The sequence below is a fragment of the Streptomyces hyaluromycini genome (assembly GCF_002217755.1).
Lineage (GTDB): Bacteria > Actinomycetota > Actinomycetes > Streptomycetales > Streptomycetaceae > Streptomyces > Streptomyces hyaluromycini.
Genome location: NZ_BCFL01000016.1, coordinates 932,641 through 989,087, shown reverse-complemented (window position 1 = coordinate 989,087; position 56,447 = coordinate 932,641). Strand labels below are relative to the sequence as shown.

General features: G+C 70.8%; 55 protein-coding genes and 1 pseudogene (2 of these 56 only partly in view). 40 read left to right on the top strand and 16 right to left on the bottom strand.

Annotated elements, in window-relative coordinates; all coding sequences use genetic code 11:
- The 5 genes from SSP29_RS04505 to SSP29_RS04485 all read left to right on the top strand — a co-directional run.
- A protein-coding gene (locus SSP29_RS04505; protein ID WP_089099132.1) for a thioredoxin domain-containing protein crosses the window boundary here: on the top strand, positions 1-1,771 show its 3' portion. 269 nt of this gene lie to the left of the window's left edge; only the last 1,771 of its 2,040 coding nucleotides appear in the window; the start codon falls outside the window, past its left edge; the stop codon is at positions 1,769-1,771.
- A 432-nt stretch (positions 1,772-2,203) separates the two neighbouring features.
- The gene (locus tag SSP29_RS04500; RefSeq protein WP_245883009.1) at positions 2,204-3,499 is read left to right on the top strand and encodes a glycosyltransferase family 2 protein; all 1,296 of its coding nucleotides are present in this window, start codon (positions 2,204-2,206) and stop codon (positions 3,497-3,499) included.
- Between the two features lie 31 nt (positions 3,500-3,530).
- On the top strand, positions 3,531-5,456 hold the full coding sequence (locus SSP29_RS04495) for a right-handed parallel beta-helix repeat-containing protein (protein WP_089099130.1): 1,926 nt from the start codon (positions 3,531-3,533) through the stop codon (positions 5,454-5,456).
- Entirely contained in the window at positions 5,453-6,748 is a 1,296-nt protein-coding gene (locus SSP29_RS04490; protein ID WP_089099129.1) for a right-handed parallel beta-helix repeat-containing protein, read from the top strand. The genes SSP29_RS04495 and SSP29_RS04490 overlap by 4 nt, the downstream gene beginning before the upstream one ends.
- 131 nt (positions 6,749-6,879) lie before the next feature.
- The gene (locus SSP29_RS04485) at positions 6,880-8,232 is read left to right on the top strand and encodes a UDP-glucose dehydrogenase family protein (protein WP_089099128.1); all 1,353 of its coding nucleotides are present in this window, start codon (positions 6,880-6,882) and stop codon (positions 8,230-8,232) included.
- Between the two features lie 24 nt (positions 8,233-8,256).
- Here SSP29_RS04485 and SSP29_RS04480 read toward each other — a convergent pair whose 3' ends face one another.
- The 4 genes from SSP29_RS04480 to trhA form a co-directional block, all read right to left on the bottom strand.
- Positions 8,257-8,979 carry a Mut7-C RNAse domain-containing protein gene (locus tag SSP29_RS04480; protein ID WP_089099127.1) on the bottom strand — a complete coding sequence of 241 codons (723 nt, stop codon included), beginning with the start codon at positions 8,977-8,979 and terminating at the stop codon, positions 8,257-8,259.
- A gap of 33 nt (positions 8,980-9,012) precedes the next feature.
- Positions 9,013-9,654: a TetR/AcrR family transcriptional regulator gene (locus tag SSP29_RS04475; protein WP_089099126.1), complete on the bottom strand. Its 642-nt coding sequence runs from the start codon at positions 9,652-9,654 to the stop codon at positions 9,013-9,015.
- Complete coding sequence (locus SSP29_RS04470; RefSeq protein WP_089099125.1) at positions 9,651-11,219, bottom strand: MFS transporter; 1,569 nt, start codon at positions 11,217-11,219, stop codon at positions 9,651-9,653. Before SSP29_RS04470 ends, SSP29_RS04475 begins: the two co-directional genes overlap by 4 nt.
- Positions 11,220-11,370: 151 nt before the next feature.
- Complete coding sequence (trhA, locus tag SSP29_RS04465; protein ID WP_089099124.1) at positions 11,371-12,087, bottom strand: PAQR family membrane homeostasis protein TrhA; 717 nt, start codon at positions 12,085-12,087, stop codon at positions 11,371-11,373.
- Positions 12,088-12,440: 353 nt separating this feature from the next.
- Between trhA and SSP29_RS04460 the strand changes: the two genes are divergently transcribed.
- Together SSP29_RS04460 and SSP29_RS04455 are read left to right on the top strand one after the other, a co-directional pair.
- Complete coding sequence (locus SSP29_RS04460; protein WP_089099123.1) at positions 12,441-14,264, top strand: phosphoenolpyruvate carboxykinase (GTP); 1,824 nt, start codon at positions 12,441-12,443, stop codon at positions 14,262-14,264.
- Between the two features lie 341 nt (positions 14,265-14,605).
- On the top strand, positions 14,606-16,567 hold the full coding sequence (locus tag SSP29_RS04455) for a calcium-binding protein (protein ID WP_245883008.1): 1,962 nt from the start codon (positions 14,606-14,608) through the stop codon (positions 16,565-16,567).
- A gap of 37 nt (positions 16,568-16,604) precedes the next feature.
- Here the strand turns inward: SSP29_RS04455 and SSP29_RS04450 are convergent, their stop codons facing one another.
- The 6 genes from SSP29_RS04450 to SSP29_RS04425 form a co-directional block, all read right to left on the bottom strand.
- Positions 16,605-17,207, bottom strand: coding sequence for a hypothetical protein (locus SSP29_RS04450; RefSeq protein ID WP_089099121.1), 603 nt, complete (start codon positions 17,205-17,207; stop codon positions 16,605-16,607).
- Positions 17,194-18,732 carry a vWA domain-containing protein gene (locus SSP29_RS04445; RefSeq protein WP_089099120.1) on the bottom strand — a complete coding sequence of 513 codons (1,539 nt, stop codon included), beginning with the start codon at positions 18,730-18,732 and terminating at the stop codon, positions 17,194-17,196. Before SSP29_RS04445 ends, SSP29_RS04450 begins: the two co-directional genes overlap by 14 nt.
- A complete protein-coding gene (locus SSP29_RS04440) occupies positions 18,729-19,928 on the bottom strand; it encodes a toxic anion resistance protein (protein WP_089099800.1) in 1,200 nt (399 codons plus the stop codon). The genes SSP29_RS04445 and SSP29_RS04440 overlap by 4 nt, the downstream gene beginning before the upstream one ends.
- A 30-nt stretch (positions 19,929-19,958) precedes the next feature.
- A complete protein-coding gene (locus SSP29_RS04435; protein WP_089099119.1) occupies positions 19,959-21,035 on the bottom strand; it encodes a substrate-binding domain-containing protein in 1,077 nt (358 codons plus the stop codon).
- Between the two features lie 198 nt (positions 21,036-21,233).
- Positions 21,234-21,656, bottom strand: a complete 423-nt coding sequence (locus tag SSP29_RS04430) for an SCO4983 family protein (RefSeq protein ID WP_089099118.1) — start codon at positions 21,654-21,656, stop codon at positions 21,234-21,236.
- Between the two features lie 93 nt (positions 21,657-21,749).
- The gene (locus SSP29_RS04425) at positions 21,750-22,961 is read right to left on the bottom strand and encodes a pyridoxal phosphate-dependent aminotransferase (RefSeq protein ID WP_089099117.1); all 1,212 of its coding nucleotides are present in this window, start codon (positions 22,959-22,961) and stop codon (positions 21,750-21,752) included.
- Positions 22,962-23,120: 159 nt separating this feature from the next.
- On the opposite strand from SSP29_RS04425, the gene SSP29_RS04420 reads away from it, so the two are divergent.
- A complete protein-coding gene (locus SSP29_RS04420) occupies positions 23,121-23,750 on the top strand; it encodes a hypothetical protein (RefSeq protein ID WP_089099116.1) in 630 nt (209 codons plus the stop codon).
- A 370-nt stretch (positions 23,751-24,120) separates the two neighbouring features.
- A complete protein-coding gene (locus tag SSP29_RS04415; RefSeq protein ID WP_089099115.1) occupies positions 24,121-24,954 on the top strand; it encodes a trypsin-like peptidase domain-containing protein in 834 nt (277 codons plus the stop codon).
- Between the two features lie 65 nt (positions 24,955-25,019).
- Here SSP29_RS04415 and SSP29_RS04410 read toward each other — a convergent pair whose 3' ends face one another.
- Positions 25,020-26,630, bottom strand: a complete 1,611-nt coding sequence (locus SSP29_RS04410; RefSeq protein ID WP_089099114.1) for an N-acyl-D-amino-acid deacylase family protein — start codon at positions 26,628-26,630, stop codon at positions 25,020-25,022.
- 8 nt (positions 26,631-26,638) lie between these two features.
- Positions 26,639-27,922 (bottom strand): alanine racemase, encoded by a 1,284-nt coding sequence (locus SSP29_RS04405; protein ID WP_089099113.1) that lies wholly within the window; start codon positions 27,920-27,922, stop codon positions 26,639-26,641.
- Between the two features lie 198 nt (positions 27,923-28,120).
- On the opposite strand from SSP29_RS04405, the gene SSP29_RS04400 reads away from it, so the two are divergent.
- The 7 genes and pseudogenes from SSP29_RS04400 (at position 28,121) to SSP29_RS04380 (ending at position 32,845) form a co-directional block, all read left to right on the top strand.
- A complete protein-coding gene (locus tag SSP29_RS04400; RefSeq protein ID WP_089099799.1) occupies positions 28,121-29,335 on the top strand; it encodes a sugar kinase in 1,215 nt (404 codons plus the stop codon).
- Positions 29,332-30,099 (top strand): IclR family transcriptional regulator, encoded by a 768-nt coding sequence (locus SSP29_RS04395; RefSeq protein WP_089099112.1) that lies wholly within the window; start codon positions 29,332-29,334, stop codon positions 30,097-30,099. The genes SSP29_RS04400 and SSP29_RS04395 overlap by 4 nt, the downstream gene beginning before the upstream one ends.
- A complete protein-coding gene (locus SSP29_RS04390) occupies positions 30,096-30,506 on the top strand; it encodes a RidA family protein (protein ID WP_089099111.1) in 411 nt (136 codons plus the stop codon). Before SSP29_RS04395 ends, SSP29_RS04390 begins: the two co-directional genes overlap by 4 nt.
- Positions 30,507-30,583: 77 nt before the next feature.
- Entirely contained in the window at positions 30,584-30,955 is a 372-nt protein-coding gene (locus SSP29_RS61135) for a hypothetical protein (RefSeq protein ID WP_150133528.1), read from the top strand.
- A gap of 26 nt (positions 30,956-30,981) precedes the next feature.
- Positions 30,982-31,797, top strand: a complete 816-nt coding sequence (locus tag SSP29_RS04385) for an RNA-guided endonuclease InsQ/TnpB family protein (RefSeq protein ID WP_150133527.1) — start codon at positions 30,982-30,984, stop codon at positions 31,795-31,797.
- Positions 31,798-31,897: 100 nt separating this feature from the next.
- Positions 31,898-32,082, top strand: a pseudogene (locus SSP29_RS51360) (GntT/GntP/DsdX family permease); the annotation flags it as partial.
- 88 nt (positions 32,083-32,170) lie between these two features.
- The gene (locus tag SSP29_RS04380; RefSeq protein ID WP_089099110.1) at positions 32,171-32,845 is read left to right on the top strand and encodes a hypothetical protein; all 675 of its coding nucleotides are present in this window, start codon (positions 32,171-32,173) and stop codon (positions 32,843-32,845) included.
- Positions 32,846-32,930: 85 nt separating this feature from the next.
- Here SSP29_RS04380 and SSP29_RS04375 read toward each other — a convergent pair whose 3' ends face one another.
- Complete coding sequence (locus SSP29_RS04375) at positions 32,931-34,286, bottom strand: M14 family metallopeptidase (RefSeq protein WP_089099109.1); 1,356 nt, start codon at positions 34,284-34,286, stop codon at positions 32,931-32,933.
- A gap of 349 nt (positions 34,287-34,635) precedes the next feature.
- Here SSP29_RS04375 and SSP29_RS04370 point away from each other — a divergent pair, with 349 nt between their 5' ends.
- The 3 genes from SSP29_RS04370 to SSP29_RS04360 all read left to right on the top strand — a co-directional run bounded on the left by SSP29_RS04370 (position 34,636) and on the right by SSP29_RS04360 (position 36,710).
- Positions 34,636-35,205: a hypothetical protein gene (locus SSP29_RS04370; protein ID WP_089099108.1), complete on the top strand. Its 570-nt coding sequence runs from the start codon at positions 34,636-34,638 to the stop codon at positions 35,203-35,205.
- 15 nt (positions 35,206-35,220) lie between these two features.
- Entirely contained in the window at positions 35,221-36,141 is a 921-nt protein-coding gene (locus SSP29_RS04365; protein ID WP_089099107.1) for an MEDS domain-containing protein, read from the top strand.
- 191 nt (positions 36,142-36,332) lie between these two features.
- Positions 36,333-36,710: an ATP-binding protein gene (locus SSP29_RS04360; protein WP_089099798.1), complete on the top strand. Its 378-nt coding sequence runs from the start codon at positions 36,333-36,335 to the stop codon at positions 36,708-36,710.
- Between the two features lie 140 nt (positions 36,711-36,850).
- Here SSP29_RS04360 and SSP29_RS04355 read toward each other — a convergent pair whose 3' ends face one another.
- Positions 36,851-38,575, bottom strand: coding sequence for a chitinase (locus SSP29_RS04355; protein ID WP_089099106.1), 1,725 nt, complete (start codon positions 38,573-38,575; stop codon positions 36,851-36,853).
- 303 nt (positions 38,576-38,878) lie between these two features.
- Between SSP29_RS04355 and SSP29_RS04350 the strand changes: the two genes are divergently transcribed.
- The 14 genes from SSP29_RS04350 (at position 38,879) to SSP29_RS04285 (ending at position 50,218) form a co-directional block, all read left to right on the top strand.
- Complete coding sequence (locus SSP29_RS04350; RefSeq protein WP_245883036.1) at positions 38,879-39,706, top strand: hypothetical protein; 828 nt, start codon at positions 38,879-38,881, stop codon at positions 39,704-39,706.
- 80 nt (positions 39,707-39,786) lie between these two features.
- The gene (gene cpaB, locus SSP29_RS04345; RefSeq protein ID WP_089099104.1) at positions 39,787-40,488 is read left to right on the top strand and encodes a Flp pilus assembly protein CpaB; all 702 of its coding nucleotides are present in this window, start codon (positions 39,787-39,789) and stop codon (positions 40,486-40,488) included.
- A 12-nt stretch (positions 40,489-40,500) separates the two neighbouring features.
- Positions 40,501-41,763 (top strand): CpaE/TadZ family protein, encoded by a 1,263-nt coding sequence (locus tag SSP29_RS04340; protein WP_089099103.1) that lies wholly within the window; start codon positions 40,501-40,503, stop codon positions 41,761-41,763.
- Positions 41,764-41,963: 200 nt separating this feature from the next.
- Positions 41,964-42,293 carry a septum formation initiator gene (locus tag SSP29_RS04335; RefSeq protein ID WP_089099102.1) on the top strand — a complete coding sequence of 110 codons (330 nt, stop codon included), beginning with the start codon at positions 41,964-41,966 and terminating at the stop codon, positions 42,291-42,293.
- A gap of 1 nt (position 42,294) precedes the next feature.
- The gene (locus SSP29_RS04330) at positions 42,295-42,660 is read left to right on the top strand and encodes a TadE/TadG family type IV pilus assembly protein (RefSeq protein WP_089099101.1); all 366 of its coding nucleotides are present in this window, start codon (positions 42,295-42,297) and stop codon (positions 42,658-42,660) included.
- An 18-nt stretch (positions 42,661-42,678) separates the two neighbouring features.
- Positions 42,679-44,016: a TadA family conjugal transfer-associated ATPase gene (locus SSP29_RS04325; RefSeq protein ID WP_089099100.1), complete on the top strand. Its 1,338-nt coding sequence runs from the start codon at positions 42,679-42,681 to the stop codon at positions 44,014-44,016.
- Positions 44,017-44,023: 7 nt separating this feature from the next.
- Positions 44,024-44,968, top strand: a complete 945-nt coding sequence (locus SSP29_RS04320) for a type II secretion system F family protein (RefSeq protein ID WP_089099099.1) — start codon at positions 44,024-44,026, stop codon at positions 44,966-44,968.
- 12 nt (positions 44,969-44,980) lie between these two features.
- Complete coding sequence (locus SSP29_RS04315; protein WP_089099098.1) at positions 44,981-45,868, top strand: DUF5936 domain-containing protein; 888 nt, start codon at positions 44,981-44,983, stop codon at positions 45,866-45,868.
- Between the two features lie 306 nt (positions 45,869-46,174).
- On the top strand, positions 46,175-47,326 hold the full coding sequence (locus SSP29_RS04310; RefSeq protein WP_089099797.1) for a sensor histidine kinase: 1,152 nt from the start codon (positions 46,175-46,177) through the stop codon (positions 47,324-47,326).
- Positions 47,323-48,081: a response regulator gene (locus tag SSP29_RS04305; protein ID WP_089099097.1), complete on the top strand. Its 759-nt coding sequence runs from the start codon at positions 47,323-47,325 to the stop codon at positions 48,079-48,081. The genes SSP29_RS04310 and SSP29_RS04305 overlap by 4 nt, the downstream gene beginning before the upstream one ends.
- A gap of 107 nt (positions 48,082-48,188) precedes the next feature.
- The gene (locus SSP29_RS54945) at positions 48,189-48,374 is read left to right on the top strand and encodes a hypothetical protein (RefSeq protein WP_089099096.1); all 186 of its coding nucleotides are present in this window, start codon (positions 48,189-48,191) and stop codon (positions 48,372-48,374) included.
- A complete protein-coding gene (locus tag SSP29_RS04295; protein ID WP_089099095.1) occupies positions 48,374-48,955 on the top strand; it encodes a pilus assembly protein TadG-related protein in 582 nt (193 codons plus the stop codon). The genes SSP29_RS54945 and SSP29_RS04295 overlap by 1 nt, the downstream gene beginning before the upstream one ends.
- Before the next feature lie 35 nt (positions 48,956-48,990).
- Positions 48,991-49,581, top strand: coding sequence for a hypothetical protein (locus tag SSP29_RS04290; RefSeq protein WP_089099094.1), 591 nt, complete (start codon positions 48,991-48,993; stop codon positions 49,579-49,581).
- Positions 49,582-49,588: 7 nt separating this feature from the next.
- Positions 49,589-50,218: an OmpA family protein gene (locus SSP29_RS04285; RefSeq protein WP_089099093.1), complete on the top strand. Its 630-nt coding sequence runs from the start codon at positions 49,589-49,591 to the stop codon at positions 50,216-50,218.
- Between the two features lie 72 nt (positions 50,219-50,290).
- Here SSP29_RS04285 and SSP29_RS04280 read toward each other — a convergent pair whose 3' ends face one another.
- Positions 50,291-50,677, bottom strand: coding sequence for a DUF192 domain-containing protein (locus SSP29_RS04280; protein WP_089099092.1), 387 nt, complete (start codon positions 50,675-50,677; stop codon positions 50,291-50,293).
- A gap of 307 nt (positions 50,678-50,984) precedes the next feature.
- On the opposite strand from SSP29_RS04280, the gene SSP29_RS04275 reads away from it, so the two are divergent.
- The 6 genes from SSP29_RS04275 to SSP29_RS04250 all read left to right on the top strand — a co-directional run bounded on the left by SSP29_RS04275 (position 50,985) and on the right by SSP29_RS04250 (position 55,437).
- Complete coding sequence (locus SSP29_RS04275) at positions 50,985-51,296, top strand: DUF6317 family protein (RefSeq protein ID WP_089099091.1); 312 nt, start codon at positions 50,985-50,987, stop codon at positions 51,294-51,296.
- On the top strand, positions 51,293-52,615 hold the full coding sequence (locus SSP29_RS04270) for a WXG100 family type VII secretion target (protein ID WP_089099090.1): 1,323 nt from the start codon (positions 51,293-51,295) through the stop codon (positions 52,613-52,615). The genes SSP29_RS04275 and SSP29_RS04270 overlap by 4 nt, the downstream gene beginning before the upstream one ends.
- The gene (locus SSP29_RS04265; protein WP_145968848.1) at positions 52,612-53,238 is read left to right on the top strand and encodes a hypothetical protein; all 627 of its coding nucleotides are present in this window, start codon (positions 52,612-52,614) and stop codon (positions 53,236-53,238) included. Before SSP29_RS04270 ends, SSP29_RS04265 begins: the two co-directional genes overlap by 4 nt.
- A 136-nt stretch (positions 53,239-53,374) precedes the next feature.
- The gene (locus SSP29_RS04260; RefSeq protein ID WP_150133520.1) at positions 53,375-53,896 is read left to right on the top strand and encodes a hypothetical protein; all 522 of its coding nucleotides are present in this window, start codon (positions 53,375-53,377) and stop codon (positions 53,894-53,896) included.
- 69 nt (positions 53,897-53,965) lie between these two features.
- Positions 53,966-54,844, top strand: a complete 879-nt coding sequence (locus tag SSP29_RS04255) for an LLM class flavin-dependent oxidoreductase (RefSeq protein ID WP_089099088.1) — start codon at positions 53,966-53,968, stop codon at positions 54,842-54,844.
- A gap of 92 nt (positions 54,845-54,936) precedes the next feature.
- Positions 54,937-55,437 carry a GNAT family N-acetyltransferase gene (locus tag SSP29_RS04250; protein ID WP_089099796.1) on the top strand — a complete coding sequence of 167 codons (501 nt, stop codon included), beginning with the start codon at positions 54,937-54,939 and terminating at the stop codon, positions 55,435-55,437.
- 53 nt (positions 55,438-55,490) lie between these two features.
- On the opposite strand, the gene SSP29_RS04245 is transcribed toward SSP29_RS04250, so the two are convergent.
- A complete protein-coding gene (locus tag SSP29_RS04245; RefSeq protein WP_089099087.1) occupies positions 55,491-56,003 on the bottom strand; it encodes a DinB family protein in 513 nt (170 codons plus the stop codon).
- 52 nt (positions 56,004-56,055) lie between these two features.
- Here SSP29_RS04245 and SSP29_RS04240 point away from each other — a divergent pair, with 52 nt between their 5' ends.
- Positions 56,056-56,447: the start of a methyltransferase domain-containing protein gene (locus SSP29_RS04240; RefSeq protein WP_089099795.1), read on the top strand. 409 nt of this gene lie beyond the right edge of the window; the window shows 392 of its 801 coding nt (coding positions 1-392); it begins with the start codon at positions 56,056-56,058; the stop codon falls past the right edge of the window.

The window sequence follows — 56,447 nt, the reverse complement described above, 5'->3', positions numbered from 1 at the left end:
TATGGAGGCCGTGCAGGCCGCCACGGGGCAGGGCGGCTGGCCCATGACCGTGTTTCTCACCCCGGACGCCGAACCCTTCTACTTCGGCACCTACTTCCCGCCCGCCCCCCGCCACGGCATGCCCTCCTTCCGGCAGGTGCTGGAGGGGGTCCGGGCCGCCTGGGACGACCGGCGGGACGAGGTCGCCGAGGTCGCCGGGAAGATCGTCCGCGATCTCGCCCAGCGGGAGCTCGGCCACCAGGGCGGCCGGCCGCCCGGTGAGCAGGAGCTCGCCCAGGCGCTGCTCGGGCTCACCCGCGAGTACGACCCGCAGCGCGGCGGATTCGGCGGTGCCCCCAAGTTTCCGCCGTCCATGGTGATCGAGTTCCTGCTTCGGCACCACGCCCGGACGGGTTCCGAGGGCGCGCTGCAGATGGCCGTGGACACCTGTGAGCGGATGGCCCGCGGCGGCCTCTACGACCAGCTCGGCGGCGGCTTCGCCCGTTACTCCGTGGACCGCGACTGGGTTGTGCCGCACTTCGAGAAGATGCTGTACGACAACGCCCTGCTGTGCCGGGTGTACGCCCACCTGTGGCGGGCCACCGGATCCGAGCTGGCCCGCCGGGTCGCCCTGGAGACCGCCGACTTCATGGTCCGCGAACTGCGCACCGCCGAGGGCGGGTTCGCCTCCGCGCTGGACGCCGACAGCGACGACGGGAGCGGACGGCACGTCGAGGGCGCGTACTACGCGTGGACGCCCGCACAGCTCCGCGAGGTCCTCGGCGAGGACGACGCGGACCTGGCCGCCCGGTACTTCGGGGTCACCGCGGAGGGCACCTTCGAGGAGGGGCAGTCCGTGCTGCAACTCCCCCAGCAGGAGGGCGTGTTCGACGCCGAGCGGATCGAGTCCGTCAAACGGCGGCTGCTGGCCGCACGGGCCGAACGCCCGGCCCCGGGCCGGGACGACAAGGTCGTCGCCGCCTGGAACGGCCTCGCCGTCGCCGCTCTCGCCGAGACCGGCGCCTACTTCGACCGCCCCGACCTGGTCGAGGCCGCCGTCGGCGCGGCGGATCTCCTCGTACGGCTGCATCTCGACGACCACGCGCGGCTCGCCCGCACCAGCCGGGACGGCAGGGTCGGCGCCAACGCGGGCGTGCTGGAGGACTACGGCGACGTCGCCGAGGGCTTCCTCGCGCTCGCGTCCGTGACCGGCGAGGGCGTCTGGCTGGAGTTCGCCGGGCTCCTCCTCGACCATGTGCTGGCTCGCTTCACCGACGAGGAGAACCCGGAGACCGGTGCCCTCTACGACACGGCCGCCGACGCCGAGCAGCTGATCCGCCGGCCGCAGGATCCGACCGACAACGCCACGCCCTCCGGGTGGACCGCCGCCGCCGGCGCCCTGCTCGGCTACGCGGCCCACACCGGTGCCGAATCTCATCGCACCGCCGCGGAAAGGGCGTTGGGGATCGTCGGCACGCTCGGACCGCGCGTGCCGCGCTTCATCGGGTGGGGGCTCGCCGTCGCCGAGGCGCTGCTGGACGGTCCGCGCGAGGTGGCGATCGTGGGGCCGGACGCAACGGACCCCCGCACGACCGCCCTGCATCGCACCGCACTTCTGGGTACAGCGCCCGGTGCTGTCGTGGCCGTGGGCACGCCGGAGAGTGACGAGTTCCCGTTGCTCGCGGGGCGGCCGCTGGTCGGCGGGGAGGCGGCCGCGTACGTGTGCCGCAACTTCACGTGTGACGCGCCGACCGTCGACCCGGAGCGGCTGCGGGCGGCACTCGGGGGCTGAGGTCCGCCGAAGTCCGCCGAATTCTGTGGGCACGTTGTCGGCTGCGGGTGCGTGGGGGCTGGTCGCACCCACGCGCTGGTCGCGCCCACGCGGCGGCAGCCGCATATCGACAACAGCCCCGCGCCCCTGTCGGGGCGCTCACACTGGGCGCATCTTCGAATAGGGCGCGCTTTCCGGTCGTTGGGCCGAAACATGCCATTTATCAGCCGAGTTCACGCTCTTCACATCACCCTCATAGGATCCCCTCATTGCCGTGACGGGTGTGACCCGCCGTCACGGTTGGGGCGGGATGGGTGTGAAGACTCTGTAAGTGAAGTTCGAGCTTTGTGTGATCGCTGTTCACCCATGAGCCCCTAGCATCGCTGGAGCAGTGCCCGGTTCTGTCTTATTTCGGGCCGTGGCAGTCGTGTCATGTGGGGGGAGAGCGCAACTTTGTCCGAGTTCTTCGACCAGGTCTGGTCGTGGATCGTCGAGGCTGTGGGGGAAACTTCGTGGCGAGAGCTGATGCCGCTGGGGCTTGCCGGACTGTTCGTCTGGGCGCTCTGGCTGTACCGAGCGGTGCTCTCCCGGTTCGCCAAGCCAGTCGTCAACAACTTCCGTACCAGCGTGTCCGTGGTGGTCCCGGCCTATAGGGAAGACCCGGAGATCCTGCTGGAATGCCTGGAGACCTGGCTCGCCCAGGATCCCGCCGAGATCATCATCGTCCCCGACGTCGAGGACCACGAGGTACTGCACCGGCTGTCGCTGGTGGAGGACCCCCGGGTCCGGGTGCTCGCCTTCGAACACAGGGGGAAACGTTCCGCCCTGGGGGTCGGCATACGGGCCGCCACCAGCGAGCTCCTCGTCCTGGTGGACTCCGACACCCGCTGGGAGCCGGGTCTCCTTGACGCCGTGCAGATGCCGTTCGAGGACCCGACGGTCGGCGGCGTGGGCACCCAGCAGAACGTCTACCAGCGCACCACCAGCGTCTGGCGCCGCATCGCCGACTGGCTGGTCAACCTCCGTTACTACGACTACGTTCCGGCCATGGGCCGGGCCGGAGCGGTGGCCTGTCTGTCCGGCCGTACCGCCGCCTACCGCCGCACGGCGGTCCTGCCCGTGCTGGAGAACCTGGAGAACGAGTTCTTCCTCGGCCGCCGCTGTGTGGCGGGCGACGACGGCCGGCTGACCTGGCTGGTGCTCGCCTCGGGCTACAAGACCGTGCACCAGTCCTCCGCGCGGGCGATCTCCATGTTCCCGTCGTCCTTCCGGGCCTTCGTGAAGCAGCGCGTCCGGTGGAGCCGCAACTCCTACCGGTGCTACCTGACCGCGCTCTACAAGGGCTGGCTGTGGCGGGTCCCGCTGGTCACCAAGATCACCGTGCTGCAGATCCTGCTGACCCCGGTGACCATGGGCATGGCCCTCGGCTATCTGCTGCTGAGCCGGCTGGACTTCAGCGGCCGCGGCATCGTCCTCACCCTGGTCTGGCTGCTGCTGGGCCGGGCCGTCCGCGGCTACTCGCACCTGCGCAGGCACCCACAGGAGATCTTCCTGCTGCCGCTGACGGCCCTCGTGGTCATCATGATCTCGCTGCCGATCAAGCTGTACGCCTTCGTCACCATGAACAAGCAGGGCTGGCTCACCCGCAACAGCACCAGCATCGGGGGCGAGGGCCAGAGCGCGGCCACGCTCTCCGGATCCGCCGGCGGCGGCCAGAGCCACTCCGCCCTCCAGCCCGAGGTGATCTGACGCCATGACCACCCCCCTCATGACGCAACCCATGACGAAGAGAAGACCCGGCCCCGGCACCCGGCTGCGCCGGGCCGGTGCCGGAGCGGTGGCCGTGCTGGGCGCCTTCGCGGTGGCGGCGACGCTGCTGCTGGGCGCCTCGGCCACGGCGCACGCCGACGGGGACGGCGACAAGAAGCAGAAACTGGCCGCCGAGGACGCGGAGACCCAGGCTGCGCTGGTCGCCGACGAGGACCACCGGCTCAACCAGGTACGGGCGTTCAGCTCGGTGGCGCCCCTGCAGAGCACCAAGTGGACCGTGCCGTACCGGCTGGACACCGACAACGGGTACACCCTGGTACTCACCGAGCGCAGCAACGCCTACACCATCGCCGACCTGCTGAAACTCGCCCCGCAGACCTTCCTGCGGCGCAAGGACGGCTCGTATCTGCTGACCGAGAACATCTACCTCAACGTCGGCGCCAAGCTGAAGCTGTCCAACCCGGGCGGCCTCACCCTGCGGATGGCCAGCAACCGCACCGGCTTCGTCTCCATCGTCTCCTTCGGCGGCGAACTGACCCTCCAGGGCACCGCCCAGGCGCCGCTGACCATCACCAGCTGGGACCCGCAGGCCAACAAGGCCGACAGCGACGTCCGGGACGGCCGCGCCTACATCCGCACCATCGGCGGCCAGTTCGAGATGACGCACGCCAAACTCGCGAACCTGGGGTTCTGGAGCGGCCGCACCGGCGGGCTCAGCCTCACCGGCACCGACCGGCCGAACACCGGCTCCCTTGAGGACACCGGCCAGGTGCACGGCAAGACCGCGCGCGAGCGGGCCGACCAGCAGGGCAACCAGGACGACCAGAACACCAGCAGCGGTGACGTCACGGCCATGCCCTCGGGCGCACTGACCACTCCCGACGCCCGCTTCTCGACCGGCGGCCTCTCCTACGTCTCCGGGTCGATCACGCACTCGACCATCACCGGCAACGCTTTCGGGATCTTCATCTCCAGCGCGACGGGGATCGAGATCAGTGACACGACCGTGGCGGACAGCCTGGAGGACGGGGTGGTGATGCACCGGTTCGTCTCCAGCTCGCTCGTGCAGCGCACGGTCGCGAAGGACAACGGCGGCGACGGCTTCATCCTCTCCCGGGCCACCCAGCAGGTGCGGGTCAGCGGCTGCACCGCCGAGGGCAACGGCGGCAACGGCTACACGCTCAGCGGCAAGCCCCTCGCGGACGGCCCGTCCGCCTCCGGGCAGGCCGTCGACAGCTACGGCTCCAACTCGGTGGCCAACAGCGTGGCCAAGGACAACGGCCGGTACGGTGTCGAGGTGCTCGGCGGTTTCGACGTCGGCGTGCAGAACAACCGCATCGAGGGTGGTGACATGGGCATCGTGGCCCGCCTGGCGGCGGACAAGGTGTCCATCACCGGCAACCGCCTGACCGGCCAGAACCGGCAGGGCATCTCGGTACGCGACGGGGTCACCGGCGCCACCGTCACCGGCAACATCATCGACGGGCCCGAGACCGGCGTGTACGTCCGCGACTCGGCCGCCGAGATACGCGGCAACACCGTCCAGGACGCCACCAACCACGGGGTCAGCCTGGTCGGCGGCGTGGACGGCACGACGGTCTCCTACAACGTGATCGGCGGGGTCGGCCCCAGCGCGGTGGACTCCAGCCGCTCGCACGGCGGTGCCGACATCAAGGAGAACCAGACCTTCGCCTGGTACGACACCAGCTCCTTCTGGGTCAAGGTCAAGCACTACGCGAGCCCGATGACCCTGCTGTGGACGGGCATCCTGCTGCTCATCCTGTTCTCGGCCGCCATGGGCCGGCGCAGGCGGCGGGCGAGCGGGCGGGGCGCCGGCATCGTCCACCCGTACTCCGACAAGGCACCGCTGCCCGCCCCGCCGCCGGACGAGATCGCCGTGGCGGGCCGCCGACGGGAGCCGGTGATGAGCGAATGAGCGACGACGTCCCGGCTGCCGCCGGTGGTGACGGCGCACCCGGTGACGGCGGGCCGGGCGGCGGCGGCTCTCCGGCGGGCGAGCCCGTCGCGGAGCGGCTGCGCCGGATCTGGCTCTCCGGCGGGCCGCCGCTGTGGGTGGCCTCGGCCGCCCTGGTGATCTCGGTGGTGGCGCTGATCGTGGCGGGGGTCTCCGCCGGTGACGACCGGCCCGTCGTGTACGGCGCCGGTCCCACCGCCGGTCCCACCATCCCGGTCGCCGAGCCGACCGACGACACCGACGGCACGGACGGCTCCGGTACCACGGCCTCCGACCCGGCAGCGAGCGGAACGGCGGCCACCGACGAGCCGGCCACGCCCACCGCGACCGGCTCGGCCGCGGCCGTGGCCGCCGGACCGGTGAAGTGCCCGGCCGCCACCGTCACCGTCAGCGACGCCAAGTCCCTGAAGGACGCGCTGGACCAGGCCCGGCCCGGCGATGTCATCAAGATGCAGGACGGGGTCTACTCGGACCGCTTCACCGCCGCCGCCCCCGGTACGGCGGACCGCCCGATCTTCCTGTGCGGCGGCCCCGGCGCGGTGATCGACGCGGGGGGCGTCGACGGCGGCTACGCCTTCCACCTGGACGGCGCCAGCCACTGGCGGCTGATCGGCTTCACCGTGCGCAACGGCCAGAAGGGGGTCATGGCCGACGGGGTCCAGGGCACCGTCATCCAGGGCCTGACCGTCGAGAACATCGGCGACGAGGGCATCCACCTGCGCGACTTCAGCTCCGGCAACGTGGTCGAGGACAACACCGTCCGCGCCACGGGCAAGCGCAAGGAGACGTTCGGCGAGGGGATCTACGTCGGCTCCGCGCAGTCCAACTGGTGCACCGTCACCGACTGCAAGCCCGACAAGAGCGACGACAACGTGATCCGCGGCAACCACGTCAGCGACACCACCGCGGAGTCCGTCGACATCAAGGAGGGCACCACAGGGGGCTCTCTCATCGGCAACACCTTCGACGGCGCCGACCTCAGCGGCGGTCACAACGACTCCTGGGTCGACGTCAAGGGCAACAACTGGCTGATCAAGGGCAACGTCGGCAGCCACTCCCGTGAGGACGGCTTCCAGACCCACCGGATCCTCGACGGCTGGGGCACCGGAAACGTGTTCCAGGCCAACACCGCGCAGGTGGACGGCCCCGGCTACGGCTTCCACTTCGCGCCCGTCGAGAACAACAAGGTCACCTGCGACAACAAGGTCAGCGACGCGGCGAAGGGCCTCGCCAACGTCGCCTGCTCCTCCTGACGGCGAGGGGCCCGGTCCGCACCCGGGCCCCACGCGACCGCAGTTCCCTCTCCTTCACCGACTTCACCCACTTCACCCACGTGCGTCTTCGGCATGCGCACTTTCCGCTCGGACATCCCCTCGGAGGCATCATGGACACTCTTCCCGACAGCACCGGCGCTCCCCGTCTTCCCCGTCTCACCGTCATCGGCACCGGCTACCTGGGCGCCACGCACGCCGTGTGCATGGCGGAGCTCGGCTACGAGGTGCTCGGCGTCGACGTCGATCCCGGCAAGATCGAGCTGCTGAGAGCCGGGCAGGTACCGTTCTTCGAGCCAGGGCTGCCCGAACTCCTGGTCAAGGCCCAGGAATCCGGCCGGCTGCACTTCACGACCAGCCTCGCGGAGGCCGCGGAGTTCGGCGACATCCACTTCGTCTGCGTGGGCACCCCGCAGCAGCCCGGTTCCTACGCCGCGGACCTGCGCTACGTGGAGGGTGCGGTGACCGAGCTGGCCCGGCACCTGAACCGCCGGGCCCTGGTGGTCGGGAAGTCGACGGTGCCGGTGGGCACCGCGGCCCGCCTCGCGGAGCTGGTCCGGAGCACCGCCCCGGCCGGGGACGCCGTGGAGCTGGCCTGGAACCCGGAGTTCCTGCGGGAGGGCTTCGCGGTGGACGACACCCTGCACCCCGACCGGCTGGTGTTCGGCACCGAGTCCGCGTGGGCGGAGCAGCAGCTGCGCGCGGCGTTCGCGCCCGTCATCGCCCAGGGCACCCCGGTGGTGGTCGCCGACCTGCCGACCGCCGAACTGGTCAAGGTCGCCGCCAACTCCTTCCTGGCCACGAAGATCTCGTACATCAACGCCATGGCGGAGGTCTGCGAGGCCACCGGCGCCGACGTGCACCGGCTCGCGGAGGCGCTGGCCTACGACGACCGGATCGGGGGCCGGTTCCTGAAGCCGGGGCTGGGCTTCGGCGGCGGCTGCCTGCCCAAGGACATCAGGGCGTTCATCCACCGCGCCGAGGAACTGGACGTCGCCCAGGCGGTCGCCTTCCTGCGCGAGGTGGACGCGATCAACCAGCGCCGCCGGGCCCGCACCGTGGACCTGGTCCGCGAGCTGGTCGGCGGCGATCTCGCCGGGAAGAAGGTGGCCGCCCTGGGGGCGGCCTTCAAACCCAACTCCGACGACATCCGGGACGCCCCGGCGCTGGACGTCGCCGCCACGCTGCACCGGGCCGGCGCGCAGGTGACGGTCTACGACCCGGTGGCGATGGACAACGCCCGCCGCGTCCACCCCGAACTGGACTACGGGACCGACGCGCTGCAGACCGCCGCAGGCGCCGATGTCGTGGTCCTGCTCACCGAGTGGACGCAGTTCCGGGAGATCGACCCGGAGGCCATGGGCTCCGTGGTGAGCCGGCGCCGGGTCGTGGACGGCCGGCACGCCCTCGACCCGGCCCAGTGGCGCGCGGCCGGCTGGGAGTACCGGGCGCTGGGCCGCAACTGACCCCGGACCGGCGCCGGTTCAGGTTCAGGCGAACTCGGCGAGGGCGCGTGCCACGATGGCCTCCAGCTGCTGGTGGTGCGCGCCCTTCCAGTACGCGCGGCCGCACTCCGCGCACTGCGCGAAGACGTCGTACGACTTCTGCGTCCCGCCCTTCAGCTGGTCCGCCACCTCGTCCTTCGTCGCCTCCCTGAGCAGGCCGTTGCAGGCGGTGCAGCGGGTCCAGGGGCGCAGGTCGGGGGCGAACCGGTCGAGGACGTCGCGGAGTTGGTCGTCGGGGCCGGTGCTGTAGACGTAGCCGCCGGCCCAGAGTTCGCGGCGGCGCAGCAGGCCCCGGTCGCGGCTCAGCAGCACGCGCTTCTCGGCCGCCGAGCGGGCGGCGAGGGCCGGGTCGCCGATGTCCGTCGACTCGTACGCCGTGTCCACGCCGAGCAGGCGGAGGCGGCGGGCCAGGGTGCCGAGGTGGACGTCGAGGAGGAAGCGGAGCGGGGCGCCGGGGACACGCTGGGGGCGGGTGACCGGGCGTACGGTCACCCGCTCGCCGTGTGCCGGGATGTGGGCCACGGGGACCTCGTGGCCGTCCACCACCAGGGTGCCCACCTCGGTCAGGGGGACGCCCAGGGACTCGATGACGTGGCCGAGGGTCGAGACGCCGTCGACGGTGAGGGGGTGGACGCCGACCCGGCGGGCGTGCGGGACGAACAGGGCCAGCTCGGGAGCGACTTCGACCTGGATCTCGGAAGCGTTCACCTGGTCAGGATGGCACGGGTGACGGCCGTGGCCTCAGTGGTTTTCCGGGGGCAGGCCGTGCTCGATGACGTTCAGCGCACGGTCGATGAGGGCGTCGTAGTCGGGCTCGTGCTCCTGCTCCGCCCAGTACATCGAGGTCTCCAGCAGGCCGCCGACGATGGACATCGCGTAGACCCGTACCTCCAGGCTGTCCGGGTCGAGGCCGGTGCGCTCGCCGATGGCCTGGCGGAGCATGCGGCCGGTGCTCGACATGCTCTCCATCATCCGCGAGCGCACCGCCGGTACCTCGACCATCAGCCGGGTGCGCAGCCGGGAGACCACGGGGTCCTCCTTCATGCCCATCCTGATCGCCCGGTGCATCACATGGCGGAGGGAGACCGGCCACGGCTCGTCGGCGGGCCGCGCCCGGAGCTCCGCCATGATGAGCGGGTCGTACTCGTCCGTGAGGACGATGTCCTCCTTGGTCGGGAAGTACCGGTAGACCGTCGACGGCGACACCTCGGCCCGCTCGGCGATCTGCTCGATCGTCGTCGCGTCGTACCCCTGCTCCGCGACCAGCGCGTACATCGCGGTACGGATCGCCTCGCGCGTCTTGATCTTCTTGCGTTCGCGCAGGCCGAGCCGGGGGTTGTCGGCGGGGGAGAAGGAGGTGTGCGGTGCCGTCATGCCGGTCATTGTCCGGCATCGGCGGTGGCGGGGGCCACGGCCGGGGACTCGTTCCCTTCGGTGCGGTGCCCGGTCGGGGTGTTGGGCAGGAGCGCGGCGGCCAGCAGCGCGGTGGCGAGCGCGGCGATGCCGCACACCATCAGGACCAGGCCCATGCCGTGGACGTACGAGGCGTTCGCGGAGGCGACGAGGTGGGCGGAGCCGGTCTTCCCGGCGACCAGGTGGGCGGCGACCACCGACTCACCGGCGGTGTGGCCGAGCGGGGCGGGCAGGCCGGTCACGTCCAGGCGGTCGCGGAAGGTACTGGCCAGCAGGCTGCCGAGCAGGGCGATGCCGATCGCGCCGCCGACCTGGCGCGTGGTCATCAGCAGCCCGGAGCCGCTGCCGGCCCGGTCCGCGGGCAGCGCGCCGAGGGCGCCGTCCATGGAGGGGACCACCGAGAAGCCGAAGCCGAGGCCCGCGACGGCCAGCCACAGTGCGGTGAAGCCGTAGCCGTCGCTCACCGAGGTGCGGCTGCCGAGCAGGGCGGCGAAGGCGAGGACGACCAGGCCGGCGGCGACCACGGCGCGGGCGCCGAAGCGGGCGACGACCGGCTGGGCGGCGCGCGCTGCGATGATCAGGCCGCCCATCATGGGCAGCAGCCGCAGGCCGGTGCCGAAGGCGTCGTTGCCGAGGACCGCCTGGAGGTACTGCGGCAGCACGAACAGCAGGCCGGACAGCACGAACATCACCAGGGTCGCCGCGAGGGTGTTCAGCAGGAAGCCGCGGTGGGTGAGGAGCCCCATGTCGAGCATCGGGCGCTCGGCCCGGCGTTCGCGCAGTACCAGGGCCGTGACGAGGACGACGGCGACCGCGAACAGAGCCAGCACCAGCGGGTCGCCCCAGCCGCGGTCGGGAGCCTCGATGATCGCGTAGACCAGGGCGCCGAGGCCGATCGCGGTGAGCGCGGTGGAGAGGGCGTCGACCTTGGGGGAGGCGGGGTCGCTGGTCTCGGGGAGCAGGAAGACGCAGGCGGCGACGCCGATGGCGGCCATCGGCACGTTGATCAGGAAGACCGAGCCCCACCAGAAGTGGTTGAGCAGGAAGCCGCCGATGATCGGGCCGAGCGGCAGGCCGAGCGCCGAGGCGGCCGAGACGATGCCGACGGCCCGGGTGCGCTCGGCGGGTCCGAACAGCGAGGGCAGCACGGACATCGCGAGCGGCATCACCAGCGCCGCGCCGACGCCCATGGCCGCGCGGGCGGCGATCACCCAGTTCACGTCGCCGGCCAGCGAGCCCAGCACCGAGCCCGCGAGGAAGATCAGCAGGCCCACGACGAGCATCCGGCGGCGGCCGAAGCGGTCGCCGAGGAGTCCGGCGGGGAGCATCAGCGACGCGAAGACGATGACGTACGCGTCCGCCATCCACTGCTGCTGACTGGTGGTGGCGCCGAGCTCCCCGGCCATCGTCGGGAGCGCCACGTTGAGGATCGTCGTGTCGAAGCCGAGCACCAGCATGCTCGCGACCAGGGCGCCCAGGGCCCACCAGCGGCGGGGGTTCTGATGTGTCTCTTCAAGGTGAGTGACAGTAGCCATGAAATGAGAGTAGCTCTCAAAATCCAGTAGCTGTCAATGGCGAGTTGGTGTCGTAATATGGAGACGGGTCTGGGGGAGGCCGTGGGGGAGGGCATGAAAAAAGTGGCCACGGCTCGGAAGCCGTGGCCACTCGGGGGAGCGGCGGTGGGGGCTACGCGTGCTGGTAGGCCACCAGGGAGATGCCGACGTAGTGGACGACGAAGGCGGCCAGCGTGAGGGAGTGGAACACCTCGTGGAACCCGAAGTAGCGCGGTGACGGGTTGGGGCGCTTGATGCCGTAGATCACGCCGCCCGCGCTGTAGAGGAGGCCGCCGACGACCACCAGGACCAGGACCGCGATACCGCCGGTGCGCATGAAGTCGGGCAGGAAGAAGACCGCCGCCCAGCCCATCGCTATGTAGCAGGGCGTGTACAGCCAGCGCGGTGCGCCGACCCAGAAGACCCGGAAGGCGATGCCCGCGGCCGCCGCGCCCCAGATGCCCCACAGCAGCCACTGCCCCTTGGCTCCGGGCAGCAGCAGCATGGTCAGGGGTGTGTAGGTGCCCGCGATGATCAGGAAGATGTTGGCGTGGTCGAGTCTGCGCAGGATGCCGTCCATGCGCGGGCTCCAATTGCCCCGGTGGTACAGGGCGCTCACGCCGAACAGCAGGCATGCCGTCAGGGCGAAGATCCCGCAGGCGATGCGGCCGCGCGGCGAGTCGGCGAGTGCGGTGAGAACGAGGCCCGCGACGAGTACGGCCGGGAACATGCCCAGGTGCAGCCAGCCGCGCAGCTTGGGCTTGACCTGCTGTGACAGGGAGGAGAGCGCGGCGGGGCCACGGCCGGCGGCCGGCGAGTCCGTGGGCGCGTCGGGGACGGGCGCAGTCATGAGGGGCATCGTACCTACGGAACCGTAAGTTACGGATCAGTCTCGCTCGATGACCGCCGAAGAGTGGCCATCGTCTCACGGAGCCCCGGTTGCGCTCGCATCGGTCTGCAAAAAGACCTTGAGGCGAACTCAATGTGGACGCAAAGAAACGCAGGTGGGCGCAGAAACCGTGGCCTTCCTCACGTCGCTCATCTGTGACTCCCTCTGGACAGATGGGTGATCGAGTCGGAGGATCAAATGAGTGCGGTCGGCACCGGATGAGCGGCTACGAAGCATCCGGGTCGCAGCCCCCACGGGGCAACAAGGCCTGAAAAACGGCCACAAGATCAAAAATCCCTCATTTAGGAGCAATCGTGGCGCGCGACAACGCGGCTCCCACCGTCATCCCCACCCACCATCAGGAACTGGTCTCGTGGGTCAACGAGATCGCCGAACTGACGCAACCGGACAGCGTGGTCTGGTGTGACGGATCCGAGGCCGAGTACGAGCGACTGTGCGAAGAGCTCGTGGCGAAGGGCACCTTCAAGAAGCTCGACCCGATCAAGCGCCCTCACTCCTACTACGCGGCCTCCGACCCGACCGACGTCGCCCGGGTCGAGGACCGCACGTTCATCTGCTCCGAGCGGGAGCAGGACGCCGGCCCGACCAACCACTGGAAGGCCCCCGCCGAGATGCGGGAGATCTTCGCCGGCGAGAAGGGCCTGTTCCGCGGCTCGATGAAGGGCCGGACGATGTACGTCGTCCCGTTCTGCATGGGCCCCCTCGGCTCGCCGCTGTCCGCCCTCGGCGTGGAGATCACGGACTCGGCCTACGTCGCCGTCTCGATGCGCACGATGACGCGCATGGGCCAGGCCGTCCTCGACGAACTCGGCTCCGACGGCTTCTTCGTGAAGGCCGTCCACACCCTCGGCGCGCCGCTCGCGGAAGGAGAGGCGGACGTGGCCTGGCCGTGCAACCAGACCAAGTACATCTCGCACTTCCCCGAGTCGCGCGAGATCTGGTCCTACGGCTCCGGCTACGGCGGCAACGCCCTGCTCGGCAAGAAGTGCTACGCCCTGCGCATCGCGTCCGTCATGGCGCGCGACGAGGGCTGGCTCGCCGAGCACATGCTGATCCTCAAGCTGACCCCGCCGCAGGGCGAGTCCAAGTACGTCGCCGCAGCCTTCCCGAGCGCCTGCGGCAAGACGAACCTCGCCATGCTGGAGCCCACCGTCTCCGGGTGGACCGTCGAGACGATCGGCGACGACATAGCCTGGATGCGGTTCGCCGAGGACGGCCGCCTCTACGCCATCAACCCCGAGGCCGGCTTCTTCGGCGTCGCGCCCGGCACCGGTGAGCACACCAACGCCAACGCGATGAAGACGCTGTGGGGCAACGCAGTCTTTACCAACGTGGCGCTCACCGACGACGACGACATCTGGTGGGAGGGCATGACGGAGGAGACTCCGGCCCACCTCACGGACTGGAAGGGCAACGACTGGACGCCGGCGTCCGACACCCCGGCCGCCCACCCCAACGCCCGCTTCACCGTGCCCGCCGCGCAGTGCCCGATCATCGCGCCGGAGTGGGAGGACCCGAAGGGCGTGCCGATCTCGGCGATCCTCTTCGGCGGCCGCCGCGCCACCGCCGTACCGCTGGTGACCGAGTCCTTCGACTGGAACCACGGCGTCTTCCTGGGCGCCAACGTGGCGTCCGAGAAGACCGCCGCCGCCGAGGGCAAGGTCGGCGAGCTGCGCCGCGACCCGTTCGCGATGCTGCCGTTCTGCGGCTACAACATGGGCGACTACATGGCCCACTGGATCGACGTGGCCAAGGACAAGGACCAGTCCAAGCTGCCCAAGATCTACTACGTCAACTGGTTCCGCAAGAACGACCAGGGCAAGTTCGTCTGGCCCGGCTTCGGCGAGAACTCCCGCGTCCTGAAGTGGATCGTGGAGCGGCTGGACGGCAGGGCCGAGGGTGTGGAGACGCCGATCGGTGTGCTGCCGACCCGGGACGCCCTCGACACCAACGGGCTCGACCTCGCCGACAGCGACCTCGACTTCCTGCTGACCGTCGACAAGGAGGTCTGGCGGGAGGAGGCGGCACTCGTCCCCGACCACCTGAACACCTTCGGCGAGCACACGCCGAAGGAGCTGTGGGCCGAGTACCGGGCGCTGGTGGAGCGGCTGGGCTGAGTTCCCGGGTTGAAGACTCCGCGGCCGGTACGGGTGTGCCCTGACCAGCGATCGTCACGACCGGCCGCGGTGTGAACCGGCGAGGCCGCGCACAACGGCGTGTGCGGCTCCTGGGCCTGTCGTCACCCAGTCCGTCCGCCCCGACGGACACGGGCGACGGCAGGCCTTCGCCTGTGTGCGGGGCCTCACCCACGCGGGTGGATTCCTGCGGCCGGTGAGCGCAAGACGGCTCGTGGCGAGCTGACCCGCGGACCGGCGCCGGAACGCTGTCGCCCATGTTCACACCCCATGTTCGATCGTTCACACCTGGTGTTCGATCGCTCACGATCCGGGCCGGAACCGTGGCAGCCACCCTCCTGGCGCTGCTCCTGGCCCTGCCCGGCACCGCGGTCGCCGCCCCCGGCGACCTGGACAACGGTTTCGGCGGCGCCGGCACGGTCCTCACCGACCTCGGCGGCACCGACTCCGCCAACGACGTGGCGGTGCAGTCCGACGGCAAGATCGTCTCCGTCGGCTCCTCCGCCTCCGACACGGTGCCGGAGAGCGACTTCGCGCTGACCCGGCACAACGCCGACGGCACCCTGGACACCAGCTTCGGCGGCGACGGCAGGGTCACGACCCCCGTCAACAACATGATCCCGCCCGAGGAGCTCCAGTGGAGCGAGGCCCACGCCGTGGCGCTCCAGCCCGACGGCAAGATCGTCGTGGCGGGCGGCAGTTGGCGAGGGTACGAGAACTGCTGCTGGTTCACCGTGGCCCGGTACAACACCGACGGCACGCTGGACACGGGTTTCGGCGGCGGTGACGGCCGGGTGTTCACCGACTTCGGCACCCCCGAAGAGGCCACGGACGTCGCGGTGCAGCCGGACGGCAGGATCGTCGCCGCGGGCTATGTCGGCGGCCGGGCCGCGGTGGCCCGTTACCAGTCCGACGGCACCCTGGACACCAGCTTCGGCGGTGACGGCATGGTGACCACCGATCCCTCGCCGTCTCCCGAGGAGGGCGGCGACGTGCGCGCCCTGGCCCTCCAGCCCGACGGCAGGATCGTGGTCGCGGGCCAGGTCGGAACGACCCGCTTCGACTTCTCGCTCATCCGCTACAACGCCGACGGCAGCCTCGACACCGGGTTCGGCAGCGGCGGCATCCAGCGCACCGACTTCGGCGACTACGACACCGCGGAGGCGCTCGCGGTCCAGCCCGACGGCAAGATCGTCGCGGCCGGCGCGGGCGGCGGCGGGTTCGCGCTCGCCCGCTACAACACCAACGGCACTCTGGACACGACCTTCGACGGCAACGGCCTGGCCGTCACCCCCGGCGGAAGCGCCCAGGACATGAAACTGCAGAGCGACGGGCGGATCGTCGTCGCCGGCAGCGGGGCCGGCGGCTTCGCGGTCCTGCGGTACAACACCGACGGCAGCCTGGACAGCGGCTTCGGCACCGGCGGCCGGGTGACCACGGGCTTCGGCGGCACCGACACGGCCCACGGCGTGGCGCTCCAGTCCGACGGCAGGATCGTCGCCGCAGGGCAGGGCGGACCGGACAACGACTTCGCGCTCGCCCGCTACCTGGGCGGAGGCGGCAGCACACCCCCGCCCAGTGCCGACCTCTCCGTCACCAAGACCGGCCCGACGTCCGTCACCATCGGCGACCGCGCCACCTACACCGTCCGCGTGACCAACGCGGCCGGCTCCACCGCGGCCGCCACCGGAGTCACCCTCACCGACACGCTCTCCGGAGCGGGCGCGACCCTGGTCTCCGCCACCCCCGCCCAGGGCAGCTGCACCACCACCGCGACCGGCGCCACCTGCGCCCTCGGCACGCTGGCCCCGGGCGCGAGCACCACGGTCACGGTCGTCGCCGAACCCCGCGCCACCGGCACCATCGGCAACACCGCCACGGTCACGGCCACCCCGGCCGACCCGGCGACCGGCAACAACACCGCCACGGCGACCGGTGCCGTCAGCAACTCCCGGGGCTGCACGATCATCGGCACCAGCGGGGCCGACACCCTCAACGGCACCTTCCGCAACGACGTGATCTGCGGCCTGGGCGGCAACGACACCCTCCGCGGCAACGACGGCACCGACACCGTCTACGGCGACTACGGCGACGACAACCTCGACGGGGGCAACGCCAACGACACCCTGTACGGCGGCCCCGGCAACGACACCGTGAACGGTTCCGCCGGCAACGACCGGCTGATCACCACCGACGGTGTCTCCGGCAACGACACGGCCAACGGCGGCCCCGGCACCGACACCTGCACCACCGACCCGGGCGACATCCGCATCAGCTGTCCCTGACCCCCCGCACCGGCCTCCCGCACGCGGGAGGCCGGCCTCAGTTGTTGCGGTCCTCCAGATACCGGGTGTGCGTCTCCTGACGCCGGGCCTCGGCGTCCCTGAGGTCGGCCGCCAGGCGCTCCGCCTCCTCCTTCAGGAGGGCCAGCTGGCGCTCCAGGTGCCGCTCCGGTGGCTCCTGGCCGGGTGCCCGACGCGTCCACCACCGGGTGCGTACGAAGCTGTCGACCGCCTCCGGGACGTCCTGCCGTACCGTCCGCGAGAGGACGTGGACGCCCTCCGGGTCCTGGGCCAGCAGCTCGGCCGCCCAGCCCGGGTCCAGCAACGCGGTCAGCAGGTCCGTCAGTTCGCCGAGCCGCGCCTCGGTCGGGGCCGGCAGTCCGACCTCCGCCAGGTAGGTCTCCAGTTTGCGGAAGTCGGCCCGCACCTCCTCCAGCTGCGCCGACGGCGTCGGGAACTCCGGCAGCGGAGGGCGTTCCGGCGGGGCGATCAGCGCGCCCGCGCCGTACAGACCCGCCACCACCACCGGCCAGTACGGGCCGGCCACGCCCGTGAACGTCAGGACCAGGCCGAGCAGGCCGCCCGCCGAACCGGTGAGGTTCTTACGGGATTCGAGGTAGGCGAGGGCCTTACTGGTAGCCACGGATCTCCTCGAAGGCGCCGTCCAGCGAGCCCTGCCGGGCGTCGAAGAGACGGCCGCCGGTCAGGTCGGCGATGTGCTGGAGTTCGGCGCGCGAGGAGTCGCCGAAGAGGATGGGGAAGACCGGGATGTTCCGCTGCGCGAGCGGCAGGCCGCGGTAGAAGCCGTCGAAGTCGCCGGCCTTGGCGCCCGCGGTGTTCTCGCCGTCCGTCATCAGCACGATCGAGGTGAAGGTGTCCCGTTCGACGCGCAGGTTGTCGTACGCCTTCTCCAGCGAGGTGTAGATGGCGGTGCTGCCGTCGGCGGTGAGGGCCGCGGTGTCCTGGCGGATGCCGTCCAGACCGGCCCGCTTGTCCCTGGGGTCGACCACGTGGGTGCGCACGCTCTTCACGCCCGACGCGAACGGCATCAGGGTGATCTCCTCGCGGTTGCGGAAGTCGCTGGTGAGGTCGGTGAGGGCCGTCTTCAGCCGGGAGAGCCGGTCACCCTTCATCGAGCCCGAGGTGTCCAGGACGTAGATCGTGCGGGAGGGGCGGCGCAGGTCGTTCTCGAAGGCCGAGATGAGCCCGTCGGCCACCGACTTGGTGCCGGGGAAGGGGAGTTCGCGGCGCCGGGTGGTGTCCAGGCCGGCGGCCGGCGGGACGGAGGCCACCACCGGGCGGCGGCGGGTGGTGTCCGTGATGAGCTTCTGCACGGCCGTGGTGCGCAGGTCCTGCGTCACCCTGCGGACGTCCTCACGGGTGGCGGAGGAGGTCGAGGCCAGGGAGGAGAACGGGTAGTCGGCGGTGAGCACGCCGTCGCTCGGGCGGATCACGGTGAGGTCCGGGATGCCCTTGAGGACGGACTCGTAGTTGAGCAGGGCGTCGACGTCGGTGCGGCGCTGGTAGGCGGTGGCCAGCCAGCCGGAGGAGCCCGAGGTCAGCTTCTGGCCCTTGAAGAACTTCCGCAGCCGCGGGGTCGCCTTCAGCACGTCGTCGTCCGTGAGCGCCGACTGGGCGCCGGAGAGCGCGGAGGCCACCGAGACCAGGGTGGAGAAGCCGGAGTTGGAACGGGCCGGGTCGGTCATGCCGTACGTCAGCTTCCCGGCTTCGACGGCCTGTTCGATCTGGGACCAGGTGACGTCGGCCGGCTTCCAGCCGAGCGCCTTGACGGTGGCCGGCCTGACGCCGATCGCGACCGGGCTGGACATGATCGAGGTCTCGGAGACGACCTTCTTCGCCGCCTGAGGACGCAGCCGCAGATAGTCGTCGGAGGACAGCCACAGGGCGTCGTACTTCCCGTCGGCCTTCCCCTTGGCCAGCAGGTCGATGGCGTCCAGCGTGCCCATGTAGGTCGGACGGATCGTGACCCCGGTGTCCTTGCGGACGCGGTCGAAGACGGCCGTCATGTCGCTGAGTTCGGAGGAGGCGAGGACCCGGAGAGTGCCGGGCTTCGGCGCCGTGGAGTCGTCGCCGTGGTCCTCGGTGGTGCAGCCGGCCAGGACCACGGCCGCCGCCGCGAGAAGGGCCGGGAGAACGCGTCTGTTCATGCGAGGCCGCCCTCCAGCGCACCCTTGGCACGGCTGCGCTCCAGATAGGCGCTCGCCTGCTGGAGCTCGTCCGTCAGGGACTGCACGGTGTTCGCCATCGCCTCGGTCGCCTGCACCTTGTAGGTGTCGATGGCGTCGAGGGTGCGGTAGATCTGCTGGAACGCGGCCCGCAGCGTCTCGGCGCCCACGGCCGGGTCGGCGGCGATCCGCTGGATCTCCCCGCTCTGGCTCGCGAGCATCTCGGCATTGCCCCGGATCAGGTCCTCGGTCGTCCCGCGCAACGCGTTGACCTGCTCGATCACCTTCTTCTGGGTGTCCAGCGCCGAGGCCAGCATCACGGAGATGCGCAGGGCGGACACGGTGGTGGTGGCCGCGCGTTCGACACCCTTGATCAGCTCGTCGTTGTTGCGCCGTACGACGTCCATCGCGAGGTAGCCCTGCGCGGACACCGCGAGCTGGGTGAGCAGGTCCTGGTGCTTCTGCCGGACCGGGAACAGCACGTCCGCCCGTACGGCGTCGGCCTCCTGGGGGTCCGGGATCCGGGCCACGTGCTGCTCGACGGCGGTGTCCAGGGCCTGGGTGAGCACGACGTACTCCTGGAGCTTGCCCATGGTCTCCCAGAGCCGCACCCGCTCCGTCTGCAACGCCGCGTTGTCCCGCCGCAGTTCGTCCTGGCCGCCGCGCAGCGAACCCACGATCTTGTTCAACGTGCCCTGTGCGGAGGCGTACTTGGCGACATGGTCGCGGAGCCTGTTGCCGCCGGGCAGCCGGGAGAGGAACTTGCGGCCCTTGCCCGCGGGCAGGTCGCGCGGGTCCAGGTCCTCGACGACCCGGCGCAGCTCGACCAGCGAGCCGGCCACCTTGGCCTGGGCGTCGCCGCCCTTGTCCGGCAGGCTGCGGACGGCCCGCTCCAGCATGCGGTTGGACTGCGAGGCGGCGGTGCGCATCTCACCGGCGCCGAGGCCGGTGATCTCGCCGACCTTGCTCGCGAACTCCGGCGACCGGGCGTCCAGGGCGGCGAGGTCCCGGACGTAGTCGGAGGCCTTCCGCGCCATGTCCGTACGGACACCGTCGTCGACGGGCACGAGTCCGCCGGCCTTCTCCCGGGGCACAGGCGCGACCGCCTCCGGCGGGGTCAGCGTGAAGACGTCGTCACCGCTGAGCGTGGGCGTGGGCTCACCGCCGCTCGGCACCATCTTGTCGAAGTTGCTCACAGGGTCCCCCCGTCAGCCGCGCGCCCGGCGGGCCATCTCGTGCAGCACCGCGGAGGTGGGCACGGGCGCCTGCCGGACGCCGGTCAGTGTCTGGTTGAGGTAGGCGGCGCGGTCGGCTGTGGCCCTGACGAACTCGGCGGAGTCGCCCTGGGGTCGGAAGCCGTGCCTGACGGCGAGTCTGCGCAGGGTCGGGTCGGTGCTGAGGAGTTCGCCGAGTGCCCGGCCGGCGTCGTCGAGCGGCACGACGGTGTGGTCGCTGTTGACGGTGGTGTCCGGGTAGAGGACGACGAGGTCGTCGGAGCCGTGCTGTTCCGCGAGCAGCGACACGACCTGTGACTCGTACAGGCACACCAGCGGGTTGCCGGCGCCGCTGATGAAGTCCCGGAACACCGAGTCGCTGCTGGGCTGTTGAGCCCCCTGCACGCTGACCAGCTTGTGCAGCAGCGGTGCCGTCCTGGTGACGTCGGCGGTACTCGCCACCACCCGTCCCCCGTTGGCGACATAGGAGGCGGCGGCGAGGTACAGGGCGCCGGAGTTGGAGGTCTCCGGGTCGGTGCTGGTGATGTACAGCGTCCCGGTCAACTCCCCGTACGCCTTGGCCCCCTTGAGCTGCTGCCAGGTCCGGTCGTGCCGGGCGGCGTCCAGATAGGAGGCCATCTTCAGGGTGCCCTTGCCCTTCCCGTCGAGCACGGCGAGGCCGTTGGCGGCCAGCACCCGGGCCGCGCTGCGGTGGGCCACCACCACGAGGGGCGAGTAGAAGGGCCGGGGGAGGGGCTGGCGGGCGTGGTACTTCTCGGCCAGCTCGTCGGCGGGCGCCGAGCTGGACGGGAAGGCGAAGTCATAGCCCTTCAGGTCCAGGCCGTCCATGGCCCAGGAACCCGACGCCTCCGTCTTCACGGTGTAGCCCTTGGCGGCGAGGGCCTTCACCACATCGGGATCGGCGAAGAAGTCCGACTTCTCCGAACCGATCACACCACGCACGGTCTTCGTTGCCGTGCCCTTGTCGTCCCCTTGCCGGCCTGCGACGACGGCAGCCACCACGCCACCGATCAGCAGCACCGCGAGGACGATTCCCGCGATACGTCTCACGAAGGGGAGAGTGCTCCCGGAATCCCTCACTCCTGGGTGGAACGGGTGAACGAGGGGTGAAGGGGGCGCCCCGGAACGAAACCGGAGCGCGGAGCTCCGCCGGGCGCCGTCAGGCGACCTCGGTGTGCGGAGTGAGGGCAACCCGGTCCGCGCGTCGCTGCGGGAGCGCGCGGACCGGGGCCGTTCGGGGGGCGGGGGTCAGCCGGCCGTGGTGAGGGCGGTGGCCGCCGCGTGGGCGTCCATGCGTTCCGCCGCGAGGATCGCCGCCGCGGTGTCCGCCCGGGACGCCGCGACCACCAGCGCACGCCCGGCGAGCGCGTGCGCGCGCTCGTGCAGCGCGGCCGGCTCCTGGACCGCCGTCAGTGACGCGCGGACCGGTGTGCGTCCGTCCCGCAGCCGGGCCACCTGCTCGGCCAGCCGGGTCGCGGCCGCGTCGAGGTCGGTGGACGGCGTGAGCGCGCGCAGCTCGTCGGTGACGGCCAGCAGTGCCGCGAGGTGTCCCGCGAGCTGGATGTCCAGCTCCTCCTCGCGCGTCCGGTGCGGGAAGTCGGAGGGCGTGCCGGCCATCGTGCTGTGGACGGACCCCTTGCGGGAGGAAGGGGTGCGGATCGGTTCGTACATGGGAGATGGCCTCCTGTGCTCTGACAGGAAGCCATCCTAGCTTAGATTTCGTCTAAAGTAGACCCGGTCCACGGACGGTGGCGCGTCGGCTGCCTACGGCTGGCCGTACCCGTCCAGGAACCGCCCGATCCGCGTGATCGCGTCCCGCAGATCCCCCACCGTCGGCAGGGTCACCACCCGGAAGTGGTCCGGCTCCGGCCAGTTGAAGCCGCTGCCCTGGACGACCATGATCTTCTCCTGCCGCAGCAGGTCCAGGACCATCTGCCGGTCGTCCTTGATCTTGAAGACCTGGGGGTCGAGGCGCGGGAAGAGGTACAGCGCGCCCTTGGGGCGCACGCAGCTCACGCCCGGGATCTGGGTGAGCAGGTCGTAGGCGAGATCCACCTGCTCCTTGAGCCGCCCGCCCGGCAGCACGAGGTCGTTGATCGTCTGGCGTCCGCTGAGCGCGGCCACCACGCCGTGCTGGCCGGGCATGTTCGCGCACAGCCGCATGTTCGCGAGGATCGTCAGGCCCTCGATGTAGGAGTCGGCGTGCGCCCGGGGCCCGGAGATGGCCATCCAGCCCACCCGGTAGCCGGCCACCCGGTACGCCTTGGACATGCCGTTGAAGGTGAGCGTGAGCAGGTCCGGGGCGACGGCGGCGGTCGGCGTGTGCGTGGCGCCGTCGTAGAGGATCTTGTCGTAGATCTCGTCCGAGCAGACGAGCAGGTTGTGGCGGCGGGCGATGTCGGTCAGCCCGCGCAGCATCGCCTCGTCGTACACCGCGCCCGTCGGGTTGTTCGGGTTGATGATGACGATCGCCTTGGTGCGGTCGGAGACCTTGCGCTCGATGTCGGCGAGGTCGGGCATCCAGTCCGACTGCTCGTCGCAGCGGTAGTGCACGGCCGTGCCGCCCGAGAGGGAGACGGCCGCGGTCCACAGCGGGTAGTCCGGGGCCGGGACGAGAACCTCGTCGCCGTCGTCCAGGAGCCCCTGCATCGCCATCACGATCAGCTCGGAGACCCCGTTGCCGATGAAGACGTGCTCGACGTCGGTCTCGATGCCGATGGTCTGGTTGTGCATGACGACCGCGCGCCGGGCGGCCAGCAGCCCCTTCGCGTCGCCGTAGCCGTGCGCCGTGGAGACGTTGCGGAGGATGTCCTCCAGGATCTCCGGCGGGCACTCGAAGCCGAAGGCGGCCGGGTTGCCGGTGTTGAGCTTGAGGATGCGGTGCCCCGCCGCCTCTAGCCGCATCGCCTCCTCGAGAACCGGACCCCGGATCTCGTAACAGACATTGGCGAGCTTGGTCGACTGGATCACCTGCATGTCGGTGAGCTTACGGGGCGGTAACGCCCGCCGGGTCGTGTTTTCCACCACGTGAGACACGTGTGGGGGACAGCTGGGGCCGGGGCGAGGCTCGGCGATTTGGCCTGTTATCGCCGGTAGCTGTCTCAAAGGCCTCTCCTCTCCCTACAATCCGCGTTCATGCCGAGACCTGCCGAGGACGAGACCGGAGAGCCCCACGTCTACCGACCCGAGGGCGGACCGGCCCCCGCGTACGACGAGTACCGGGACCCGGCGACCGCGCACGGCTGGCTCAACGCATACGACGAGACGCGCGAACTGCCCCGGATCGCCCCCGCCGCGGCGGGACCGGGCCGGGCCGACCGGCGGCGGGCGGCCCGCGGTGCGCGCGGCCGGCGCGGCACGTATGCGGTGGGAGCGGTGGGAGCGGTGGGCGCCGCGTCCGTGCTCGCGCTGATCGTGGGCCTTCCCTTCTCCTCGTCCACCGACGGCACACCCGGTGGGCAGGGCGGTACGAAGCACTCGGCCGGCGAGTCGTCGGCGGCGGCGCCCGAGCGGAGTCCGCGCACCGAGTCCGTCGCCTCCTCGCCGAAGTCGGCCGCACCGGCCACGACGTCGCCGTCGGCCCGGTCCGGCGCGTCGGCGGGCGCCTCTCCCGGCGCCTCCGCGACTGCCACCGCGACCGGTGGGACGAGCACGACACCTTCGCCGACCGCCACCGTCACCGCCGGCACGACGCCGACGGCGTCCTACTCGGGCGGGGGGCACGGCTGGGGGCACGGAAGGGGTGGCGGCGGCAGGTCCCACTAAGCGCTCCGCCGGAAGTGGCGCGATGTGCCGTCTGCCGTCTGCGGCGCCGTCGTGGCTGGTCGCGCAGTTCCTCCCCCAGCCTTCGGCTGGGGGTACCCCCAGCCTTCGGCTGGGGGTACCCCCAGCGCCCCTTCGGGGCGCTGCCGAACCGCACCGGACTTCGCCCGGCCCGCTTAGGGCTTGTCCGCGCCCGGACGAAGCCGCCGGGTTCACCGATCTCGCGGCCCGAGCGGCGTGCGCGGAAATCCGCCAACGCCGGTCCTGAAACAACTCCTTGCCCGGGTGGACCCTTGTGATGAGAATGTGCATGACAAAGAAGCGGGTGGCCGGAAGATCTCCGGTCACCTCGTCGTATAGAGGGGACCCCCACATGAACAAGCCTCTCGTCGCCGCGCTCGCCTCCCTGGCCATCACCGGGATCGGCACGGCTCCGGCGGTCGCCGCGCCGCAGACGGCAAAGGCCGCGGCGGTGACCGTCAACTTCGCGGGCACCGTCTCGCTCAGCAACTGCTCCGGCTCCGTCATCCGCTTCCCGAACTCCGCGGACAGCGACCCCGCACTGGTCCTCACCAACGGCCACTGCCTGGAGACCGGCTTCCCCGCGGCCGGCGAGGTCATCACCGGCCAGTCCTCCAGCCGTACCTTCGGCCTGCTGAACTCCGCCGGCACCAAGGTCGCCACGCTCCGCGCCAACCAGGTCGTCTACTCGACGATGACCGACACCGACATCACGATCTACCGCACCACCACGACGTACGCCGCGATCAAGAGCTCCTACGGCATCAGCCCGCTGACCGTCAGCGCGAGCCACCCCGTCGCCGGCAGCGCCATCAAGGTCGTCTCCGGCTACTGGAAGACGATCTACAGCTGCAACATCGACGGGTTCGTGTACCGGCTCAAGGAGGGCGACTGGACCTGGAAGGACTCGGTCCGTTACACCTCCGCGTGCAACACGATCGGCGGGACGTCGGGGTCGCCGGTGATCGACACCAGCACGGGCCAGGTCGTCGCCGTCAACAACACGGGCAACGAGGACGGGGAGACGTGCACCGTCGACAACCCGTGCGAGGTGGACGAGAACGGGAACGTGACGGTCCGGCAGGGGATCAACTACGCCGAGGAGACGTACATCATTCCGGCGTGCTTCACGACGGGGAACGTGCTGAGCCTGAGTGCGAGTGGTTGCACCCTGCCTAAGCCGTAAGGGGTGCCTGGCCGCCGTTTTCGGCTGCGGGCCCGTCGTGGCTGGTCGCGCAGTTCCCCGCGCCCCTAAAGGGGCGCGTTACGGACCGACCTACCTGCCAACTCGTCCGTCCTGTGGCCGTTCTCGATTACGAAGCGGCCGTTGATCAGGACGTGTGGGATGCCTGTCGGGAGGGTGCGGGGCTGGTCGAACGTCGAGCCCGCCGCCACCGTCTCCGGGTCGAAGAGGACGACGTCGGCCCGGTAGCCCTCGCGTACGAGGCCGCGGTCCGGCAGGCGCAGCCGGGCCGCGGGGCGGGACGTGAGGTGGGCGACGCACTCCTCCAGGGTGAGGACTCCCAGCTCACGTACGTAGTGGCCGAGGTAGTGCGGGAAGGTGCCGTAGGCGCGGGGGTGGGGTTTCGTGCCCTGGAGGATGCCGTCCGAGCCGCCGGTGTGGACCGGGTGGCGCATGATCGTGCGGACGTTCTCCTCGTGGCCCACGTGCTGGAGGATCGTGGTGCCCAGGCGGCCGGCGACGAGGAGGCGGCGGGCCGTCGTCCAGGGGGACTCCCCGCGGGCGTCCGCCGACTCCTGGACCGTACGGCCGACGTAGTCCGTGAGGGCCGGGTCGGTCACGCCCGAGATCTCGATCGTGTCCCATTCGACAGGGACGCCGTGGCAGCCGTCGGAGCCGACGGACTCCAGGTGGTGGCGGACACGTCCGGACGTCTCGTCGTCCGCCAGCCGGGCCAGGGCCGCCGCCGGGCCGCCCTCGTTCGCCCAGCTCGGCAGCAGCGCCGCGAGGGTCGTGCTGCCGGGGGTGTAGGGGTAGGTGTCGAGGGTGATGTCGGCGCCGGCGGCGAGGGCCTCGTCGAGGAGGGCCAGCAGTTCGGGGGCCCGGCCCTCGTTCACGCCGAAGTTCATGGTGGCGTGGGCCAGGTGGAGCGGGCAGTCCGCCTCCCGGGCCAGGGTCACCATCTCCGCGTACGCCTCCAGGGCGCCCGCGCCGTAGGAGCGGTGGTGCGGGCAGTAGTAGCCGCCGTACTCCGCCACCACCCGGCACAGCTCGGTCAGTTCGGCGTCCGGCGCGTACATGCCCGGGGTGTAGGTGAGCCCGGAGGACAGGCCGACCGCGCCCTGTGCCATGCCCTCGGCCACCAGCCGGCGCATGCGGTCCAGTTCGGCCGGGGTCGCCTCGCGGTCCTCCCAGCCGACGGCGAGCGCGCGGACCGTGCCCTGGGGGATCAGGTAGGCCGCGTTGACGGCGATGCCGCGGTCGAGGCGGTCCAGGTACTCGCCGACCGACCGCCAGTCGAAGTCGATGTCGTCCCCGTGGCCGTTCCAGCCGGCGATCGCCCGGCGGACCTCCGCCAGTGTGCGGTCGTCGACGGGGGCGTACGACAGCCCGTCCTGGCCCAGCACCTCCAGGGTCACCCCCTGCGCGGCCTTGGCGCTGTGGTCGGGGTCGCGCAGCAGGGCCAGGTCGCTGTGGGCGTGCATGTCGATGAAGCCGGGGGAGAGGACCAGGCCCTCCGCGTCCAGCTCGCGTACCGCGCGCGGGCGCTGGCAGCCCGCGGCGGCGGCCTCCTTGACGATCGAGACGATCCGGCCGCCGTCGACGACCACGTCCGCGCGGTAGGAGGGCGCGCCGCTGCCGTCGATGACGTCCGCGTCCCGGATGACGAGCTGCTCCACGATCCCTCCTAGAAGAACGTACGGACGTAGTCGACGACCGTCCCGTCCGCCTCGGCCACCGGGATCAGCTGCCACTTGTCGAACGACGTGCACGGGTGGGAGAGACCGAGTCCGATCCAGTCCCCGACCTCCAGGTCGGCCCCGGGGTCCGTGCGCAGCCAGGCGTGCTGGTCGGACAGGCCGGTGACCGAGACTCCGGTCGCCGGGCGCTCGGTGCCAGCCCGGCGGATCACCTGGGCGAAGGGGAGGTCGAGGTCGTAGGCCGCGTCCCGCTTGCCCGCGTTGGCGAAGGCCTGCTCCGGGGAGGGGCGGGAGACGATCTGCGCCCAGAGCCGGAAGGCCGGCTCCAGGGCGCCCTCCTCGGGAACGCGGTTGAAGGGGGTGACCTCGCGGTAGCGGCCGTCGTCGTGCGAGACGTACGCGCCCGAGCGGAGCAACTTCAGGACAGGGAGCGAGAGTTCGGGGATCCCGGCGAAGACGTCCGCGACCGCGTCGAACCAGGCACTGCCGCCGGCGCTCACCACGATCTCCGCGAGGCCCGCGAACCGGCCCGCCTTGTCGAACTCGGCGGCGAGGGCGACCAGCCGGCGCAGATAGGCGTGCACCCGGTCCGGGTCGGCCTGCGGGACCTCCCCCTCGTACCCGGCCACCCCGACCAGCCGCAGGGTCTCCGTCCCGGCCACCGCCTCCGCGACCGCCGCGCACTCCGCCTCCGTACGGACGCCGGTCCGGGCGCCCTCCCCGGCGGCGAGCTCGACGACGACGTCCACTCGGTGCGAGGCCCCCGTCGGCCGCAGCGCCGCGTCCATCAGCTCGACCCCGCGCACGGAGTCGACGTAGCAGATGAAACGGAAGTCCGGGTCGCGCTCCAGCTCCGCGGCGGTCCAGCGGAGCGCCGCCGCGTCCACGAGCTCGTTCGCGAGGAAGACCCGCCGGGTGCCGAACGCCCGCGCCACCCGCACCTGGTGCGGCACGGCGAGGGTGATGCCCCACGCCCCGCGCTCGGTCTGCCGCCGGAAGAGCTGCGGGGCCATGGAGGTCTTGCCGTGCGGGGCGAAGGCGAGGCCGTGCCGTTCGGTGTACGTCTCCATCAGCGCGAGGTTGTGCTCCAGGCGCTCGGCGGAGAGGGCCAGTACCGGGGTCGCGAAGCCGTCGGAGAACAGGTTGCGGCGCTGGGCGGCCAGCTCGCCGACGGTGAGGCCTTCGGCGTCCGGCGGGAGGCCCTTGAAACGGTGGTCGACGCGTTCCTCCGCGAGCCGGGCGAGCGCTTCGGTGCCGGTGTCGAGGGACACGGAGCCTCCCTGATCGGTTCGGTTGCATGATGTGCAACGTCCATTGCGTATATCGCTTACCGCTGTCTAACATCCACGCCAACGCCGGGTCAATGGAGCCCGCAGCGACCCGGACGACGAGGAGCCACCGCCATCGTGAAGGCCACGGACGCCGTTGACGTCGTTGACGCCCCGGACGTCGTCGCGCTCGGCGAGTCCATGGTCACGTTCCTGCCCACCCGGCCGGGGCGCCTCGCGGACGTACCGTCCTTCGACCGCGCGATCGGCGGCGCGGAGTCCAACGTGGCCTGTGCGCTGGCCGCCGCCGGGCACGCCGTGCGGTGGGTCAGCCGGGTCGGCGCGGACGGGTTCGGCGATCACCTGGTGGAGACCGTCGCCTCGTACGGCGTCGACGTCTCGTCCGTCGGCCGTGATCCCGTGCGTCCTACGGGGGTGTACTTCCGTACGGCGGGGGACCGGGCGACCGAGGCGCACGAGGTCGCCTACTACCGGGCGGGGTCCGCGGCGTCGGCGATGTCGACGGCGACGGTGGATCTCGCGGCGGCGCGCGCGGGACGGATCCTGCACCTGTCGGGGATCACGGCGGCGTTGTCGGAGGGGTGCCTCGGACTGCTGCGGGAGCTGACGGCTCCCGCCGGGGGGCGCCCGGTGGTGTCCTTCGACGTCAACTACCGGGCGGGGCTGTGGGGTTTGGGTGACGGCTCGCACGTCCTGCTGGAGTTGGCACGGCGGGCCGACATCGTCTTTGTGGGGGAGGACGAGGCGGAGGAGGCGTGGGGGGTGACGGGAGGGCCGTCGGCGGTCCGCGAGTTGCTGCCGGAGCCGGAGGTGCTGGTGGTGAAGCAGGGCGGGGTGGGGGCGACGGCATTCGTGTCGGGTGCGGGTGCGTGGGGGCTGGTCGCGCCCACGCGGCGGCAGCCGCAAATCAAATACAGCCCCGCGCCCCTTTCGGGGCGCTTCCCAGCCGCTCCTCTCACAGCTACTCAGCTGCGGGCAGGCGTGCCGCAGGGCGGCACGGGTGGGCGATGGGGGTCCCCCCGCTCAAGCGAAGCCGAGGGTGGGGGAGGCACCCTGCCAGCGCCGGTAAGCGAAAACCCCGCCCTCGCCCCCACCCCGCCCGCCTTCGAACCCGCCCCCGCCGTCGACGTCGTGGCCCCCGTCGGCGCCGGTGACGCCTTCGCCGCCGGTTTTCTCTCCGGCACCCTGCGTGGACTGCCGGTCGGGCAGACGCTCAGGCTCGGCCACCTCTTCGCCGCCGCCGCCCTCACCACCCCCGCCGACCTCGCCCCGCCCCCCGCCCGCGACACCACCGACCGCCTGACCGCCCTCGACGACAGCGGGTGGGAGAGACTTCGACTCGGCCCCGGCTGGACGCAAGCCGACGCGGCCGAAGAGGAGGTACGCACCCCATGAGCCAGACCGTCGACCGAGCGCTCAGCATCCTGCCCCTGCTCGCCGAGGGCCCCGCCGACCTCGGCCAGGTCGCCGACCGCCTCGGTGTGCACAAGTCGACCGCGCTGCGGCTGCTGCGCACCCTCCACGCGCACGGGCTCGTCTACCGCCAGTCCGACCAGCGCTACCGCCTCGGCGCCCGTCTCTTCGCCCTCGCCCAGGAGGCGATGGAGAACCTCGACGTCCGCGAGATCGCCCACCCCCACCTGGCCCGCCTCAACGCGGCCTGCGGACACACCGTGCACCTCGCCGTGTTCGAGGAGGGCGAGGTCCTCTACATCGACAAGGTCGAGAGCCGCTACCCGGTGCGCATGTACTCGCGGATCGGCAAGCCCGTCGCCATCACCGTCGCCGCCGTCGCCAAGCTGCTCCTCGCCGACCTGCCCGAGCCCGAACGGCGGGCCCTCGCCGACAAGCTCGACTACCCCATGTACACGGCCCGTTCGACGCCGAACGCGGAGGCGTTCCGCAGGGAACTGGCCAAGGTGCGCGAACAGGGCTGGGCCACCGACCTCGGCGGCCACGAGGAGTCCATCAACTGCGTCGCGGCCCCCATCCGCGGCGCCGACGGCCGGGTCGTCGCCGCCATGTCGGTCTCCGCGCCCAACGTTGTCGTGACCGCCGACGAACTCCTCACCCTGCTCCCGCAGGTGCGCCGTACGGCGGACGCGATCAGCGGCGAGTACTCAGGCAGAACCCCGATCAAGGAAGCCGGCAACCGATGACCGAGAAGATCGCCCTCACCCCCACGACCCACACCACCCCGCCCGCCAAGTTCTCGCACGGCGTCCGGAAGGGCAACATCCTCCAGGTCGCCGGCCAGGTCGGCTTCCTGCCCGCAGAGGAGGGGAAGCCCCCGACCCCGGCCGGCCCCACCCTGCGCGAACAGACCCTCCAGACCCTCGCCAACGTCAAGGCGATCCTCGAAGAGGGCGGCGCCACCTGGGACGACGTCATGATGATCCGCGTCTATCTGACGGACCCGAGTCACTTCGCGGAGATGAACGAGACATACGACCGCTATTTCGAGGAGCAGGGACTCACGCAGGCTCCGCCCGCTCGTACGACGGTGTATGTCGGTCTTCCCAAGGGACTGTTGGTCGAGATAGACGGCCTGGCCGTTCTCGACTGATTGACCGGAACTCGAACCCGTGACCTTTTCGACCCGGCTCCGTTGATCTGACCGGCGGAGCCAACGGGGAGGGAACCATGGGCGAGAAGATGACGCGACGTCGTGGTTTCCGTGCTCGTCTGGCTTTGACAGCTACCCAAGTTGATGCGCTTGACCAGCAGGCGCATGCCGCGAGGGCGCTGTGGAACCTGTTGCACGAGTTGTTCACTCTCTCCGGGGACCGGTGGCCTCCCCGCTCTTACGTGGATGGTGAGATTCGTTGGGCGCGCGCCAACGTCGACTGGTTGGCGGTGCTCCCAGCGCAAGCGGCGCAGGCGGTACTGAGGACATACCGTCAGGCCTGGGTGAACTGCTGGGAAGGAAGGGCTGAGGCGCCGACGTACAAGGCTCGCCTCCGTACGGTGCTGGCGGTGGACATTCCGCAGGGGTGGGACGGGACCTCCACGTAGCCAGGGTCCACCGACGCTGGGGCGTCGTGAATATTCCGAAACTGGGTCGAGTGCGGTTCCGCTGGACGAGGGATCTGCCCGGTGCCCGCCTCATCAAAGATGCGCTCGGCTGGCACATTGTCTTCCGTACGGTTCACGAGGTGTCTGTGTCCATGCGCGGACTTGAAGCAGACTCACATGTCGGGATTGATCGGGGCATCGCTGTTCCACTTGCCCTGTCCGACGGCGACACCTATGTCCATGGGCCATGGCTGGATGAGAAGGAAGAAGCTCGTCTGCTGTGCACTCAGCAGCGGGCCGAACACAGGAAGCAATACAGGAAGCCGGGGCGGCGGTGTTCAAAGAAGCTGTCCACCGCGTACGACCAGATTCGGGACCTGCGTGCGAGAGCCAAGCGCCGGGTGCTCGACTGGCAGCACAAGACCACCTCTGTCATCGCCAAGAAATACGCTCTGGTATCGGTGGAAGAACTCCACATCATGAACATGGTGAGATCGGCAAAGGGAACTCTCGGCACGCCCGGAGTCAACGTGGCGCAAAAATCCGGACGGAACCGTGCGATTGCTGGGGAAGCATGGGGACGTACTGTGGAGCTGCTGGCCTACAAGATTGATGATCAGGGCGGTATTCTGATCAGCGTGCCAGCGCCTGGAACGTCGCTGCGCTGCTCTGAGTGCGGTGTAGTAACAACGGGCAGCCGTGAATCGCAGGCGCGATTCGTGTGCCGAAATCCTGAGTGTGGCTGGACTGGCAACGCCGACTTCAATGCAAGCCGCAACATCGATCAGGCAGGTCTCGTACTTGCCTCGGCTGCCGGGAGGGCAGTCGTCAGGCAGACCTGAGTGCTGTCGAACTCCCCAGAGCGATCCAGGGGAGAGTCTCTTGCCCGGTGGTGAGAGAGAACTCCAACTGACGGATGTGGACCAACCTGACCGGACGAGGTCGATCTTCGCCTCGCACGTCAACGACGGCGCCCGCGCCCGGAGGGCGCCGATGGATGCAGCTGGATGGTGGCCAAGTACTTCGGCATCAGCGAGCGCGACACCCTGAGGACCTGGACCGTGCTGGAGACGGTGCTGTCGGTGGTGGGGTTCGGGGTGGCGGGTGTGGTGAGTGTGTTCGTGTAGGGGGTCCCGGCGTCTTCGTGTAGGCGTCTGATAACGAAGTCCGGGGCCGGCTGTGTCCGGCACAGGTTCTTGGACCATACTGCCCGCTGTGGAGCAGCGCATAGGAGCCAACAGCCAGCCCCTGGAAGGCGCCGGATTCGACCCGGCCTTCATCCCCGGGCTCACCTCACCCGCGTCCGCCGAGCCGGCCGACGCGAAGCCGGAGGATGCCCGGCCGGAGGAGGCCGCGGAGGCCGAGGACGTGAAGGCGGCGGCGGCACCGGCGGCCGAGGCCGAGGCCGAAGCCACGGCGGACGCCGACGACGCCGCGGACGAGGAGGAGACCCCCGAGGGTCCCGCCTTCGAGGCCGCCGACCGCCGCGCCCGGATAGTGGCCGACCACCAGGGCGTGCGCCTCAGCCTCGACGAGGAGAAGTGCGAGTTCCGCTGGGACGAGATCGGCGCGATCGAGACCGAGGCCCCGCGCTTCGGCAAGCGATTCACGATCACCGTCCACACCCCGGACCGCCGCTGGTACCCGATCGAGATCGAGGCGACGTCCCGCTCCCGCTTCAAGGAGTGGGAGGAGCAGCTGGACGAGGTCCTCGACGCGTACTTCGACGAAGGCGCGGAAGAGGACGAGGAAGACGTCCTGGAGGCGGAAGCGGAGACGGAGACGGAAGCGGAGAACAAGGCCGCGGACGAAGCCGAAACCGAAGCCGAGGACAAGGCCGTCGACAAGGCCGCGGACAAGGACAAGGACAAGGCCCTCCGCGAGGAGTAGCCCCGTCCCTCCCACGACCCGGCCGCTCCGGCCCTGGCGGCTGCCCCAGGGCCGGGAGGGGCTCACCCGTCGGGCCCCCGGTCGGCTAACCGCAGTACTGCGCTTCCTTCCCGATCGACCGGTACATGCAGTCCGCGTTCTCCAGCAGTTGGAACACCGCGTCCCGGTTCCGGGAGGTCTCCCGCTCGATCACCTCGTCGGGCGGGTAGAAGCCGCCCCCGGAACTGGACGTCGGGTACATCTCGAAGGTGTAGTCGAAGATCTTCTGGGTGCCCCACAGATAGTCGTCGATCGAGCCGTCGGTGATGTACAGATCGCTCGACTGCTCCGGCGTGTAGCCGTTGCTCGCCGCCATCTTCTGCCCGACCGCCTTGAACGCGGCGGCGTCGTCCGCGGTCATCCCGGTGGCCGTGTCGGCGGTCGTGTAGCCGAACGGCCACAGCACCAGCTCGCTGTACGTGTGGAAGTCGATCCCCGCCTTGATCTGCTGCTTGCCGCCGACGACCCGGCTGCGCACGAAGTCGGCGACCACCTTCACCTCCGGCGCCGACTCGGCGGCCGCGCCCCGGTAGGTCTCCGAGGACGTGGAGCCCGAGGATCCGCCGCAGCAGCCGAACTTGTAGTTCCAGTTCCGGTTCAGGTCCGTACCGACGTACGACGAACCGGAGTTGGGCTGCCGGTTCTTGCGCCACGAGCGGTACGAGCCGGTGGCGATGTCGTACTCGCCGCCGTCGGGGTTGAGATCGGGGACGATCCAGATCTCCCGGCTGTTGACGATGTCGGTGACCCGGGAGTCCGATCCGTATCCCGCGCCCAGTTCCCGCAGCAGGTACAGCGCCATCTCCACCGTGAGGTGCTCGCGCGCGTGCTGGTGGAAGGTGAGGAGGACCTCGGGCTCGTTCTCGTCCGTCGCCACGTTGTCGCTGACCTTGATCGCGACGATGTCCCGGCCCTGGTACGACTTGCCGATCACCTGCTTGCTCATGATCGACGGGTAGGCGGCGAGCCGCTGGTCGATCTCGGCGTTCGCCTCGGCGTAGTTGTGGTACTTCGAGTCGGCCGTCGGGAAGTCGAACAGGCGCAGCTGGTCGGCGGCGGACGACCGGTCCGGGGCCGCGCCGAGCGGCGTGACGTCGTAGCCGAGGCGCTTCAGCGCGGTGATCTGCGCGGGCCGTCCGGAGACGACCACCGTTTCCTCGTCGGCCTCGTCCACGGAGACGCCGGTCCGCTGGATCGCGGCGCGGGTCACCGGGGTGGTGCTCTGGTGGATCTCGTACTGCCGGACGTCGTCGGCCGAGGGGGCGGACGGCCGGGCGCTGTCGGCGGTCGCGTGGGTCGCGGTCGCCGACACGGGGGCCGCGAGGGCGAGGGCCAGCAGGGCGCCGAGCGCGGCGGTCCGTCTGCCGCCGCGGGCTCCGGAGCCGCGGGTGCGAAGTCGCATGAAGTCTCCTGGGGGAGAGGTGGGGGTGGTTCAGTGCGACGTGCCTGTGCGGGTGCTGTGTGTGGACTGTGCGGGCTGTGCGGTGCCGCCCATCGTCCAAGGAATGGCATGAACAGGTCAAGACCGTAAAATCAGCCGCGCACGTCGGCCTGGCGGGTTCGGCCGCGCACATCACCCGTGCACATCACCCGAGTTCGCCGGCCACGCGAACCGGCCGCGCAGTGTACGCGCGTACCCGCCGCCGCAAGCGGCCCCCGCCGAAGTGCACCCACCCGCGTGACGTCCGTGTGCGTTCTCCCGGTCCGCCGGGAGACCGTGGTCGGACGGCCAAGAGGAGGGCTGGCTGATCATGGGCGGACCGGCGCCGCGCGGGGGCTGTCATCTGCCGGTCGAGGCGACCAGCTTCGTCGACCGGAGAGACGAACAGGCCGCGGGCCGCGAGCTGTTGGCCAAGGCCCGCCTCGGCACGTTCACCGGCCGCGGCGCCCCGCGCGAGGGCCGCTGCCGGCTCGACCGCGCCCTCGAAGCCAGCCCTGGGCAGACCGTCGGCCGCGCCCGCGCCCTCCGGGGCTCCGCCCTGCTCGCCGGCAGCCCCGGCGACCTCACCCGGGGCCTGCGCCGCGCCCGCGAGGCCCGTGCCCTCGCCGAGCGGCTCGGCGGCCCGGCGGAGGCCGCGCACGCCGACCACGTCATCGGTGCCGGCCGGCTCTTCGCCGACGACCCGGGCGCCGCCCGCGCCCACCACGCGACCACCCTCGCCCGTGGCCCCATACCCGGCCGGCACCTCGGCCCGCACGGCCCGGACCTGGCCGGACTCGCCCGCCGCACCGCCGAGGGCCATGCGGAACGCATCCTCGGCACGCCCGCCTTCAGCAACCGCAGCCAGATCGCCGCCCGGGTGACGACCGCCCGGCGCTGACGCACAGGAGACCCGATGAGTACCAGTACGGGCGCGCGCCCCGCCGCCGCCCAGGGGCAGTTCGACCACCGGATGGCCGTGTTCGGCTCGGACGACGCGTTCGTCGCGGCCGCCCTGCCCTTCCTCGCCGAGGGCCTCGCCGCCCCGGACGAGCCCCCGCCCGTCGCCATCGCCGCCCCCGGCCTGCTGGCCGTCCTGCGCGACGCGCTCGGCGCCGACGCCCGGGACGTCGGCTTCATCGACCACGCCGACTGGTACACCGGCACGGCGGCCAACGCCGTGGCCCAGGGCGCCGGTTACCTCGCGGCGAACGCGGGGCCCGGCGGCCGTGTCCACCTCCTCATGGAGCCCGACTGGGCCGGGCGCGCGGGGCGTTCGGCGCGGGAGAGCACCGAGTGGATCCGCTACGAGTCCCTCGCCAACCTCCTGTTCGCCCCCTTCGCCACCACCGCCCTGTGCGCGTACGACACCCGGACGGCGGGCCCGGCCGTCGTCGACGCGGCCCGCCGTGCCCACCCGGGTACCGGGGTGTACGAGCAGCCGCCGGTCCTGGTGCGCGAGCTGGACGCCGTACCGCTGGCCCCGCCGCCGCAGTCGGCGGCCCGGCTGCCCGCGCCGGAGGCGGTCCGCGCCTGGGCCGCCGGGCGGGGGCTCCCGGCGGTGGACGCCGGGCGGTTCGGCCGTGCCGTCGAGGCGGCGGCGGCCGCGCACGGGCCGGTGGTCGAGGTCCGCGCCTGGGGTGAGGCGCCGGCCTGCGTCTGCGAGCTGCGGCTGTGCCGGGCGGTGGCGGATCCGCTGGCCGGGTTCGTGCCGCCGCCCGGCGGGGAGCCGGAGCCGGGGCAGGGGCTGTGGTTCACCCGCCAGGTGTGCGCGTACGTCGATGTCCGGGACGGGGCGGCGGGGGACGGGGCGAAGATCCGCGTCCAGTACGCGTGAGCGAGATGCCGTACGCGCGTACCCCCGCGGCGGCGCATACGCGGGTACCGGATCAGGTGTTGCTCCCCGTGTGCGGGGAGACGGGCACGGGCCCGCCGGGGGGAGCCGTGCCGCAGCCCTCCGGGAGCCGGCTCCCGGATCCCGGCCCGCAGTACGCCGCGTACCCGCAGCCCCCGGCCCGGGCCGGTCGTCTGAGCGTCGAGTACGACCCCCGGCCCACGGCGGCCGGCGAGGCGCGCGCGGTGGTGCGGCGGCAGCTGGAGGAATGGGGGCTCGCGGAGCAGGACGAGGTGGCCTACGTGTGCGAGCTGCTGGCCGGCGAGCTGGCCGCGAACGCCCTCTGTCATGCGGCGACCCGGTTCCGGCTCACCCTGGCGGCCTCGCACGGGGTGCTGCGCTGCGAGGTCGCCGACGAGGACCGCCGCCCGCCGCGGGTCCTGGAAGCGGGCCTCGCGGAGAGCGGCAGAGGGATGTACCTGGTGGCCGCGCTCGCCCGGCGCTGGGGCTGCCACCAGGACGGGCCGGGCAAGACCGTGTGGTTCGAGCTCGGTACCTGCGGGAGCGAGTAGCTCCGCCGGGCGGGCCGCGACGCTTTGCGTGGGTCGCGGCCCGTCCTACGGGTGCGTGCGGGCCGGTGGGGGCTGGTCGCGCCCACGCGGCGGAGCCGCACATGTCTCGGGCCCGCGCCCCTTCGGGGCGCCGGGGATCCCTACGGCAGTGCGTGCACGTGGGCGCCCACCGAGGACGACCACGCGTTGCCGGCCGCCGCGTCCCAGTTCGTCGACCAGGTCATCGCGCCCCGCAGGTCGGGGTACGCGGTCGACGGCTTGAAGGAGCCGCAGTTGGTGAGCTTGGTCAGGCAGTCGAGGGCGTTGTTGACCACGGTCGGTGAGACGTAGCCGCTGCCCGCCGCGCTGGTCGACGCCGGCAGGCCGAGGCCCACCTGGGACGGCGACAGACCGCCCTGGAGCTGGATGCAGGCGAGCGCGGTGAGGAAGTCCACCGAGCCCTGGCTGTACACCTTGCCGTCGCAGCCCAGCATGGAACCGCTGTTGTAGTACTGCATGTTGACGACCGTGAGGATGTCCTTGATGTTCAGGGCCGTCTGGAAGTACCCGTTGGACGTCGACTGCATGTCGATCGTCTGCGGGGCCATCGTGATGACGAGCGACGAGCCCGCCTTCGACGACAGGGAGCGCAGCGCCTGGCTCATGTAGGTGGCGTTGATGCCGTTCTCCAGGTCGATGTCGACGCCGTCGAAGCCGTACGTCTGCATCAGCGAATAGACGGAGTTGGCGAAGTTCGTCGCGGACGCCGAGTCGCTCACCGAGATCGTGCCGTTCTGGCCGCCGATGGAGATGATGACCTTCTTGCCGGCCGCCTGCTTGGCCTTGATGTCGGCCTTGAACTGGTCGACCGTGTACCCGCCGAGGCCGGAGGAGTCGAGGGTGAAGCTGACCGCGCCCGGGGTGCTGGTCGCGTCCGCGAAGGCGACGGCGATGATGTCGTACGAGGACGGCACGTCCGAGATCTTCTGGACGGTGGCGCCGTTGTTGAAGTTCTGCCAGTAGCCCGTCACCGCGTGCTTGGGCAGCGAGCCGCCGCCGCTGCCGCCGGACGCGGTCGTGGTCGCCGTCACCGCCGTCGACTTCGCCGACTCACCGGCCGAGTTGGTCGCGGTGACCTGGAACGAGTACGACGTCGAGGCCGCGAGTCCGGTGATCGTCGCCGAGGCACCGGTGACCGCCGAGACCTTGGTGCCGTTCTGGTAGACGTTGTAGCCGGTCGCGCCCGACACCGCGCTCCAGGACAGCGACGCGGAGGACGACGTCGTACCGGAGACCGCGAGGCCGGTGGGGGTCGCGGGGACGGTCGGGGCCGGGTCGGAGCCGCCCCCGCCGTCGGGGCCGTAGACAGAGACGTCGTCGGCGTAGTAGGCGGCCTGGCCGTACCAGCCGTGCGTCCAGACCGTCACCGAGGTGGTCGAGGCGCCGGTGGTGAAGGTCGTCGACAGCTGCGTCCAGGACGTGTTCGGGGTCCAGGTCGACACGTCCGTGGTGCCGGTGCCGGTCACACCGAGGTAGGTGTAGGAGCCCTGCACCCACGCGCTCAGCGTGTAGGTGGAGTTGGCCTTCACCGCCACCGTCTGGCTGCACTGGGCGTAGTCCTGCCCGGCCGGGGTCGCCTTCAGCGCGGCGGCGCCGGAGTGCACGGGGGAGGAGACCGTCGTACCGCTGCTCGCGGAACAGGTCCAGTTGGACAGGCCCGACTCGAAGCCGGGGTTCTTCACGTTGTTGACGTCGGCGGCGGAGGCCGGCGCGGAGGCCAGGCCCGCCATCGCGAGTGCCGTGGCGAGGGCGGCCACGGCCGACCAGGTGCGGATGCGTCGCTGTCCGGCATGCCGGGACACGAGCCGGGGGATGAGTCTGGGCATGACAATCAAGGTGGTCCAGACCAATTCACGTGTCAATAGGTCCAGACCAAATTCAAAGGTCCGGGGAGGCGGAACGGGCCCCGGTCATATGCTCAACCTGTCCCGGTTTGACGTTACTTGTGCGGTCACGGATCCCAGACAGCTACACAAACGCTGTTCTCCGGTCACAGGTGCGTGGTTACAGTGCTGAGGAAGTCACGCAATGAAGTCGTCCCGGCTCATTGGAGTAACACCGGTGGGCCGCCGGGTGTGAAGAGCGGGGAGCTGCGCGTGCCAACTGCCATTGCCGTGACCAGTGCCGACATGGCGCTGCCGGTCCAGGACGAGCGGACCATGCCCGCGGTCGTGCTCCGGGACCTCGACCGGCGCCCGCTCGAACAGACCCTCGCCGAGTTCGTGGCCCTCATCGAGCAGTACGGACATGTGGTCGTCCTGTACTCGGACGCCGTACCGGAGGCCGTGACCAGGCGGCTCCACACCCTCCGTTCCCTCCTGGAGAGCGACCGGATCGCGCTGTTCCGCCCCGACCTGCCGCCGCTCGGCATCGCCGTCCTGGCCCGGCAGTTGCGCCAGCTGGCCTCCTGCGACCTCAGCCCCGGCGTGCTCGCGTCGGCCGGCCGGCTGCTCACCCACTACATCCACTCCGGCGCCGTCCTCGGCTCCGTCGCCAAGCTGGACCGCGTCCCGGTCGGCCTCAAGGCGCACGCCAAGTCCTGGATGCCCGGCACCCAGTTCGGGATCGTCGCCCACCCCGAGCCGCAACTGGTCCGGATCGCACCGGAGGCCGTACTGAGCGGCCCCGAGTTCAGCACCTGGATGCTGGTCGCCAGGGGACAGCTGCAGTCCGACTGGATCGGCGGCCTCGCCAAGGCCTGGGGCGCGCACGGCCTGCGCGAGACCCCGCTGCCCGCCGAGTCGTCCGTGTGGTGGGGCACCGGCCGGATGATCGAGTTCACCAGCTACCTCGCCGACCTGTCGGTCCTCTACCAACTGGTCACCTCGGTACGGCAGACCAGCTGCCACTGGTGCGGCATCGACGTCATCGGCGACCGCTGCGTCTTCTGCTCCGCCACCCCGCCCGTCTACGACCCGCCGCCGCCCCGCGCGCTGGAACAGCGGACGCCCGCCTGACCCGTACCGCCCACCGCCATCGCTCGGTTCCCCCACTTTCCCCCACTTTCCCCCGCTTCCCCGATGAGGTCGCACGGTCCATGAACTCCCGTCAGCGCCGCGGCGTGATACTCCTGATCCTGTCGGTGATCTGCGCGCTCGGCGCGTTCGCCGGCGTGCTCTCGGTCATCGACAACGCGAAGTCCGAGGTCGGCCCGAAGGTCACCGCGTACGAACTCCGGTCCGACGTCGCGCCGTACACCACGTTGAGCGCGAGCCAGTTCAAGAAGATCTCGATGCCCAAGCGGTGGCTGTCCGCCAACGCCGTCACCAGCCTCAGCCAGATCCATGGCAAGATCGCGATCACCACGCTGAAGGAGGGCTCGCTCCTCCAGACCGACATGATCGTCGACCAGCCCGAACTCAAGGCGGGCCAGCAGGAGGTCGCGATCCTGATCGACGCGGCCACCGGGGTCGCCGGCAAGATCACCCCGGGCTCGCTGGTCAACGTCTACGCCACCTTCGAGGGCAAGCAGCAGACCGACCCCGACCAGTCGAAGATCATCGTGACCAACGCCCGGGTCCTGGACGTCGGCAAACTCACCTCGCTGGAACCGGACAACAAGAACCAGCAGCCCACCGACGCCGTCCCCATCACCTTCGCGCTGTCCACGCTCGACGCCCAGCGCCTCACCTACGCGGAGTCCTTCGCCCAGCGGGTCCGGCTCGCCCTGGTCGCCCCCGGTACGACGACCACCGTGCCGGACAAGGACCGTACCTACGAACTCGCGACGGACAAGTGAGAGGCGCCCTCCATGCCCATCAGGATCCTCCCCGCCGTCGGTGACGCGGACGCCGTCCGCTCCCTGGTCTCCCTGCTCAGCCAGCTCCCGGACGCCGAACCGCTGGCCCCCGTCGTCGACTCCACCGGGCTCGTCGACACCCTCGCCCGGGCCGCCGCCGAGTCCGTCGACGAACTCCCCGAGGTCGTCGTCGTCCACGAACGCATCGGCCCCGTCCCGGCCCTCGAACTGATCCGCGAGGTCGCCCTGCGCTTCCCCGCCGTGGGCGTCGTCCTCGTCACCACCGACACCAGCCCCGGCCTGTTCGCCGCCGCGATGGACTCCGGCGCCCGCGGCCTGGTCGGCCTTCCGCTGAGCTACGAGGAGCTGGCCGGCCGCGTCCAGGCCGTCGCCCAGTGGTCCACCGGCGTACGACGCCATCTCGGCCACGGCGCCGACGTGTTCGCCGGCGTCGGCGGCACCGTCGTCACCGTCAGCGGCGCGAAGGGCGGGACCGGCGCGACCCTCGTCGCGGTCCAGATCGCCCTCGCCGCGCAGGCCTCCGGCCACTCCACCGCCCTCGTGGACCTCGACCTCCAGACCGGCGACATCGCCTCCTACCTGGACGTCCAGTTCCGCCGCTCGGTCGCCGACCTCGCCGCGGTCAACGACATCTCCCCGCGGGTGATGGCCGAGGCCGTCTTCCGCCACGACTCCGGGCTGGCACTGCTGCTGGCTCCGGCCGAGGGCGAACGCGGCGAGGAGGTCACCGACCGCGCCGCCCGCCAGATCCTCAGCGCCCTGCGCTCCCGCCACGAGATGGTGATCGTCGACTGCGGCGCGCAGCTCGGCGGGGCGGGTGCGGCGGCCGTGGAGACCGCAGACCTCGCCCTGCTGGTCACCACGCCGGACGTGGTCGCCGTACGGGCGGCGAAGCGGACGGTGCGGATGTGGGACCGGCTGCAGATCCGCAAGGCCGAGGAGACGACGGTGGTGGTCAACCGGTACACGCGCGGTACGGAGATCCAGCCGGCGCTGATCCAGCGGATCACCGGGACCGCACTGGCGGGCACCCCGATCCCGGCGAACTTCAAGGAGCTCCAGGGGGCGGTGGACGCGGGCCGGATGCACGAACTGGACTCGCGCAGCACGGTGAAGCAGGCGCTGTGGGGGCTGGCCGGGGAGCTGGGGCTGGTCCGGACGGAGGAGGGCGCACCGCCACGCCGGTCCGGGACACGGGCCCGGGGCGGGGAGCGGGCGGCGGTGGGGTTCCGGCGGCGGAAGGAGCTGCCGTGAGAGGCCGTCGGTCGGGTTCGGGGGCGACAGGTCGTGGGTCGCGTGCCGGTGCGTGGGGGCCGAGCGCGCAGTTCCCCGCGCCCCTACGGGGCGCTCAGCGCCCCTTCAGGGGCGCGGGGAACTGCGCGACCAGCCACGACGGCGCCGCACCCGACCGACGACTGCGCGACCGCGGACAGGTCTCCATAGAACTCCTCGGCATGACCCCGGTCATCATCCTCACCCTGGTGCTGATGTGGCAGGCCGTCCTCGTGGGGTACGCCTTCACCCTCGCGGGGAACGCTGCCGACGAAGGCGTACGGGCGGGCACGGCCGTACCCCGGGGGGAACGGTTCGGCGTCTGCCAGCGCGCCGCGCTGGAGGACCTCTCCGGGGCCTGGCGGGAGGGAGCGAGCGTGGACCAGTGCGGCGGCACCGGCACGGTGACCGCGGACGTCTCCCTGCACGTCCCGGTCCTGTTCCCCGGCTCCATCGACTTCCCCGTCACCGTGCACGGCCACGCCGGCACCGTGGAGGAGGTGAAGCGCTGAGATGTCGTACCCCCGTACACGCGCCCTTCTTGCCGGCGGTCGCCGCGACCGCGGCCAAGTCGCCATCGAATACCTCGGCTTCCTCCCGATCCTCCTCATCGTCGGGCTGGCCGGCATCCAGCTCGGCGCCGTCGCCTACGCCGCCGAGCAGGCCGGGACGGCGGCCCGCGCGGGGGCCCGCGCCGCCTCGCTGGAAGAGGACGTCGGCGCCGCCTGCTCGTCCGCGGTCAGCAGCGGCATCGACGTGAGCTGCGCGTCCTCCGGCGGCGGCGACTCGGTCACCGTCACCGCCACGGTCCGCATCCCGAAGATCGTCTGGGACCTAGGCAACGCCACCAAGTCCGCCACGATGCCCGTCGACCACTGAACGAGGAGCACGGCAACCATGAGCCTGCGGGCACGCATCAACTCCCCCGAGGAGCACGGCAGCCGGGGCGAGGACGGCCACCTGGTCTCCTCCTACCGGGCCAAGCTCCTGGAGGAGATCGACCTCGCGGAGATGAGCGCGCTGGCCGCCGCCGAGCGCCGGGCCCGTCTCGAACGCGTCCTCGGCCACATCCTCAGCCGCGAGGGCCCGGTCCTGTCCACCGTCGAACGCTCCCAGCTGATCCGCCGGGTCGTCGACGAGGCCCTCGGCCTCGGCATCCTGGAACCGCTCCTCGAAGACGCGTCGATCACCGAGATCATGGTGAACGGCCCGGACGCGATCTTCGTCGAACGCGGCGGCCGGGTCGAACAGCTGCCGCTCCGCTTCGTCTCGGCGGACCAGCTGATGCAGACCATCGAACGCATCGTCTCCACGGTCAACCGCCGCGTCGACGAGTCGAACCCCATGGTCGACGCCCGCCTCCCCTCCGGCGAACGCGTCAACGTCATCATCCCCCCGCTCTCCCTGACCGGCCCCACCCTCACCATCCGCCGCTTCCCGCGCTCCTTCACCCTCCACGAGCTGATCGGCTTCGGCTCGCTCGACGAGCACATGGTGTTCCTGCTGGCCGGCCTGGTGCAGGCGAAGTTCAACATCATCGTCTCCGGCGCCACCGGCACCGGAAAGACCACCCTGCTGAACGCCCTCTCCGGCCTGATCCCGGCCCACGAACGCATCATCACCATCGAGGACTCCGCCGAACTCCAGCTCCAGCAGACCCACGTGGTCCGCCTGGAGTCCCGCCCGGCGAACGTCGAGGGCAAGGGCCAGGTCACCATCCGCGACCTGGTCCGCAACTCGCTGCGGATGCGTCCCGACCGGATCGTGGTCGGCGAGGTCCGCGGCGGCGAGTCCCTCGACATGCTGCAGGCCATGTCCACCGGCCACGACGGCTCGCTCGCCACCGTCCACGCCAACAGCGCCGAGGACGCCCTGACCCGGCTCCAGACCCTGGCCTCCATGTCGGACGTCGAGGTCCCCTTCGTCGCCCTGCACGACCAGATCAACAGCGCGGTCGAGGTCATCGTCCAGCTGACCCGGTTCGCCGACGGCGCTCGCCGGATCACCGAGATCGCCGTGCTCGACAGCCACGGCAGCGAGCCGTACCGGCTGGCGACGGTGGCCCGCTTCGACGCCCAGCCCATGACCCACGACGGCCGGGTCTACGGCGCCTTCCAGTACTTCCCGCTGCCACGCCGCACCGCCGACCGCCTCTACATGGCGAGCCAGCCGATCCCGCAGGCCTTCGGCGTGGCCCAGCACCTCGACCAGCTCACCACCCGAGAAGCCCGGTAGGCGGCCCATGTCCCTCCACGACCTCGTCTCCCTCACCACCGGCATCACGCTGCTGGCCTGCATCCTGGCCGTGGTGGGCCTGCACACCTACGCCTCCGGCCGGGCCCAGCGCGCCGCCCTGGTGGACCGCCTCTCCTACACCGGCCAGGTCCCGCTCACCGGCCGCCGGCGTCGCTTCCGCAACCTGGACCGGCGCCTGCGCGGCACGTCGATCGGCCGCCGCCTGGAACTCCGCCTGGCGGCAACGGGCCTGGACGTGACGCCCGGCGAGTTCTTCGTCTACATGCTCGCCACCGTCGCGGCCCTCTGGCTCATCGGCCAGGCCGCCCTCGCCCCCTTCTTCGGCCCGATCGCCGGCCTGCTGGGTGTCTTCGCCGCCGTCCAGTTCCTCAACTGGCAGCGGCAGAAGCGCATCGAGCGGTTCATCGCCCAACTCCCGGAACTCGCCCGCATTCTGGCCAACGCCACCCACGCCGGCCTCGCCCTGCGCACCGCGATCGGCATGGCGGCGGAGGAGCTGGAGGCCCCCGCGGGCGAGGAACTGGGCCGGGTCGCCGACCAGTTGGCGATCGGCCACTCCATGGACGACGCGCTCGGCGAGCTCGCCGAGCGGCTTCCCTCCCGCGAACTGGTCGTCCTCGTCACCACGCTCGTGCTCTCCAACCGGGCGGGCGGCCAGGTGGTCTCCGCCCTGCGGAACCTGACCGAGACCCTGGAGGAGCGCAAGGAGACCCGCCGGGAGATCCGCACCCAGCTCTCCCAGGTGACGATGACGTCGTACGCCGTCCCGGTGCTCGGCGTCGGCGCCCTGTTCCTGATGAACGGGGTCAAGGACGACACCCTGGCACGCATGACCGGCACCGGGCTCGGCCAGGCGGCCGTGATCGTCGCGTTCGGGCTGTACGTCGTCGGGTTCGTCCTCATCCGCCGCCTGAGCCGCATCGACGTATAGGTGGTATGTCACATGGCACTCCTCCTGGCCCTCCTCATGGCCCTCGCCGTCTACGGCGTCTTCGCGGGCGTCCGCATGTACCGAGCCGACGCGAAGCTTCCCGCAGACCTGGCGATCGCCCTGGAGGTGGGCGCCACCCGCACCGGCGCCGCCAACTCCCTCATCGACCGCATGGGCATGCGGTACGCCCCCGCCGTGCTCCGCCTGATGGGCCCGCGCCAGGTGGCCAAGTACCGCCGCAGGATCGACCTGGCGGGCAACCCCGGCGGCCTGACCATCGACCGCTACGCGGCCCGTCGCGCCGTCTACGGCGCCCTCGGCGGCACCGGCTTCCTGGTCTTCCTCCTCCGCGGCCAGTGGCTGGTCGCCGTCCTGCTCCTCCTCTTCGGCGCGTTCTGGACGGAGGTCGGCATCTGGTCGGCGATCCGCATCCGCAAGGACGTCATCGAACGCACCCTGCCGGACTTCCTTGACGTCCTCGCGGTGGTGGTCGGCGCCGGCCTCGGCTTCCGCCAGGCCCTGGACCGGGTGGCCACGCACTACGAGGGCCCCTGGGCCGACGAACTCCGCATCACCCTCCGCCAGATGGACCTCGGCATGAGCCGCCGCCAGGCCTTCGCGGAACTGCGCCGGCGCAACGACTCCGAACAGGTGGCGATGTTCGTGACGGCGTTGCAGCAGGGCGAGGAACTGGGCGCGCCGATCGTCGACACCCTGGTCGCGCTGGCCAAGGACATGCGCCGCACCGACGCCCAGAACGCCCGCCGCAAGGCGGCCCGGGCGGTACCGAGGGCCACCCTCATGATCACCACGTTCATGGTCCCGGCGACGATGCTGCTGCTGGCCGCGGGCCTGCTGCTGGGCTCGGGGACCGACTTCGGGTCGGTCACGGGAAAGTAGGCGGAGGTGACGACCGTGGCGGCCAACGAGGCCGGGAAGAAGACCGAGCCCCGCCCCACCGGCGAGGCGGCGTTCCGCGCCGCTGGAGCGGACGGCGAAGAGTCCGCGATCCGGGCCACCGGTGTGCACGGCGAGAAGGCCGCGTTGCGCGCCACCGGGGTGGACGGCGAGAAGGCCGCGTTGCGCGCCACCGGAGTGGACGGCGAGAAGGCCGCGTTGCGCGCCACCGGGGTGGACGGCGAGAAGGCCGCGTTGCGCGCCACCGGAGTGGATGGCGAGAAGGTCGAGATCCGTGCCCTTCAGGCGATGTGCCGCCAGGTCTTCGGCCTTCGCCTGGCGATGATCGCCGTGGCGACCCCCGCCGCCCTCCTCAACGCCACCCCCGGCCTGGGCGCCCGGCTGGTCGGCTCGGCCGTGGTCGTCACGTTCATGGTCTCGTACGTCCTCTTCCGGGACTGGCAGCGCTTCGGCCCCCTCCTCCTGCGCCACCCCACCCTCCTGGCCGCCGACACCCTCTTCGGCTCCCTCCTCCTGATCTCGGCGGGCCCCGACACCACCCTCGCGTACGTCAGCGTCTGCACCCCCCTCCTCGCCGGCCTCCTCTACAGCTGGCGCGGAGCGGCGGTCTTCGCCTCACTCCAGTCGCTGATCCTCCTGGTGGCGCAGGAAACGCTGAAGCACCACTCGGTACTGGCCGAGTCCCTTCTCCTCCCCGGCCTCTGCGTCATCACCGGCGCGATGGGCTCGACCCTGCGCAACCTGATGCTCCGCTTCGGCGCCGCCACCGAGGCCCTGACCGAGACCCGGGCCCGCCTGGCCGCGACCGAGGCGGCGAGCGCGGAACGCGCCCGGCTGGCCCGCGAGATGCACGACTCGGTGACCAAGACGCTGTACGGCGTGGCGCTGGTCGCCGACGGCCTCGCCGCGTCGGCGGCCGCGCCCCCGGACCGTCTGGACCCGGCCCTGATCCGACAGCAGGCGGAGCTGCTGGCGAGGGCGGCGCGCAGGGCCGCGGCGGAGTCCCGCGAACTCCTGACGGACCTGCGCGGCGGGACGGAGGCCGACGACGTACTGCCCCGACTGGAGTCGCTGACGACGGGCTTCACCGCGCGCACGGCCCTCCCCGCGAACTACGACGGCCCCGCCGCCCCGGTCCCGCTGCCGCCCCCCACCGCCCGCCAGCTGCTGGGCATCGCGGCGGAGGCCCTGGAGAACGCGCACCGCCACGCGGAGGCGACGAGGGTCGACGTCCGTGCGTCCGCCACCCCCACCCACCTGGTGGTGACGATCCACGACGACGGCCGGGGCCTGCCCCCGGACACGACTCTCGAAGACCTGCGCCGCACCGGCCACTTCGGCCTGCTCGGCATGACGGAACGGGCGGCGTCGGTGGGCGCCCGTATCCAACTGACCACCGACAAGGGCACGGAGGTCCGAGTGGAGGTGCCGCTGTTATGACCGACGACTTGACCGATGACTTGACCGATGACTTGGCCGACGAGCCGGCGGGACTGCGCGTCCTGGTGGCCGACGACAACCCGGTGATCCGGGCGGGCCTGACGGCCGTCCTCTCCGCGGCGGACGACCTCACGGTGGTGGCGGAGGCCGAGGACGGCCGCGCGGCCTACAAGGCGGCCCTGCACCACCGTCCCGACGTCATCCTCCTGGACGTCCGCATGCCCGGCGTGGACGGCATCGCGGCCCTGCCCCACCTGGTCCGCGTAGCCCCGGTCATGATGCTGACGTACAGCGACGAGACGGACCTCGTGCAGGAGGCGGTCCGGCTCGGCGCCGGGGGCTACCTGGTCCACGGCGAGTTCACGACCCAGCAGCTGACCCAGGCGGTACGGGACGTGGGCCGGGGCCGCCCGCACTTCACACCGACGGCGACGAACGCGTTGCTGGCGCACGTCAGAGGCAACGCAACTGCACACGCGAGACCGGAACTACGAGCCCTACCTAAGGAATCACCTCTCAAGGGGCTTTCGCAATTGCAATCAACTATGGGACAGTCGTCTCAGTCCCGGTTTCAACTGAGCGGCAGGGAGGCGGAGATCATGGACCTCATCGTGTCCGGCATGAACAACCAGCAGATCGCCGCCGTCTGTTTCATCAGCGAGAAGACGGTCAAGAACCACATCAACCGCATCTTCGCCAAGCTCCACACCACCACCCGCGCCCAGGCGACGGCCAAGTGGCTGGGGGTGGCCTGAGATGAACCGGGTGAACTGGGTCCGGATTTGGGTCCTGGGACCCTCCGCCGATGGGTATGTTCCGCAATACGCTGCCAGGATCGGAACCGAACCCGGAGGGGAGCACCATGAGCGACCTGATGCTGAGGATGCTTGTCGCAATGCAGCGCCGTGCCGACGACCGGGGACAGACCGCGGTCGAGTATCTGGGGATCATCGCGGTGGTGGTGGCGATCGTGCTGGCCGTCACCGGTACCAGCATCGGCAGTCACATCCTGGAGAAGATACTCGCGCAGATCGACAAAATCGTGTGATGCGTCTTCGCCGTTACGGCGATTCAGGGCAGGCCTTCCCCATCTACATCACGGTAGTGGGAGGCCTGCTCTTTCTCGCGTTCGCATACCTCGCGGTCGGCCAGGCCGCGGTGAACCGGAACGGTGCCCAGACAGCGGCCGACGCGGCGGCCCTCGCCGCGGCCATGAACACGCGTGACGAGCTTGCGGACCAGTGGGTGAAGGACGTACTCGACCCGACCAAGTGGCAGGACATATTCGACGGCAACGTGAATGTCGCGGATTCCTGCTGGCGCGCCGCCCAACTGGCGTCCCAGAACGACGCGACGGCTCAGTGCACATCCGAACCGCCACTGAGTTACAAGGTCGATGCCGAGACGAACAAGACCGTGGGCGACTCCGTCGTGCCGGGGACCGAGAACATGAGGTCGACGGCACACGCCACCGCCGTGATCGAGCCACTCTGCACGTTCACACTGTCCGGTGCGGGCGGAGTACTGCCCGAACTCACCTGCAGGGACCGGAACTGGACCCTGGACCCGGCCGACCTCACCGATCTCCCGGGACCCGAGGACCTCTTCGACGTCCACCTGGCCGACTGACAAGCGAATCGACGAGTGAAGAAGGAAGCGGAGCGATGAGCATTCGGTTCACTGCGAAGGCTCGCAGGGGGATGGTCGCGCTGGCCGTCACGGCCGGTCTGGCTCTCGGTGCGGCCGGATGCGGCGGCGGTGGCGGCGACGGCGGTGGCGACAAGAAGCCCGGCGCGTCGGCATCGGCCTCCCCGACCGGTGGGTCCCAGCCGAGTGCGCAGGAGGGGCAGTCAGCGGCACCCCTCGCCGAACTCAACGGACCCTCTGGCCTGATCCTTCAAGTGACCTCCGCCATCCGGGATTCGGGCGGCTTCCTCACCGTCAACGCGAACCTGAAGAACGACGGTTCCCAGTCGGTCGTGGTCCCCGTGGCCCTCCGGGGTGACGAGACGGAGATCGTCCAGCACGGTACGTCGTTCGGCGGTGCCACCCTCGTGGACTCCAAGGGGAAGAAGCGGTACTACGTGCTGCGGGACACCGACGGCCGGCCGCTCACCACGACCGATCTGTCCTCGATCGAGGCCGGCCAGACCATCCCCGTCTTCATGCAGTTCCCCGCCCCGCCGGCGGACACCACCGAAGTGACCCTCCAACTCCCCACCTTCTCCAGCGGCACCATCAAGATCTCCGGGTGAGGCCGAAGTGACCACACCACGCCTTCCCCTGACCCTGGGCGCCGCGACGCTCCTCCTCGTCACGAATCTCTACGGCGCGACGACCGCCCGTGCCGACGGCGGCGACCCGAGCGTCCCCCCGGGCACGGAGCCCTCCGCCAGCGCCCCCGTGAAGATCGATCCGACCGACCCCGACCTGAAGCTCCCCGAGGGCGCCACCCTCGCCGCGCCCAAGGTCCTGGACATCAAGTCGGTCGTCGAGGACCAGAGCGGTGACGAGCGCCGTACGGACACCAACACGGACGTGACGTTCGCCCTCCAGGCCGAGGTGCTGTTCAGCAAGGACAGCGCCAAGCTGAGCGAGGCCGCGAAGGCGCGGATCGGGGCGATCGCCGACGAGATCAGGAAGCAGAACCCGACCCAGGTCCGCGTCTTCGGCTTCACCGACAACCTGGGCACCTCGGCCCACGGGGACGTCCTCTCCCGCCAGCGCGCCAACGCCGTACAGGGCGTCCTGGACCAGGACCTGAACGACCCGAACATCATGTTCGACGTCCGCGGTTACGGCGAGCAGTACCCGATCGCCGACAACTCGACGGAGGAGGGAAGGAAGAAGAACCGCCGGGTGGAGGTCACGTTCCCGCGGACCGGTTCCTGAAGACCTTCCAAGGCACGGCCACCAACGTCCGCCACCCCTCCCCGACACCCACCCCTCCGCCCGGACGCGGGGTCATCCAGCCGGCTCCTCCTCGACACTCACATTCACACTCACCCTCGCCCCGGCCTCCACACCCCACCCCGCCATCGCCCCGGCCTCCGCCTCCAGCACATGCCGGGAACGGAGCCGGGGCAGTCCGAGTCGCCCCGGCCGCATGGTGCGTACGGCGATGACCTTGAGTCGGCGATCCAGATAGGCGACATCGATCCCCATCCGCATCCGAAAGGTGTGGATCCCGTTGGCGGGCGACAGCAGAATCGCGCCGTCAAGACCATCACGCCCCAGCAGCCCCCTGGTACGCGCACGATAGGAGGCGGCGATCTCCAACGGAACAGCCTTCACCCCACCCCCACCACCATGCACGACCAACGTCCCGCGCCCGTCCCGCCAGCGCCCCACGTTCCACCCCTTCCATGGCTCCGCCACAGGTGTTCGCACCGACGGTATCCACAATGCGGGTGACAGGTGATGTGGCGACCGATCTCCTGGCCGAGGCGAGGCTCCTCGGGCCTCTCCGAGGTCTGGACACATGTAACCCGAGTCCGCGGACATCGTTGAGCGGATCAAGAGACCTCTGGCCCCACCTGGAGTCCCCCTTTGAACCGCCCCGTCCGGCTTCCCTCAGCCGTGCCCGCCACCTCTGCGGTCCTGCTTCCGGCCGCCTGCAGTTCCTCTGACCCGGAGACCCACGTGAAGAGGAATGCACATGGCTGACCGTCTGAAGGTCGACGGCACCGAACTGGACAGGTTTTTCAGGGACTTGAAGAAGGCGCAGGAGTCGTTCACAGCGTTGCAGAAGGTGTTGCACGACCCAGGGGTCAACGGCCTAGGTACGGACGACCTGGACAAGGCGTGCGACCGGTTCCAGGAGGACTGGCACTACGGGGCGAAGGAGATCGCCGAGCAGATCGGGGAGCTCACGGACATCACGAAGAAGGCGAAGGACGACTTCCACGAGGTGGACGTAGCTCTGGAGAAGGCGTTGGAGAAGGCCCGGAGCAAGGGCGGGGGCAAGTGACGGCCGCGAGCCCCTACCCCCATCTCGGCTTCAACCCGGCGCCCGGCAGCACCGACCTGGTGCGGGACATCCACCGCAGGTTGTCCGACTGCGCCAAGGAGATGGAGAGGGCGCACTCCAAGGTCACGAAGCTGATGAACGGCAGCTACTGGGAGGGTGACGCCGCCGTCGCCTTCCGGGAGCAGCTGGAGGGCGGCCCGTTGCCGCTCAACCTGAAGAACGGCGCCCATTCCGTCGACAAGGCGGCGAGGCAGCTGGATCTCTGGGGCTCGGAGCTGGAGGAGTTCCAGCGGCGCGCGAAGAAACTCGACGGCGAGGCCAAGGACGCCCGCGAGGCGTTGCAGCGGGCCCAGGGGCACGCGGCCGAGGTGGAGAGAACCGCGGGCAAGAGCAAAGCGCATGATGGCGCCGACCCGGCCCTGCACAGGGCGAACAGCAAGGTCACCACGGCGCAGGGGGACCTGGACGACGTACTGGGGCGCGCCCGTTCCCTCGCCGGCGAGCATGACGAGACCGCGCGCAAGCGGGCCCGGCACATCAGCGATGCCACACACAAGCTGGCGCCGCACAAACCGAACGCGTGGGACAGGTTCACCGACTGGCTGGGCGACAACCTCCCCGACATCCTCAGTGCGTGTGCCGCCGTGCTGGGCGTGATCGCACTGCTGGGCCTCACGGCCGTCGCACCCTGGATGCTGTTCCTGGCGGCGGGCCTGCTCAGCGGAATGGCCTTCGGCCTGCGGGTCAGCGACCCCGAAGTCCTGGCATCGCTGGAGGACGGCTTCACCAAGGGTGAACTGGACGTCGATTTCTGGGGCAACCTGCTGGGGGTCGCGGGGGATTTCCTGGGGATGCTGCCGGGGTTGGGGGTAGTGGCCAAGGGCAGCTACCTCGGACTTCGCTCCGTGGGGGAGTCGGGCGAACTGCTTTCGCTTGCGGCAGAGGGTGACGAAGCGCTAACCCTCGGGCAGAGGCTGGGGAGGGCCGGAGCCAATGTCGGAACCTCGTTCAAATCGGTCGGCTCCTCGATCAAGTCAGAGGCCGCGGCCGCCGGCGGGGCAGCCAGCCTGCTGGCCCATTCCCGGGTGTTCGGCGGCAGGCTTGCGCCGATCGTGGAGAAGATCGACAGGCCTGCGACGATCTTGGGGGCCAGTACGGCTGTCTATGGCGTGACGAGCAGCTTTGTCGACACCCTGGACAACGACGCGGCCAAGACGGTTAGCAACCTCCTCGACGGACCCAGAACCCTGGGCATCGACGTCCCAGCGACTATGGGCGCCCTTCACTTCCTCTTGCGCGGTGTGGGTGAAGCATCATGAACGGTGCTCGCTACGTGATCGATGACTCGGCCAGGAACGTGGACGCCGATATCTGGTTCGCGTTGCCCCCGGGCTTCATCCCGCTTCCCCTCCAGGAACTGACGACGGCCGAGCCTGAACCGGCAGAGACGGCAGCGCCGTTGGCCGGACTCGGTCCGGTGCTCCGGCTGGCCCAACTACTTCTCGCAGCAGGAGCGGTGCACTGCTGCCTTGGTCTGCATGCGGATGACGAGGGAGACGGCAGTCCACTGCTGTCTCTCTACACGCTTGCCTGGCGGGACACAGAATGGGCTCCGCGCAGCGTACTCGCGGCGCGCGCGGCGGCCGGCACGGACACCGCGGAGTGCATCGAGATGCTGGATCTGCCGTGCGGCCCGGCCGCGCTCGTGCAGACACGCATGACCGCGCCACCGGAACTGAACCTCGGTGCCCCGTGCGAACTGCTCCAGGCCACGGCCTACGTGCCATGTGTCGACGGCCGACGCATCGCGATTCTCTCGCTCGCCACGGCATCCGTCACACGAGCGAGGCAGTACCGTGCCCTGCTCAAGGAGATCGCCGGTACGGTCAGTTTCGAAAACCCCCTTCCGGACGTAGCCGATGATGTATCCGACAAGGACTGACATGCCGCCCACTCACTCCACGGCTTGGGACGATCAGGCGACCCGCCGGGCCTGGACGAAGTTGTTGATCTGTGCCGCCCTCGGCCAGGTCCTGTGGCCTGCTGCCTGGGTGGCATTGCTGGCGTGGTACGTGAGCATGTCGATCACCTGGACCTTGTGGCTTTTCTTCGTCCCGATGGCCTACACCTTCTACCGGACATTTCTCCAATGGGCCTATTGGCGGGGAGCGTTTCGCACGCGGCTTCTCCTGCGTCAGTACCCCTGGCAGATGTACGAAGCTCCGGAGAGCGGGATCGGCAACATCCCCGGTGTCCGCAATGGCTACGCCTGGCTGAAGTTCCCCAACCCCGAGATGTCGGACCAGCAGGTGACGATGGTGATGCACTCACACGTGCGCTCCGTCTGGTGGGGTGGACGCCTGGGCAAGCGGGCCAAAGCCGAACGGAAGGCACAGGTACGGGAGATCTGGTTCGCCGGCGATCCTCGCTTCGCGGCGGTGCTGGCGGTACCAGGCCCCCGCCGCCTCTACGTCATCCATCAGCGCCCGAGCTATAACCCTGGGCTCCCCGCTGACGCCCATGGAGCTGGCCCTCAGGCACTGGAACTCGCCCGCCGAGCCGGGATCCGTGTTCCGGACGTCAGCTCGATCGGCCCGTGACACCGACCCTTGGCCTGCGGGAACGCAATTCAGTTGTGACGGAGTCGGCCCCCGGGTAAGACCTCCCCCATGACATCACTCGGCGCTGTCTTCCGTCCGCAGCTTCCCCCCGAGCGGTTGCGGGACGTCGTTCGGGTTGCTGACGGGGTGGGGCTCGAAGAGTTGTGGTTGTGGGAGGACTGTTTTCGGGAGGGTGGGATTTCCGGGGCCGCGGCCGCTCTTGCCTGGTCGGAGCGGGTGCGGGTCGGGGTCGGGCTGCTGCCGGTGCCGTTGCGGAACGTCGCCGTCACCGCCATGGAGGTCGCCGCGCTGCACCGGATGTTCCCGGGGCGCGCGATCGTCGGCGTCGGGCACGGTGTGCAGGACTGGATGGGCCAGGTCGGCGCCCGCGCCGACTCCCCGCTGACCCTGCTGCGCGAGCATCTCGACGCCCTGCGCGCGCTGTTGCGCGGGGAACGGCTCACCGTCAGCGGGCGGTACGTCCACCTCGACGGCGTCGCGCTCGACTGGCCGCCCGCCGGCCCGGTCGAGGTCCTCGCCGGCGCCGAGGGCCCCCGTACGCTGCGCCTCTCCGGTGCCGCCGCCGACGGGACCGTTCTCACCGCCGCCACCTCGCCCGACCGCGTCCGCCGGGCCCTGCGGCTCATCAAGGAGGGGCGGCTGGCCGCGGGGCGCGACGCGGGCGAGCCGCACAGGGTCGTCGTCTATCTGCTCACCGCCACCGGCCCCGACGCCCCCGCCCGGCTCCGTGCCGAACTCGTCGCGGAGGGGCTGGAGTCCGTCCCCGACCTCGGTGTCGCCGGGGACGCGGGCGCCGTCGCCAAGGCCGTGCAGCGGCTCGTGGAGGCCGGCGCCGACACCGTCATCCTCCAGCCGACGGCGGACGAGCCCGACCCCGAGGCCTTCGTACGGTTCACCGCGGAGGAGGTCCGGCCGCTGGTGCCGTAAAGGGTCGTGTAAGGGGTGGTGTGAGGGGGGTGTAAGGGGTGACCGGAGCCGGTCGCCTGTCGTTGTCAGTGGTGGGTGCCACACTCGCCGGTATGACGACCAACGACGTCCGGCTGCGGTCCGTACGGGACGACGATCTCGAGATCTTCCTCGCCTACGAGCACGACCCGGAGGCCGTCCGGCGGTCGAGGTTCACGCCCCGGCCGCGGGATGCCTTCCTCCGGCACTGGAGGGAGCGGGTGCTCGGCGATCCGACCGGTCTGGTGCGGACCGTCGTCGTGGACGGAGAGGTCGCGGGGAACATCGTCGCCTGGTGGGAGGGCGAGCGCCGGTTCACCGGGTACTGGCTCGGGCGGGCCTACTGGGGGAGAGGCGTCGGCAGCCGCGCCCTCGCCCTCTTCCTCCGGGAGGAGACCGTACGGCCCCTGTTCGCCGACCTCTTCGCCGAGAACACCGCCTCCGTACGCCTCCTGGAGAAGAGCGGCTTCGTGCCGTACGACGACCCGCGGCACCCCGTGGACGAGGGGTATGTGCTGCTCGTGCTGAGCGAGGACGAGGACGGCAGGGGGCGCCCCGAACCCCTCGACGCGTAGACGGCGGCCGGGGGCCCACCGGGCGCCCGTGGCCGCCCGGCCCTATGACCTGGTCATGCCGTTCCGGCGGCGCGCGGATGGTCGCCCGTGGCCCCGTCGACCAGTTCCCGCACGATGTCCATGTGCCCCGCGTGCCGCGCCGTCTCCTCGATCATGTGGACGAGGACCCAGCGCAGGGAGACGGAGTGGTCCCGCCAGTCCGGGTGGCCCAGGGCGTCCAGCGGGCGTCCGGTGATCACCGTGTCGGCCGCGGCGCGCGCACGGCCGTAGAAGTCGATGATCTGCCGCGTCGTCTCACCGGGGCCGACGGTCAGGTCGTCGTCGGTGCTCGGGTCGAACCACAGCGGCTCGACCTCGCCGCCGAAGCTCGACACGAACCACGCGTACTCCACCGACGCCAGATGCTTCACCAGCCCCAGCAGGTTCGTCCCCGACGGGGTCATCGGACGGCGGAGCTGTTCGTCGTCCAGGCCCTGCAGTTTCCACAGGACCGCGTCCCGGTGCCGGTCCAGGCTCGCGTGCAGGGTTTCCTTCTCACCGGCGGTGTACATCTCATCGGTCTTCATGGCGGGCGAAATTAGCAGCGGGCACCGACAACCCGCTGCGATTATGCGGGCCATGACAGAGCCACAGACGCCCCGCACCTTCGAGGAACTCGTCGCCGAGGGCGCCGCCGTGCCGACCGAGGGGTGGGACTTCTCCTGGTTCGACGGGCGGGCCACCGAGACCCGCCCCACCTGGGGGTACGCCCGTGCGGCCGGCCGGCGCCTGGCCCGCGCCTCGGCCGCGCTCGACATCCAGACCGGCGGCGGCGAGGTGTTCGACTTCGCCCTCGGTACGGCGGCCCCGGACCGGCCCCGGCTGCTCGCCGCCACCGAGGGGTGGCCGCCGAACGTCACGAAGGCGAGCGCCCTGCTGAGCGCGCGCGGTGCCGTGGTCGTCGCCTTGCCCGAGGACGCCCCGCTGCCGTTCGCCGACGAGACCTTCGACCTGGTCCTCAGCCGGCATCC

Coding starts and splice junctions, on each gene's coding strand:
- SSP29_RS04495 (WP_089099130.1), top strand. CDS start 3,531: ATGACGAAGAGAAGACCCGGCCCCGGCACCCGGCTGCGCCGGGCCGGT.
- SSP29_RS04490 (WP_089099129.1), top strand. CDS start 5,453: ATGAGCGACGACGTCCCGGCTGCCGCCGGTGGTGACGGCGCACCCGGT.
- SSP29_RS04485 (WP_089099128.1), top strand. CDS start 6,880: ATGGACACTCTTCCCGACAGCACCGGCGCTCCCCGTCTTCCCCGTCTC.
- SSP29_RS04475 (WP_089099126.1), bottom strand. CDS start 9,654: ATGACCGGCATGACGGCACCGCACACCTCCTTCTCCCCCGCCGACAAC.
- SSP29_RS04470 (WP_089099125.1), bottom strand. CDS start 11,219: ATGGCTACTGTCACTCACCTTGAAGAGACACATCAGAACCCCCGCCGC.
- trhA (WP_089099124.1), bottom strand. CDS start 12,087: ATGACTGCGCCCGTCCCCGACGCGCCCACGGACTCGCCGGCCGCCGGC.
- SSP29_RS04445 (WP_089099120.1), bottom strand. CDS start 18,732: ATGAACAGACGCGTTCTCCCGGCCCTTCTCGCGGCGGCGGCCGTGGTC.
- SSP29_RS04440 (WP_089099800.1), bottom strand. CDS start 19,928: ATGGTGCCGAGCGGCGGTGAGCCCACGCCCACGCTCAGCGGTGACGAC.
- SSP29_RS04430 (WP_089099118.1), bottom strand. CDS start 21,656: ATGTACGAACCGATCCGCACCCCTTCCTCCCGCAAGGGGTCCGTCCAC.
- SSP29_RS04425 (WP_089099117.1), bottom strand. CDS start 22,961: ATGCAGGTGATCCAGTCGACCAAGCTCGCCAATGTCTGTTACGAGATC.
- SSP29_RS04420 (WP_089099116.1), top strand. CDS start 23,121: ATGCCGAGACCTGCCGAGGACGAGACCGGAGAGCCCCACGTCTACCGA.
- SSP29_RS04415 (WP_089099115.1), top strand. CDS start 24,121: ATGAACAAGCCTCTCGTCGCCGCGCTCGCCTCCCTGGCCATCACCGGG.
- SSP29_RS04400 (WP_089099799.1), top strand. CDS start 28,121: ATGGTCACGTTCCTGCCCACCCGGCCGGGGCGCCTCGCGGACGTACCG.
- SSP29_RS04395 (WP_089099112.1), top strand. CDS start 29,332: ATGAGCCAGACCGTCGACCGAGCGCTCAGCATCCTGCCCCTGCTCGCC.
- SSP29_RS04390 (WP_089099111.1), top strand. CDS start 30,096: ATGACCGAGAAGATCGCCCTCACCCCCACGACCCACACCACCCCGCCC.
- SSP29_RS61135 (WP_150133528.1), top strand. CDS start 30,584: ATGGGCGAGAAGATGACGCGACGTCGTGGTTTCCGTGCTCGTCTGGCT.
- SSP29_RS04375 (WP_089099109.1), bottom strand. CDS start 34,286: ATGCGACTTCGCACCCGCGGCTCCGGAGCCCGCGGCGGCAGACGGACC.
- SSP29_RS04370 (WP_089099108.1), top strand. CDS start 34,636: ATGGGCGGACCGGCGCCGCGCGGGGGCTGTCATCTGCCGGTCGAGGCG.
- SSP29_RS04365 (WP_089099107.1), top strand. CDS start 35,221: ATGAGTACCAGTACGGGCGCGCGCCCCGCCGCCGCCCAGGGGCAGTTC.
- SSP29_RS04355 (WP_089099106.1), bottom strand. CDS start 38,575: ATGCCCAGACTCATCCCCCGGCTCGTGTCCCGGCATGCCGGACAGCGA.
- SSP29_RS04350 (WP_245883036.1), top strand. CDS start 38,879: ATGGCGCTGCCGGTCCAGGACGAGCGGACCATGCCCGCGGTCGTGCTC.
- cpaB (WP_089099104.1), top strand. CDS start 39,787: ATGAACTCCCGTCAGCGCCGCGGCGTGATACTCCTGATCCTGTCGGTG.
- SSP29_RS04340 (WP_089099103.1), top strand. CDS start 40,501: ATGCCCATCAGGATCCTCCCCGCCGTCGGTGACGCGGACGCCGTCCGC.
- SSP29_RS04335 (WP_089099102.1), top strand. CDS start 41,964: ATGACCCCGGTCATCATCCTCACCCTGGTGCTGATGTGGCAGGCCGTC.
- SSP29_RS04330 (WP_089099101.1), top strand. CDS start 42,295: ATGTCGTACCCCCGTACACGCGCCCTTCTTGCCGGCGGTCGCCGCGAC.
- SSP29_RS04325 (WP_089099100.1), top strand. CDS start 42,679: ATGAGCCTGCGGGCACGCATCAACTCCCCCGAGGAGCACGGCAGCCGG.
- SSP29_RS04320 (WP_089099099.1), top strand. CDS start 44,024: ATGTCCCTCCACGACCTCGTCTCCCTCACCACCGGCATCACGCTGCTG.
- SSP29_RS04315 (WP_089099098.1), top strand. CDS start 44,981: ATGGCACTCCTCCTGGCCCTCCTCATGGCCCTCGCCGTCTACGGCGTC.
- SSP29_RS04310 (WP_089099797.1), top strand. CDS start 46,175: ATGTGCCGCCAGGTCTTCGGCCTTCGCCTGGCGATGATCGCCGTGGCG.
- SSP29_RS04305 (WP_089099097.1), top strand. CDS start 47,323: ATGACCGACGACTTGACCGATGACTTGACCGATGACTTGGCCGACGAG.
- SSP29_RS54945 (WP_089099096.1), top strand. CDS start 48,189: ATGAGCGACCTGATGCTGAGGATGCTTGTCGCAATGCAGCGCCGTGCC.
- SSP29_RS04295 (WP_089099095.1), top strand. CDS start 48,374: ATGCGTCTTCGCCGTTACGGCGATTCAGGGCAGGCCTTCCCCATCTAC.
- SSP29_RS04290 (WP_089099094.1), top strand. CDS start 48,991: ATGAGCATTCGGTTCACTGCGAAGGCTCGCAGGGGGATGGTCGCGCTG.
- SSP29_RS04275 (WP_089099091.1), top strand. CDS start 50,985: ATGGCTGACCGTCTGAAGGTCGACGGCACCGAACTGGACAGGTTTTTC.
- SSP29_RS04265 (WP_145968848.1), top strand. CDS start 52,612: ATGAACGGTGCTCGCTACGTGATCGATGACTCGGCCAGGAACGTGGAC.
- SSP29_RS04260 (WP_150133520.1), top strand. CDS start 53,375: ATGTCGATCACCTGGACCTTGTGGCTTTTCTTCGTCCCGATGGCCTAC.
- SSP29_RS04255 (WP_089099088.1), top strand. CDS start 53,966: ATGACATCACTCGGCGCTGTCTTCCGTCCGCAGCTTCCCCCCGAGCGG.
- SSP29_RS04250 (WP_089099796.1), top strand. CDS start 54,937: ATGACGACCAACGACGTCCGGCTGCGGTCCGTACGGGACGACGATCTC.
- SSP29_RS04245 (WP_089099087.1), bottom strand. CDS start 56,003: ATGAAGACCGATGAGATGTACACCGCCGGTGAGAAGGAAACCCTGCAC.